Origin of the sequence: Shewanella litoralis (assembly GCF_009828585.1) — a bacterium.
GTDB lineage: Bacteria > Pseudomonadota > Gammaproteobacteria > Enterobacterales > Shewanellaceae > Shewanella > Shewanella litoralis.
Genome location: NZ_WSRZ01000013.1, coordinates 57,672 through 115,342 on the forward strand (window position 1 = coordinate 57,672; position 57,671 = coordinate 115,342).

Here is a 57,671-nt window from a genome sequence, read left to right on the forward strand (position 1 = left end):
TTTGCAGTATTGCTCAATTTGGGCTTACAGTTTTTTGTCCACACCCAGGCGATAAAATCTTTAGGTCCGTTAGAGTGGATTTTTAATACGCCATCTCATCACCGTGTTCACCATGGGCGCAACCCGCAATACATTGATAAAAACTACGCTGGTGTGTTGATCATTTGGGATAAAATGTTTGGCACCTTTGAGCCAGAAAATGAAACTGTGCGATATGGCATTACTAAACCCGTTAACAGTTTTAATCCGTTTGTGGTGACATTTAGCGAATGGCGCGACATGTGGCGTGATGTGACTAAGCCTCAATTATCGCTTAAACAACGAATGAAGATATTATTTTTACCGCCTAAAACACATCAATAATTTACCCACTTGGGTGTATAAAACTTTGCCGTGTATCCCTATTTTACTTTGCTCGCCTTAATTGAGTAAATCAGCGGAATAGGGTGATCATTGTGTATGAGTTGATACCCTTTTTTGTCGACAAATTCCAGGCCCTCTATGCAATCGTAGGGGCTAAAAGGATGCTCATTAACCGCTTCAATATGTAACCCTGCCGAAATGAGTGCGCTAATGACTTCACTTATCGGATGTGGCCATGTGACAACCGTTTCGATTTGGTCGTTATGATTTTCAGTGTAGGTTACTTCATCTTCGATATCCGGTTGTGACTGCGCAAAGTATCCATAACCTGACAGAACATCATTGAACGGATGAAATTCAACTAAATGAAACTCGCCGCCAGGAGTTAATGCGCCAGCAATGGTTTGTGCCCAACGGGTTAAGTCGGGTAACCAAGCAAGCACGCCATATGAGGTAAATACGATGTCATATTGCGTACTGTTGTTTTGACCAAATTGATAGATGTCATTGTTGATAAAGGTTGCTGGTAAGTGTAACTGAGCTGCCAGTTTTTTTGCCGTTGCAATTGACTCACTCGACAAGTCAACGCCAGTGACAGTTGCCCCCAGCCTTGCCCACGATAAGCTGTCTTGACCAAAGTGACATTGCAGGTGTAGCAGACTTTTGCCTCGTACATTACCCATTTGTTCAAGTTCAATGGGGTTTAATGATGACTTGCCATCGATAAATGCCTGTAAGTCGTAAAATGTTGATTTGAGATGAATTTGAGTACGCTGATCCCATGCGTGCTTATTGATGGTTAAGTAGTCCATTTTTGTGTGTTCTTATTCGCCTTATTCACAATAGCTAATCATATTACTGGTTTGCCTGTCAGTATGCTAATCGATGGATGGTATTTGTTTATATAAAAAAGGCTTGCTAACACCGGGTTAGTAAGCCTTTTACCGATCATGAAGATATTATGATTTGGGTTTAACGGGTTCTATTTTTCCACCTAACCATAACGATATTAACGCCAATGGTACTAGTGCCGCGCCTAAGATAAAGAAGGCTGTATAGTCGCCGCCTTGAGTCATCATAGGGACTAATTGAATGGTGATGATGACACTTAGTACTGCCGATGTGCCACTAATGCCGGCTAATGTCCCTACGGTTTTACCTGAGAAATAATCGCTCGGTAAGGTTTGCACATTACCAATCGCGGTTTGGAAACCAAATAAAATAACCGCAATTAATCCCATTGCCAACCATGGTGTGGCCGCTTGCGAGGTTAATAATAGTGCCGGAAGCATCACCACACAGCCTAGTACAATCGCGCTCCGACGAGCTTTATTTACGGTCCAGCCACGGTTTAATAAATGACCACTAAACCAACCGCCAAATAATGCGCCAATAGCTGCACCGACATAGGGTAGCCAGGCAAATGCACCAATTTCTTTAACATCAAAACCAAACTTTTCATTTAAATACAGTGGTAACCAGGCAACAAATAACCACCAAATAGGGTCGATAAAAAAACGTGCGGCAATAACGCCCCAGGTTTGACGATGACGTAATAACTGCCCTGTCGTTGGTACGTATTCTTTTGCCTGTTTCTCTTCACTTGAGCATTGCTGCCCAGTAAGAATGTATTGGCGTTCTGTTTCGGTTATCCATGGGTGAGCATCAGGCGCTGACTTGTAAATAATCATCCATGGGATGATCCAGATAAGCCCTAAAGAACCAATCACAATAAACGTCGCTTGCCAGCCTAAAAACGCATATAAGAAGGCAATGAGTGGCGGAGCAATAATAGAGCCTAAAGAGGCGCCTGAGTTAAAAATACCCTGAGCTAATGCGCGTTCTTTAATGGGAAACCATTCCGCATTGGCTTTAGTGGCACCGGGCCAGTTACCGGCTTCACCCAGACCTAAAATGGCCCTGAATATAGCAAATGACATGGCCGTGGCTGCAATAGCATGTAACGCGATCGATACCGACCACACTACAATCGACAGTAAAAAGCCTAAACGTGTGCCAATAGCATCAAAAATCTTACCAAACAAAGATTGGCCAATGGCGTAAGAGATCATAAACACTGTAATAATGTTGGCATAATCGCTTTTATCTAAACCCAGGTCTTCGGCAATGCCTGGCCACATAATGGCCAGCGCGGAGCGGTCGATATAGTTAATCACGGTGGCTAGGGCGACTAAACTCACCACTAGCCAACGTAAATGGTTTAATTTGAAGGGACTATTTTTCATGCTAAGTCCTCAACAAAGTCTTCACGTGGCGGGCTAAAGGTATCGATTAAAATGCCGCCGGTTGGGCACACAGCGCCGTGATCTACATGAGGCGGAACAAAAAAGCTGTCACCGGCGTGGAGTATTTGAATCACGCCGTCGACATTGACATGGAATTCGCCTTCCACTACATACGAGACTTGCGAATGACGGTGAGCATGTACATAGCCTTCAGCGCCTTTATCAAACCAAATTTTAACCGCCATCAGTTCATGGTTATATCCCAACATTTGACGCTTTAATCCGCCGCCAATGTCTTGAATTTCTGTTTTATCGCCAAAGCCAAAATGTTGATTCTGTTTCATAGTCGATGCTCCTAAATTTTTGTTATTGATTTACTCATTATTGATTTGCTAATTAAGTTCATTCATTTCGATTAATTGGGCTCGTCCTGTAAAAGGGTATTCCACACCGTTGATATTTATGACGCTGCGTGTATCTGAATTGATTGCGTGCTCGGTTTGATTAATGGCCAGTAAGTATTGCTGACCATCGGTAAAGCTAATGTGCACAGCTTCGAGCTCTGCTTGTTGATAATGACTGAGCTTAGCAACCTTGCTGGTGGCATCAAGGGTGTATTCTTTCGCTGGATTGTATTCACCGTGCGGCTCAATTACGCTGACATAGGTGTGATTAGTGGCGCTGACTCGGTGAATAAACGCCTGCTGTTGGCGTAAGTTCATGTTTGGGTCATTAGCCCCTAATTGAGTAAACAACATCTGTTGTTGAGTGGCATGATTGGAGTGAGTGTTGACTAACGTGCTGTAGCTGTAAAAACGGCCGTTGTCGTTTAGCCATGTCACTCTTGCAAGTGTATTGTCATTATTGTCTTGGGCTAAGTTAGCCTTTGCTAACAACCATAGGTGCTGATAGCCGTGTTTTGTGCCTAATGTTGACAGTTGTGTTAGTGATGCTTCACGGCTAAAGCTGGTGTCGATTAACTGTCCTTCATAGTGGACCGGTAGATCGTACTGATGAGGCTTGTTTGCAGTGACTTGCATGATATCGAAACCGAATGCGGCGTTACGCTTCTCAATGTTAATTAAGGCTTGAGTCCGCTTGAATTTGACGTCTTCATAGGCGCTGTCAATGGATGCCGAAGCAATTGTGAGCCCTTGCTGGGGATCAAAAAAATGTAACCTGGGATGAAACTTATTCGCGGTTTTGACTTTGCCGTTAAAGTGGCTTGTTTCATCTACCACCAGAGTGTTGTGTGCAACGGTTTGTTTAGCCCATGAATCATTTTCAGGTAAATATCCACCGCCAAATTTAGCCTCAATATTTAAAAAGCGTGCGGCGCCATAGTCTGAGATAATTTCATTGCCGGCATCATAAAATTGCCAGGTGAGCTTATCAAAATGGCCATGGCCTAAACCTTGCTCTGTTGCTTTAAATACCATGGCTTGATCGGTTGGGCTCCCCTGGCGCATAACCACTAGCGCACCTTTATCCCCTTGCTTACCGTCGCGATACAGTGCTGAGGTAAACGCAAAAGGTTGTTGGAGCCCTTTGTCTAATGCTTGCGCCACCTTGAGCCCATCACCGGTGAGTAAGATATTGTGTTGTTGTTTGGCGATATCTAGTAATTGAGGATCGCTGTTTATCCCATAAGCAATCGCGACACCATTCACTAATTCTATGGTATCGATAGCTTTGCTTTTTATGGCGTCGTTAAGTGGAAACAACAGTGTGTTGTAACTGAGTGCGACCGATGTATTAATGGCTTTGAGTAAAATGCCATCTCGGTACTGAAAAATCTTACGTTGCGGCTCATTTTGCTCAATGGCTTTGGCAAACGTCACAAAGGGCATTAAGGCATAACGTTGATAATAAGGGCCTTCGTTGTAATATCCGTCGGGCGAAAATAACTCATCGAGTTGACGCATAAAACCGCCTTTTTTCGATAGCGTTAAATCATACAAGGCTCGTTCAACCCATAATGGTTTGCCCAATACATAGCCGCTCATGCCCACAGCCGCAGTGGCCCATGTTCCATGATTGTGCACCTTGTTAAATGTGCGTGGTGATTGTTCAGACAAAAACAATACCGCAGGCGTAATAGCGCCTGTTTCAATTAGGTCACGTTCAGATGGTGTTAATGCGTCATAAATAAAATCATACGCTTGGACTGTGTGCATTAACCAAACGGCTTCGTTCAGCCCTTGCCAAAAGAGTTTGCCCTCGTTGCTGCTTTTACGTTTTGGGTGCAATGGCAGTCCTGGGTACAGCTTGGCATATTGCAACAACATGTTTTTTACATATGTCGCGTATTTTTTCTCACCGGTGAGTTGGTAAATGATGCCAGTGTCGTACATTTGCTGGTAATTACTTTTATGTTTTTCGTGGGTATATCCGCCGCCAGCATCAACAGGTACAGGGACCTCAATAGGTTGAGTGAGTCCTGCATCGACTTCAGTACGCTTGGCCTTAAATGCATTTTGAAACGCACCAGGCTGAGTAATCGCTTGCTGCATGGCGGCGACGTCTTGCTGATTAATTACAAGGTTTGGATGGTTAGCGGCCATTATGGGCTGCACAGCACTCAATGAAGTGAGCACCAACATTGTCAGGCTAGCCAGTATGAGGCGACTGCGCGTGCTCACATTCTGGATTAACGGATTTTTGCCATTGTTTTTCTGGGTGTGATTCATCGTGTTTGCACTTTGTTATTGTTGATATTGGCAGTGTGTTTGCCTTGAGTGACAAACTCCGTCACCTGTGGGGCTGGGGTATTAATGAGTTGATTATTGGCGATGGTGGTTTGTGGCTCTCCTACTGTGTGGAAAATGCTAATGGCGGCACTGTCGGTAAATGTGTTGTGTGCTATTTGGCTTACCTGTACACCATGCAGAGTTAATATTGACTCAGTTTGATTTTGCTGGCCTTTACCAACATGGGTAAATTGATTGTGGTTAACTAACACATGCGGGCCAAAGGTACTTTCATCGGTGCCACCGCGATAAACTGTGGCAACGTTGCCGACTATATCGTCAAATTGATTGTGAGTGATATCCAGGTATTCGGCGTTATAAATGCCGATGTCGTCAGTTTCTTTATTCAGGCGAAATACATCGCCGCTAATGTGACGAAACTGGCTGTTATTCACATTAATCGTATCGGCAAAAGCGCGGCTGCCGGAGTCGAAAAAGTGAAAAGTATTACTGCTATTGAGCTGCTCAACAATGCTATTGCTCATGTCAAAACGGTAGTTGGTCAACATGCCCCATTTAAGCGTTCTGATAACACTATTGCCTGGCGCATCTGGGCTTAGCTTACCGTTAATGACAAGCCCGTCGAGTTGTAAGTTACCGTTATTTTGAATTTCAAACAGACTTGGGCGTTCAAAACTCACAATGGCTTTATGCGTGTTTGCGGCTTTAAACGTTAAGGTTTTATTGATAGCGAGCAGGGTGTCGATGTTGTATTGGCCATCACTGAGTAATAATGTGTCACCCGATAACGCTGCGGCCACGGCATTGTCTAACTCTCCATCGGCATTGCTGACCTTAATAACCTTGCCAGATTGAAACTCAACAGTGGGTTCAGATTTAGGGTACCAGGTTGGCCCGGTTTGTTGTGTGGTTGTGGGGAGCAATGTGCTGTTAACACCATACTGTGCAAACTTGCTATCACTGGGATATAGCAACCCGTTTGCCGCACGAACCAAAGTAATATTGTGGGTGTTTACGCCCTTTTTTATGATTGGGTTTATGTCTTTGCTGGCAAAGTTAGTGATGTTGTCGCTAAAGCGCAAACCACTTATGTCGTCATACAAAGTAAAAGGCGAATGTGGGTTAATAAATAGGTTTTGAGTCAGCGTGCTGTCTTTGGGGGGGGCTGAACGTTCGCTGTCACTGCCTGCTGCCAACTCAATATGTTCAAGGTTAATAAAGCTGTTGTGATGAACATTGGCATTCACCACCTGGTGATAGCGATTAATTGGCGAATTTGGTACGCCATTCATAATGGTAAATCCGCTACCAAAGCGCGTGCCTGTGAGTCCTTCAAGATAGTTATTAGTGATGGTTTGATCGCGGTTAATAATGCGGATCCCACCAGTGTGTTCAACGCCATTACCTAAAAACACATTGCTGTCGATGATATTACCGTTACCGTGTCTTAGGGTTAATGTGCCCCGAGACTGGTAAAACAAATTGTTTTGTATGCGGTTTTTTCCTGACTTTACCGAAATGATTTCAACTTCACCGTCGCAGCGATCAAAATAGTTATTTTCGACCACAGTAAATGAGTTGGTTAATGAATGATGGCTAGTGCCAATTCTGATGGTTTCACCGCCATTAGAGCCCAAAATAGGTCGTGGGCCAAAATAGTTGTGATCGATTCGATGATGATTTTGTTGATTTTGCTCACCTTCAAGGCGCACAGCTAATGTTACCCCAGCATTACGTTTACCAACAAAATGACTATGATCGAGGCGATTGTGCTGGCCGTACATGCCAATCCAATTATCTGACATTTGTCGGTCTGGGTTGTTGTAATTATCGATAACGACTTCGGTGATCCGCGAATGATTGGCAAGCTCGGTATCGCTCTTCTTAAAAGCAATGACTTCATTGGTTGGAGTAAAGCCATCTTTAAATACCAGGCCCGAAACCTGCAGATATTCGCCAGCCAGTTGAAGGTTAGATTGGCCTGATAAAATAACGCTGCCTTTGGTTTGTGCGGTCAAGGTTACTGGTTTTTCAGCTGTCCCTTGAGCGGTAAATACGATTTCAAAGTCTTGCCAGGTACCGTTTTTTAAAATAATGCTATCGCCAGGTTGCAGCTGCTTTAATGCTTGCTGGTATTGCGTTTGAGATGCAACTAAATGCTCTTGGGCATAGACCTGAGTCGTTAGCGGAACGAGTATCGATAACATTAATAGTCGTTTAATTAACCCATACGAAAATGGTGTGTGGGAGTTGAATGGGTTCATGTTGTCTCTCTAGTCGAGCCTAATTAATGTGCTACCAAAGTTTCTAGGTAAATTGGTAGACCAGATATTCATCACGGTGAAGAAACACGTTTTTACACTTGAATGTCACAACTTCTCATTGTTGTCGCGTGTCAGTATCAAAGGATGTTAAGGAATGGTTTAAGGCTTAAAAAAGATGGAATGAGGCACACAACATGATTGCATCAGGCTATTTGTAATATTATTTATTATGTTAGATTTCACGTTAATCTCCCCAGATTTGTGCATTCGTTTTGTCAGCGTAATATGCCGCTATTAAGGCATATTGAGCATTACTATATTTCTGCATAGAAACTAACCAACAATTAATGTCTTGTCAACCAAATTGCTTTACCAATTTGGTTGTGTTTATTGCTAATTGTTATTACCAATGCTTTTAAAGGCCAGACAATGTGCTATTATTTTTATTCACTGAGTGGCAGGTCATGATATTTAGTTGTTTGCTGCCACGGTTTTAACCGATAATATGTCAGTATTAAACCACTAAATTGGTTTTACTTTTCGAAGGAAGGTATATGAAAAACCGTCGTTTATTTTGGCGAATAGTCGATACGATTGAAGCCGCCATCGCCTGTGGCGAATATCCGGTAGGCAGTCGTTTACCCCCAGAGCGAGAGCTTGCAGAGAAATTTGAAGTCAGCAGGCCGACCATTCGTGAAGCGATTATTGCGTTAGAAGTACGTGAAAAAGTGGAAGTGAAAACAGGCTCGGGTGTTTATGTTGTCAATAATCAAAAGCAAAGTGTTAGCGTAAGCAATGTTAATGCTTTTGAGTTGACTCAAGCCCGTGCACTTGTAGAAGGTGAAATCGCTGCACTAGCCGCTAAGACCATCACTGCAGAAGAGCTTGAAAAGCTGCATGGTACATTGGTTATGATGAAAGACATGCAAAATGTCGAAGAAGCAGATGAACTGTTCCATCAAATTATTGCTTACTCCACTCGTAATGGCGCGTTAATTAATCTATTTGAAAATATGTGGTCATTGCGCTCATCAAGCAACGAGATCATTGAAGACTATAATATTGTCTGTAGCACCGACAACAATAAAACATTGGCTGAGCATACGGCAATTTATGAAGCGTTATCTGCCCACGATGCGGCTGAAGCACGACTCGCAATGCATAAGCATTTTAATAGATTAATCAATGTTTTATTTGATAAGCTAGAGCAGCAAGCCTTAGAGGAAGTGCGCCGTAAAAATAGCGCTAATCGGGATTTATATTCAATTGAAAATTTAGTTAAAATGAAAGGCTAAATGTTTAAATAATCTGGGTTTAGGTTATCACTTATTGAACGCGCTAACATAACTGTTAGCGCGTTTTTTTATATTCCATTATCAAAAAAAAGACCCCAAAGATAACTAAGGGGCCGACGAGTGGTATGAGACAGAGGAGCTCTACCTTAAATAAGCGACATCCATGTCGAGTGTTGTCATATGTTGATGGGGTAAACCTAAACGTAAACCTGAATTTGGACCAATATCTACTGCAAAATGTAGTTTAAGCTAGGTTGGTAATGTGATTCTAGTCTTTGGCTATAACTGGTGTCAACCAATTTAATTTTTTTGGTAAGTCCAATTTTGTGTTTCGCGATTACCGTAGTGATAATCAAAAGGGGATAACATGGTAGATTATCCCTTTTGATGGTCGATCGTCCTACATCAAAGCGCTCATGCTTGGCCTTGGTTAACGGTGCGGATTATTTTTTAGCTTGTAAAATGACAAACTTGCCGTTGGAAGCAATTGTTGTGCAGTTATTAAAAATGCGTTTTATTTTAACGTGGTAGGCTAAGTGCCGATTGCCGACAACATGTAAAATACCGCCAGTCTTTAACCGTTTATATGCATCGACAAACATTTGCCATGCAATATGATCGGTAATCGCTTCACCTTGATGAAAAGGAGGGTTACACAGTACCAAATCTGGGCTGATGTCATCGGGTAAATTAGTTAGGCAATCATCCCAATAAAAATGTCCGTGTGGCGCGTTATCTGGCGATCCTAATTTATTGTGCTGCCAATTGTGCTTTGCCGATGCGATGGCCATATCAGAGTCGTCAACAAAGTGAATTTGCGCTTGTGGGTAACATTGTTTTGCATGAAGCCCCAAAATGCCATTACCACACCCTAAATCAACGACATGTGTAAAGTCTCCCTTAGGCATGTTATCGAGCATTATTCTCGCGCCAATATCTAATTTGTTTGCTGCAAACACATTTGCTAAGTTACTGATCGTCAGTCCTAACTCGTTCACCTTCCAATTAACTGGTGCTGCGATAGTACGGGCATTACCATCACTGATACAGCTAATCACTCGGGTGTTTTTCCAGGCTAAGCTGGCACTCGATGGGCCTAGATTTTTGTCAATAAGGCTGAGTAAGGCTGCATTTATCGACTTGGCTTTGGCTGAAATTAATACCGCTGTTCCCGCTGGTAAAATAGTTGATAGCCGGGCAAGTTGTTGGCCAAAATAATGGAGGTTTTTAGGTAGTTTCATTAATACCAATTGCGTATTGCACGGTATCGCCTCACGGCTATTAATGATTTGCAAAGACTCAGGCGTTAAATGATTGTGCTGTAAATTATACTGGCAACCGAGCAAACTGGTTTTTGCATCGGTTTCCAGCGTGATTGGCCACTGATTGTTAACGGTGGTTAACGCACAGGTTAATGCGCCAAAACTGTCATTCAGTATGGCTGTTGGCACTACAGGCTGCTGACTATCGATTAAGTGTTTAATCAAATGCTCATCTGCGGCGTCCCATGCTTGTAAGTTTGAGGCTTGTTGAGTGGGGTAACGATAGAGCTCAAGTTCAATGCCTGCGCAAGCAAATTGGGTGGTCATGGGTGTATTACCTAAATAAAAAATTGTGATGAATTGCCAAGGAGGCGTTTATTGCGATCAATGCGGCTCAATAAACACTTGGTCATTATCTCAGATATCGCCTAGTAGCGCGAGAAATTGCGATGTCGACAAAGATTGCTATTCGCTAAGCGGTTGAGTAAATTGTCATTATCATAAAGTATTTCAAGGGATAATGATGAAAGGTGCTGGTGGAACAAGCGGCGGTATAGGGCAATTTTTTATTGGCTTATCCATGATGTGTGGCGGTTTTTACATGTTACTCAATGCCATTAAAGTGACCAGTTCATTTGGCTTTGGTAGTCATTTGTATCAATTGGGTGGTTTTGGATTAACGAGTGGCATGGTCATGATCCCATTTATGTTTGGGGTCGGGTTAATGTTTTATAACGCTAAAAACCCTCTGGGTTGGCTGCTCACCTTTGGGTCGTTAGTTGCACTTATCTTTGGCGTGATAAGCGCGATTAACTTTCGGTTTTCGTACATGAGTGCATTCGATTTAATTGTCATTTTGGTGTTAAGCATTGGTGGCTTAGGGTTATTTTTACGTTCATTAAAAAATATTGAAGCGCGTTATCCTGACGCTTAACGATAATTGTGGTTAGCAACCGCTGGTTTCAACATTAATGATTGGCCGTGCAGTGGTAGATGTCGCTTGCCTGTAACGTAAATAACATTGTGCCACACCCGCATCTTCCGCGATAACTCCATGCCAATATATCCAAGCGCCGGTGTAAACACTAGCGCGTTTTTGCCAGTCATCTGCAGGGACATTCATTAATAGGTCTATCCCTGCTGCTGTGCCGTTGGGGTAACCATAAGCTAACACTACGTCTACACCATCAATGTTGAGCGTGGTTGATGCAAGCCTTTCAGCTCCCGCGATAGCGGCTTTAGAGTAGGTTAATGTGGCGGCAGATTGCATTGCTGTTTCCATTCCCACCATGGTTGAGACAATGGCTTCTTTACGTAAACTGATGAATTTACTGCTCGCAACGATGGCAAGTATTGCCAAAATGACAATCACAACAACGAGTTCGATTAAGGTGAACCCCTTAGGTTTGTTTAACATGTTTTGCATAGCCTATTTATTATTATTTGTTTTTTTGTACCTATGGATTTTGGTTTGCCTAGTTTATTGGGTGTATAAGGCATCTACAATCTCACATTTTGTTGTTACTATCATTTTATCTTAGTTTTATTTGCTGGTTAATACTGTGACGAACTCACCGACAACGCCATCTGATGTTACTGCTACTTCAGACTCGGGCTCAATTGTGACTACACCATACCGCGTTTTACCCTGGATTTTGCATTTTTTATCTTCTTATAAATTAAAGGTTGTGGCTGCCATCATCTTTTTATTTATTGGTTCGCTCGCGTGGTTATCACTTGGGCAGGGCGTAAAAATGATGGTTGATGAAGGGTTTATTGCCGACAATGCCGCCAGATTAAATGAGATCATGTTGATTATTGTTGGGATTACCGCAATTAGTGGTACGGCGGTTTTTTGTCGATTCTATTTAATGACATGGCTGGGCGAACGGGTTAGCGCAGATATCCGCTTGCAGGTATATCAGCATCTTTTGTCGTTATCGCCAGGCTTTTTTGCGACGCAACGAACGGGTGAGGTGATTTCTCGATTTACTGCTGACAGCACGCTAATCCAAAGTGTGGTGGGGTCGAGCTTATCAATGGCGTTGCGATCGGGTGTAACTGTATTAGGCGGTATTGTTATGATGGGCTTTACCAGTGTAAAGCTGACGTTGCTGGTGTTGTTAGCGGTACCTTTAGTGCTGGGACCTGTGAGTTATTTTGGCCGTAAAGTTAGAGTGTTGTCGCGTAAAAGCCAAGATCGTGTCGGTGATTTAGGCGCATATATTGATGAGACGTTGCATGAGATCCACACCGTTCAGGCCTACACCCATGAGACAAAAGATCGCCAGTTATTTACCGACCGCGTAGAAGCGGTAATGGATGTGGCAAAAGGGCGTATTAAGTATCGTGCTTTATTGATTTCGACTGTGATGTTTTTAAGTATTGGTGCCATTGCGTTTGTGACCTGGGTTGGCGCAAAAGACGTGATGAGCGGCAATATTACGGGGGGGGAGTTATCTGCATTTATGTTTTATGCCGTTATGGTGGCCGGCGCAGTGGCAACCATTAGCGAAGTATTTAGTGAAATTCAACGTGCATCTGGTGCGGCAGAACGCTTAATGGAACTGGTTTATACCCCCGTTGATATTCCGCAGCAAGCTGTACCCCATCAATTGAGTTTACCGGTAAAAGGGTTACTGCATTTCAATAATGTGGTGTTCGCATACCCCTCTGACAGTGGCCAAGATGTCATCCGACAATTGTCATTAACCATTGAGCCTGGAGAGCGTGTCGCGCTTGTTGGGCCCAGTGGTGCAGGTAAAAGTACCTTGTTTGAATTGATGATGCGATTTTATCAACCCAAAGTTGGGCAAATCTTATTAGATGATGTTGATATTGCAACCTTGTCTTTAACCGATTTACGTCAGCAGTATGCATTAGTCCCGCAAGAGTCGGTCATTTTTGCCATGAATGTGCTTGAAAACGTGCGTTACGGTCGTTTATCTGCAACTGATGATGAGGTCATTGAGGCATGTATTGCCGCTAAGGCGGACGAGTTTATTCGCGAATTTACTGATGGCTACGCAACGTATCTTGGTGAGCGCGGCGTGAGATTATCGGGTGGCCAAAAGCAACGAATTGCCATTGCTAGAGCCATTTTAGCCGACAGGCCCTTGCTGCTGCTAGATGAAGCGACCAGTGCCTTAGATGCGGTGAGTGAAGTTAAAGTGAAGCAAGCCCTAGATTCATTAATGGCAAAACGCACCACGGTGATTATTGCTCACCGATTAGCGACGGTGATTAATGTTGATCGGATTTTTGTGATGGATAAAGGTCAATTAGTGGCGAGCGGCACCCATAATGAATTGATGACTAGTAATGCGTTATATCGGGAATTTGCCAGTCTGCAATTGCTGATGGACAGCGAACCCGCTTAGTGAGTATGGTTTTTAATAAAAAAAGATGCCGAGGCATCTTTTTTATTGTGCGAACAATTAAAGATATTGTGAGCTTATTTGCGCAGTTCCCTGCGTAAAATTTTACCTACAGTACTTTTCGGTAATTGATCGGTAAACTCAATTATTCGCGGTACTTTGTACGCGGTTAATTGGCTGCGGCAATAGTCATCAATCTGTAGTTTAGTCGCTTCGATATCATCTGGTTGCTGCTTTAACACAATCACCGCTTTAACGGCTTCACCTGTTCGTTCATTTTCAACGCCGACCACGGCGCATTCAAGAACCAGCTCATTGGTTGATAAGACATCTTCAACTTCATTCGGATAAACGTTAAAACCAGACACAATAATCATGTCCTTTTTACGATCAACAATGGTGTGATAACCATCTTCGCTGGCAATACCAATATCACCGGTTTTAAAGAAACCATCTTGGGTCATGACTTTGGCGGTTTCTTCAGGCTTGTTCCAATAACCTTGCATCACTTGCGGTCCACGAACGGCTAACTCTCCAGCTTGCCCTGTCGCCACTTCATTGTCATCCATATCCAGCACTCTAACTTCGGTGCCTAACACTGGTTTTCCAATAGTGCCAAGGCGTTGATAGCCAGGTGAGTTCAAACTGACAACCGGTGATGTTTCCGACAGGCCATATCCTTCTGAAATCATGCAACCTGTGGTTTGTTGCCATAAATTTGCCGCGGCACTGGTTAATGCGGTTCCGCCTGAAATGGTGATGGTCATATTACTGAAATCTAAGGCTTTAAATTCTGGTTGGTGGCATAAACCCACAAACAAAGTATTTAAACCTGCAAACCCGGTAAAAGGATAGGTTTTCATTGTATTGATTAATCCGGCGATATCGCGTGGATTAGGGATCAACACCGAGCAACTACCCGATTCAAAATACAGGACTAAATTCACCATAAATGCATAGATATGGTAAATAGGTAAAGGAGCTACAAATACGTCATGCCCCGGATTCATAGTGCTTGCAATACGTGATTTTACTTGGCCTGAGTTAGCTAAAAGGTTGCCATGATTGAGCATGGCACCTTTTGATAAACCCGTTGTGCCGCCAGTGTATTGTAAGGCAATTAAATCATCATGGGTTGGCTTAACAGCCTGGTAAGGATGTTTTTCCCCCTCGGCTAACACATCTAAAAATGTCACTTTTGCAAACGGTGTGTCTGGCTGAGGTTGCAGCTGGATAAGATCCATTGCATGTGTCGAAATAACCAGTTCAACAGGGGTGTTATTGACGACATTGGTGAGTGTTGGCAGCAGGTCTGATAGTACGATTAAGGCTTTTGCGCCTGAGTCGTTAAATTGATGGGTCAATTCTCGTTCGGTGTACATAGGGTTAGTGTTAACTAACACCATACCTGCGCGAATTATGCCATAAGCTGCGATAACAAATTGAGTAATATTAGGCAGTTGAAGCGCTACTCTATCCCCAGGTTGTAAAGTAGTGCAATGTTGCAAGTAGGCTGCAAAATGACGTGAATCGCGTTCTATTTCGCTAAATGTGGTGTCTTTCCCCAAGCATGCGTAAGCGGTGTTTTGCGCATATTTTTGACACGACTTTTCGATCAGGTCGACGATAGAAGTATATTGATGTAAATCGAGTGTTGAATCAGCATCATAAGGCATGCATACCCCCAGTAAATTTTGAGTTGTTATTGTTTTTAAATCAAACGTCCGTTTAGATTGTTCCCCTAACCTACACGTGTCGCGATTAATTGGCAAAGTTTGAATTGGGATTGCCATTATTTATGCAATAGGCGATTCGCAGTGGATGAAAAATGGCATACGGCGTGTAAAATTTTCTATACGTAAATGTTTTTTGACGTTTTTTTATGCAAAATGAATATTATTGAGAAAAAATCATAATGTGATTTATATCACTTAAAATCATATGTTTAGTATTTTTATGGCTAATTTATGATTTAGATACCGCTTATTAATATCAGAAAGTGTTAGCAATTGTGTTTTGGTTGTTATAAAAATGTATCTGGAATAGGGAGTATTTCACATTTTAGACAAAACTGGTTTTAGGCATGAATCACCTATGACTTAGTTGAAACACAACAATAATAAGCAGTTGGGAAGATAATAATGATGCAATCAAAAAAAACTAAATTTGGTGTGAGCTCATTGAGTTTAGCCATTTCATTTGCACTTGCCGGAACAGTGATGAGCTCTCAAGCTTTTGCTGCTGACGAAGAAGCAGTGAAAGAAAACGTTGAAAAAATTGCTGTCGTGGGTTCTCGCGCAGCGCCTCGCTCAATTGGTGACTCGCCAGTTCCAGTTGATATTATTAGCAGTGATGATCTTAAGAAAAATGGTTCAACTGACATGATTGATATGTTGGTAACCTCTGTACCTTCATTTAACTCACGTGCACAACCAATTAGTGATGCAGCAACGCTTGTTCGTCCAGTTAACCTTCGTGGCCTGCCATCAGACAGCACACTTATTTTAGTTAATGGCAAACGTCGTCACCGTGCTTCAGTTATTGCATTCCAGGGTGGAGGCATTAACGATGGTGCTCAAGGCCCAGATATTTCAGTTATTCCAGGTGTTGCGCTAAAGCAAGTTGAAGTGCTGCGTGACGGTGCTGCTGCGCAGTATGGCTCGGATGCGATTGCCGGTGTAATGAACTTTGTTTTAAAAGATGCCTCTGAAGGCGGTTCTATTACTGTTAGCCAGGGCGAGTATTACGAAGGTGACGGCGCAGCAACAACCGTTGACGGTAACATCGGTTTACCGTTAACTGACGATGGCTTTGTTAACATCAGCGCACAATATAAAACTGCAGATGCCACTAGTCGAAGTGTGCAGCGTCCAGATGCTGCCGCGATTGCTGCTGGTGGCAATACGTCGATTCAAGATCCTGCGCAAACATGGGGTAACCCAGAAATTGAAGATGATTTTACCGTATTTGTAAACTCAGGCTTTGACATTAATGACAATACTCACTTGTATGCATTTGGTAACGTGTCATCACGTGAAGCAACAGGTGGTTTCTATTATCGTAACCCGCACAATCGCGGTAACGTTTATTCTGTAGACGGTGGTGAAACACTTTTGGTGGGTGCTGTTAATGGTGACCAGTCTACTTGTGGTGTCGTTCCTGCTAACGTTCCAAACGTGCTAAATACGCCTGAATACCTTGCTATGGTTGCCGATCCAAATTGTTTCTCTATGAACCAAATTCGTCCAGGCGGTTATACACCACAATTTACCGGTAAAATTGAAGATATGTCTTTCTTTACCGGTATTAAAGGCACATCTGGCGAATGGAATTATGATGTCAGTGCCGGTACTGGTAGCAATAAAGCTAGTTTTGGTTTAAAAAACTCACTTAACCCATCTATGGGTTTAGAGACACCAACTGACTTTGATACTGGCTCATACGAGCAAATTGAAACCACCTTTAACGCTGATATGAATCGTTTTGTGACCATTGGTGGTTTAGAAGATATTAGCTTTGCTACTGGTTTTGAATGGCGCGAAGAGTCATTTGAGATTGGTCAAGGTGAAGAGGCATCGTGGATTGCAGGCCCTTATGCAGACCAAGGCTTTAACATCGGTTCGCACGGTTTTAAAGGATTTGGACCAGAATCGGCAGGTAAGAACAAGCGTAACAACATCGGTGTGTATACCGACGTTGAAGCGTACCTAACAGATGACATCTTGCTTGGTGTTGCACTGCGTTATGAAAACTTCTCTACCTTTGGTGACACGTTAAACTATAAGTTAACTGCGCAGTATATCGCTACTGATGAACTGTCATTCCGTGCATCTCACAGTACCGGTTTCCGCGCACCAACGGTGGGTCAAGAAAACGTAGTAAACACACAGACATCAATTGTTAACGGTGATTTAATTCAGACCTTTATTGCGCCGCCAACGAACCCACTCGCCGCATTTTATGGTGGTGAAACGTTAAAGCCTGAAGAGTCTGTCAGTTATGCAGCTGGTTTTGTGTATGAATATGAAAATTTATTCTTAACCGTTGATTACTACAACATTGAAGTCACAGGCCGTATTGCACAATCGAGTCAAATTACGGTTGAAGCTAGTGATTATGATGCGTTAAGAGCGGCTGGCGTTGAGTTTCCTGAGTTAATTTCTGCGGTAACTTATTATACCAACGATTTTGATACTACTACTCAGGGTGTTGATATTGTAGGTTCTTACAGTATGGACATGTTCTCTGGTGACGCTAAGTTTAGCCTAGCGTATGGCTGGACAGACACTACCGTTGATAAGTTCGACGAAGCCACAACAGACCTAGGTAAAGTGCGTCGTTTAGAAGATGGTATTCCTGCACATCGTGCTACATTAACGTGGGGCCAGAGCTGGGATGATCTAAGTACGTCTGTTCGTGCGAACTACTTTGGTGAGTACTACGCGACACATGCTGATGATACGTCTGATTGGGGTTCTGAAACCGCTGATGCTGCTGTGACAATTGATGTTGAAGTGAGTTATGCGGTTATGGATAACCTGACTGTTTCAGTCGGCGCTAACAACATATTCGACCAGGAAGCGCAAAAGCTTAAAGATGGTACGTTAGGTGAGTTAGGTGCAGTGTACTACGAAAGTGGTCCATTTGATTACAACGGTGGCTACTACTACGGCCGTGTAAACTATCGCTTCTAAGCGCTAATAGAACATACTAATAACACTCACAATCGTGAACGTTATGAATAAAAAAGACTGCTTCGGCAGTCTTTTTTTTGTTGAGTGAGCGCTTAATGCACGACTAAAGACAAGGCTTTAGCTATATCGTCGATAATGAGTACTTTAGGTAACTCAATACCGTCAGGGTAGGCGGCACCATACACTTTATTAAAGGGCGTACCCGCAACGCCTTGTTGCCCCATGTACTGCTCAATTACAGCATCAGCTTCAGTCCAGTTACCTTGCATAAGCACTATGTGTGGTTGGTTTAATTGATTAACCACTTGTTCACGATGCAGAACATTTGCCTTGTTTGTTTGGCAGGGGACGCACCAATCAGCAGTAATGTCGACAAACACAATATTACCTTGAGACACGTATTGTGCAATTTTATCTGGTTCTAGTGGTTGCCAACGTAAAGTGTGATGAGCGAAGTAATTTTCACCTTTATTCACAAATGCAATGACTCCAGCAAAACATAATCCCATGAATACCAGCATAATAATCACCAGCACAGGGATTGCCTTACCGTTTATTTTGGCCCAAATAAGCCCAACAACGGCAGTAAAAATCACTGCCAGTAATATCATCATTAAAATTGTCATAGCGCCTGTTATTGGTTTATGAAAGTGCAAAGTGAGGTAACATTAGCAGCGCACACTTAACTGGTGGTTAAAATAGTGAATAGAAAATAGAGGTGTTATGTCGTTTAGTGCTTGGTTAGGATTATTGGCAATTTGTTGTTTGGGGGCGATGTCGCCAGGCCCGAGTTTAGCCATGGTGGTTCGGCACACATTAAGTGGTGGGCGTTTACATGGAGTAGTTTGCGCATGGGCTCATTCGATTGGAATTGGTATTTATGCGTTAGTGACGTTATTGGGATTAGCTGTAGTGCTTAAGGCTTCGCCAATGATTTTTAACGCGATAGCCATAATCGGGGCACTTTATTTAGCCTGGATAGGCATACAATCATTGCAATCAAAGGGCGGTATGCAGCAAAAATTAGCGGCTGGGGAACCAAGTAGCTTGTGGGAGGCTGCACGTGATGGTCTAGCCATTTCATTATTCAACCCTAAGATTTTATTGTTCTTTTTAGCACTGTTTAGTCAGTTTGTTCTTGCGGCTCAGACACCCGTTGGTCAAGGCTTGATTGTGTTGACCCCGCTAATCATTGATGGGCTGTGGTATACCATTATCGCTTTTGTATTATCGCATTCTGCCGTATTACCCAAGTTGCGTGAAAAGTCGCAATTGATTGATAGGCTATCTGGTTTGGTATTAATTTTACTGGCAGTTAGAGTGATTTACTCACTTGTTTAACAGATTAAGCCACCGAGTATGATGGCTTAATCATATTAACGTTTAATCGGCTTTAAAGATCTCGACTGCATCATCAACTGGTGGCTGTGCAGGAATGGGCGGATTAGCAATATGGTCGTCTAGGTTCTCGTTTAACATAGCTTTGAATTCATTTGAGAACCACTCTAAAGCATTGTCTTTTTCTGCGGCTAAATCGGTTGATTTAATGGCTGCTTCGAAAGCGTTAAAGCGTGCAGAAGCAAATCTCATTGCGGTGCCAACTTTGCCAATATCATTTTCTTGTTGGCTTAATTGATTGGCTAGTGCGATAAATTGATCGGCAATTTGGTACATGGTGAGTTCAGTTTTTTGTTCAGACATCAGATCCACTTTGTCGGTGAGTTAGTTTCAATCGAGTGTAACGATTTCTATGTAAAATATCAGGTAAAAAATTGTCTATTGCGATCTTTATCTACGATTTTATTGATTGTTAATCAGCAGTCGTGTTTGGCTGATAACGTTTTTCAGTGCAACCGTGATCCATGATAATGATTGACTGTTAAGTGTTGGCTCGTGATCAGTGATTTGTCATGCAATCATATTTTTAGGTACGTTTTTTGATAAGAGGAAACATCATGGTAGCCAGCTGGCAAGCATTTTTAGCGCAGCAATCGTCTCAATTATATTATCAGCAACTGCAACAATTTATTGCTAAGCAGCGATCTCAGGGCAAAGTGATATACCCGCCAGACGACGAAGTGTTTACTGCCTTTGATTTAACGCCCCTAAATCAGGTTAGGGTAGTGGTACTAGGGCAAGATCCTTATCATGGCCCTAATCAGGCGCATGGGCTGTCATTTTCAGTTAAAAAGGGGGTTAAGCCGCCGCCTTCGCTAGCTAATATGTACAAGGAGTTAAGTAATGATATAGAGGGGTTTAACATTCCTTTACATGGCGAGTTGACTGCGTGGGCTAAACAGGGGGTTTTACTGTTAAATACCGTACTCACTGTTGAGCAAGCTGCCGCTCACTCGCATGCAAAGTCTGGGTGGGAAATATTTACCGATAATGTCTTAATCGAGCTGAACCAACAGAATGCTCCGATAATATTTGTTTTTTGGGGAAACCATGCCATTAAGAAAGGCCGTTTGATTACAGCATCACAACATAAGGTGTTAACCGGCCCACACCCATCCCCCTTGTCTGCTTATCGCGGATTTTTTGGTTGTCAGCACTTTTCAACGGTCAACAAAATGTTAGTCGCGCAGGGGGAAAACCCTATCGATTGGCAAGTGTAACGACTGACCTTCAGGGCGCATTTAATCGTTGTTAAATGCGCCATTGTGGCTAACTGCAGCTATTAAAAAGTCAGAGCAATAATCGATGTTAATTGCTGCGGTTAACAGAGAGATGAGCCAACGATATTAATGCTTGCTTGTAGTCACTTTCAGGGAAAACAGTTAAAGCATCAATGGCTTTTTGAGCTTCAACTTGAGCTTTTTCTTGGGTATACAGTAACGCACCAGACTCATGCAATGCGGTTAAGATCTCATCAATGGCTTTAGTACCATCGCTTTGCTCAATGGCTTCACGAATGAGCTTTTTAGCGGCATCTGAACCATTTTCCATGGCATAGATTAATGGCAAGGTTGGCTTGCCTTCTGCTAGGTCGTCACCAATGTTTTTACCTAATTCATCAGCATTGGCCGTGTAATCAAGAAGATCATCAGTTAGCTGGAATGCCGTGCCTAAAAATTTACCATAATCACCTAGGGCTTGTTCTTGCTCTGGGCTGACATTGGCTAAAACACCGGCTAATTGAGTAGCGGCTTCAAATAACTTAGCGGTTTTGCAGTAAATTACCCGCATGTAGTTTTCTTCGCTGGTATTTGGGTCGTTACAGTTCATTAACTGTAGCACTTCGCCCTCAGCAAGCACGTTGGTGGTATGCGCTAACACTTTTAGCACTTTCATGCTGTCTAGCTCTGTCATCATTTGAAACGAGCGGGTATAAAGAAAGTCGCCTACCAGTACGCTGGCACTATTGCCAAACAATGCATTTGCTGTTTCCCGACCACGACGCAGTGTTGACTCATCAACTACGTCGTCGTGCAATAAAGATGCTGTGTGAATAAACTCGATAATGGCCGCAAGCTTAAGGTGGTGCTCCCCTTTATAGTCAACCGTTTTAGCTGCTAATACTGATAATAACGGACGCAAACGCTTACCACCGCCATTGATAATGTAAAAACCTAGTTGGTTAATTAAGGCTACATCAGACTCAAGTTGTTTATATATCAGCTGATTGACTGCTTGCATATCAGTGTCAGCCAGTTGACGAATGGCGTTTAAATCCATAATAGTCTCTGGTTGTTGGGCGACAGGGTTAGCACCCTTTAATTTAGTCATATCGAATTTGAGCGCATATCTTACAGGATATCAACGCTGTTTTTCAAAGTAAGTATCGTATCAAACGTGTATTACATCATGCTGTTGTTGTGTAATGTAACTTTTTTACTCCCCATTTAGTTCAAAAGACAGCTTTTAATGATGTGATGTCTATGAGAAATGGTTAAAATGAAGTTATTCACGATTGGGAATATGTTAGCTAATTTTTATCCCTCGCACATTAGCTATTGATGAATAGTGTGCGGTTATGTGCTCTTTTTAATTTGAATGCAAATTAGGGCTTGCCTGATGCTAATTCTTCGCGTAGAATCCGCGCCCATTGTCATTAAAAGTTTTTTAGCACCTAGTCTCGTCAATTATATGAGTTAGCGTGTTAGTCATTTGGAGTAAAATAGCTATGTACGCTGTTTTTCAAAGTGGCGGAAAGCAACACCGTGTTGCTGAAGGTCATACAGTTCGTTTAGAAAAATTAGAAGTTGCTACTGGTGAAACCGTAGAATTCGATCAAGTTTTATTGATTGCTGACGGTGAAACAGTACATGTTGGTGCTCCTTTAGTTGCTGGCGGTAAAGTCGTAGCTGAAGTAGTTGGCCACGGTCGCGGCGAAAAGGTAACTATCGTTAAGTTCCGTCGTCGTAAGCATCACGACAAGAAGATGGGCCACCGTCAGTGGTTCACTGAAGTTAAAATCACTGCGATTAGCGCATAATTTAGGAGTCTAACTCATGGCACATAAAAAAGCTGGCGGTTCTACTCGTAACGGCCGCGATTCAGAAAGTAAACGTCTTGGTGTTAAGCGCTTTGGCGGTGAATCAGTTCTAGCTGGTAACATTATCGTTCGTCAACGTGGTACTAAATTCCACGCTGGTATTAATGTAGGTGTTGGTCGTGACCACACACTATTCGCATTAACAGACGGTAAAGTAAAGTTTGAAGTTAAAGGTCCTAATAACCGTAAGTTTATTAGCATCGAAGCTTAATTCTTTACTAAGCTAGATCTCGAAAGCCCTGCCTATGGTGGGGCTTTTGTGTTTTTTACATTATTAAACTTTGATTGAATAGTTTAATGATTTTGTTTATATGCAGTAGGCGATATCGTGATGAATGCTATCTTCAGCGCTTTCCTGCAAATCCCAGTGATTTGGGGTTATAATTACAGATTAAGTGGCGTCAGGAGTCAGTATGAAGTTTGTTGATGAAGCGAATATTCGCGTAGAAGCAGGTGACGGCGGAAGCGGTTGCGTAAGTTTTAGACGCGAAAAGTATGTTCCAGATGGTGGTCCAGATGGCGGTGACGGTGGTGATGGCGGTAGTGTATTTCTACAAGCTAACGAAAACTTGAACACGCTAATCGATTACCGTTTTACTCGTTTCCATATGGCAGAGCGAGGATCAAATGGTCGTGGTCGTGATTGTACTGGTCATGGCGGCACAGATTTGATTCTTCAGGTACCTGTAGGTACTCGTGCTATCGATCAAGAAACCGAAGAATCATTGGGTGATTTAACTACGCATGGACAAAAACTACTTGTTGCTAAAGGTGGTTTCCACGGTTTAGGTAATACCCGTTTTAAAAGCAGTACTAATCGTGCCCCACGTCAAAAGACATTAGGTACGCCTGGTGAAGTTCGCTCACTTAAACTGGAATTATTACTACTTGCTGATGTGGGTTTGCTAGGTATGCCAAATGCCGGTAAGTCTACTTTTATCCGTGCCGTTTCTCGTGCGACACCTAAAGTTGCCGATTACCCCTTTACCACGTTAGTTCCAAATTTGGGTGTTGTGAATCCACGTCCTGGTCAAAGCTTCGTGATTGCGGATATTCCCGGCTTGATTGAAGGTGCTGCAGAAGGTGCTGGTTTAGGTATTCGTTTTTTAAAGCATCTTGAACGTTGTCGTATGCTGTTACACATCATCGATATACAACCGATTGATGGCTCAGATCCTGTTCATTCTGCTCGTGCAATCGTAGGTGAATTGGAAAAGTACTCTCCAAAACTTGCGGCTAAGCCTCGTTGGTTAGTGTTCAACAAAACTGACTTGTTACTTGATGAAGAGTTACAAGAAAAAATTGATGCGATTGTCAAAGAGCTAGATTGGCAAGGCGATGTGTATACTATGTCTGCTTATAACCGCACCGGTACTGAAGAGTTAAGCATCAAGATGCTTGATTACATTAAAAGTATTCCAGTGGTTAAAGAAGAGATTGTTGCTGACGCGGATGTTGAGTTTAAATGGGATAACTATCATCAAGGCGCTGACGATTCCGTCAATGAAGACTATGATGATGACTTTGATGATGATTTCGATGACGATGACGATGATTATGATGTCGAAGTTATTTACCAACGTTAATTAGCTCATTTGAGGATATCGTGTACGCAGATAGCCAAAATGATATAACTCGACTTGTAGTGCGCTGCGCGCAATTACTGTTGGCCTATGGTGCTGAATCTGATCTTGTTGAAGAGATCAGTCAGCGCCTTGGTAAAGCACTTGGGCTTGCCAGTATAGAGTTGTCTATTTCTTCTAATGCGTTAGTGCTCACAAGCCTTGTGCATGGACGCTGTATTACAACAACTCGACGTATTCGTGCTCACGGCATTAATATGATGGTTATTTGCGAACTTCAACGCATATGCATCTTAGCCGAAAAAGGTATTTATGGAGCAAACGAAGTAAGACGTCGTTTAGCCCATATAAAACCTAAAACCTACCCCGCAATTGCTGTTGTTCCTATGATAGGCCTGTCTTGTGCGAGCTTTTGTCACCTTTTTGATGGTGACATGATCGCGAGCATAATCACCTTTTTTGCTTCTTCTATCGGCATGATGGTGCGTTTGTTTTTTGCCTCTAGACACTTCAATCTTTTAGTTAATTTTTCAATTACCGCCTTTGTGATTACTGCCATTGCCCAAATTGGATATGTTTGGCCGATTACCACAACTCCCCAAGCGACGATGGCTGCCAGTGTGCTGATGTTAGTGCCCGGCTTCCCATTGATAAATGCGATTTCGGATATGGTTAAGGGCCACATGAATGTGGGTATTTCTCGTTGGGGGCATGCAACCTTGCTTACTCTCGCGTCGGTCATCGGTATTACGATTGCGATGCAGATGGGCGGAATATTTTAATGCTGTCCTTATTTAGTATCTTGCTACATGACGCCTTTTTCTCAGCCATACCAGCAGTGGGTTTTGCGATGGTATTTAACGTCCCTAAGCGATATTTGGTGTATTGTGCTATTGCAGGGGCGATAGGTCATAGCTTTAGAACCTTATTATTGCAGTTCTCTATGCCAATTGAATGGGCAACATTTGTTGCTGCAGCGCTTGTTGGCGTCATCACCATACAGTTTGCTAAACGCCATTTAGCGCCACCCTTGATGTACGCTGTTGCGGCGATTATTCCTATGGTACCAGGAACCTATGCTTTTAATACGGTAATCGCGTTGATTCAATTAACCGCGCAAAGCCAGGTGAGCCCAGAGTTAACGGCCCAAGTCATCCTAAATGGTTTAAAAACCGTCTTTATCCTTGGTGCATTAGCCGTTGGATTAGCGTTACCCAGTTTATTGTATTATCGCACTCGTCCCATTATTTAATTTATAAACAGATCCTAATCATACTAAATCAAGCATTGAAATCGAGCCTTAAATTTAAGTGTAGAGTTGATGTCTGAATTTCAGCTAAGTACTATTCATCATCGTGGTTTTTCAGCTAAGCTTCTGGCTAAATAAGTCTAAGCCATTATAGAAAAGGATTACTTTACAATGCGTATCGCAATGATTGCCGCTATGGCCAATAACAGAGTCATTGGTAAAGACAACAAAATGCCTTGGCATTTACCTGAAGATTTACGCCATTTTAAAGCAATGACATTATCAAAACCCGTGATTATGGGCCGTAAAACCTATGAGTCTATTGGGCGGCCGTTGCCTGGTCGTCATAATATTGTGATCAGTCGTAATAGTCAGCTTGTTATTGACGGTGTCACGTGCGTACTGAACTTTGAACAAGCCCTTATTGCGGCTGGTGAATGTGAAGAGGTGGTCGTGATTGGGGGCGGTCAACTTTACGAACAATTACTGGCTCAAGCTGACGTATTATATTTGACTATGATTGATTTAGATGTCGAAGGCGACACGCACTTTCCTCATTGGGATGATGGTTCGTGGCAGATTCAAAACTCAGAAACTGCAACAAACGACAAAGGATTGCAATATAGCTTTAACACATTCGTAAAAAAGTGTTAAATTAATCACGTTTATACCCTGAAATTAATATGCGTCAGCGAGCTTCACTGCCCACTGTATGTATAGCGATATAACTATAAAGATAAAGGAGTGTCAGATGCGTCTATTGCCTGTGGCTATTGCAGCCCTGATTGCAGCATCTTCTGTGTCAGCCCCTGCTGTTGCCAATACAGAACAATTAGTAGCAAACATTTGTGATTATGTTAAATCAGACGACAAAAATCGTTTACGTAAAAAGATGAAAGAAAGTCGCGTCAAATTGCGTAACGTTTATTCCAGCATTTCTTGTGATGGCAGCAGTTTATTGCGTACTGCCTACAGTTCAAATGCGAATGATGTCGGTGAGTTTATCGCAAAACGTATGCCATCGTCTGACCTAGCAGCCCCTGAAGCTGATGGTAAAACCATCTTAGATTGGGCGTCGGCTAATGGCCATGACGGCGGCCCTATCACTGCAGCGATTAAAGATCGTGTAGGTGGTGGTGCCGGTGATGAAGACTAAATAACCTCAACTCGGGATAATAAACGCCTTTCAAACAGTCCTTTGCCCCGCTAACTGCGTTGAATCGACTTACAATAGCTAGCTATTGACGCGTCAATTCGCCTTGTTAGCAGAACAAATGACAAGCTTGAAAGTGAGACGGGTTAACATGTTGATGTTAAATAGCATAAGTTCATCCCTTATACCGAGTTCAGGTTAAATATGTAACGTAATACGTTTTAATAAAAAATACCGATAAGAAATTATCGGTATTTTTTTATGTTTTTGTAGGCAAAAACGAAAATTAGGCATAAAAAAGGCCCCTGAGGGCCTTCTATCCATATGTGACAATATATGCCTAGCCGTTATACTTTAAACTCTCTTACAGAGGCTTGTAACTCTTCTGCAAGCATTGCCACTTGATGACTTGATTGTGCTGTTTGATCTGCACCTGTGGCCGTTTCTTCAGATATAGATGCAATGTGCTCTAGTTTTTCAGAAACCTGCTGGCTAACAATATTTTGCTCTTGTGCAGCATGGGCAATATGGTTACCCGAATCATAAGCTCTGTGAACCGACTTACTGATGGTTTCAAGGGCAATATTAGCTTGTTCATTTTTCTCTACACAGCTATTAGCTTGTGTGCGTCCAAGCTCCATAACCGCAACCGCTTCTTGAGTGCCAACTTGAAGAACTTCAATCATCTGCTGAATTTCACTGGTAGAGTGTTGGGTGCGAGACGCAAGATTACGAACCTCGTCGGCAACCACAGCAAAACCACGGCCTTGTTCGCCTGCTCGCGCGGCTTCAATAGCCGCGTTTAAAGCCAATAGATTGGTTTGATCTGCAATGCCTCTGATCACATCCAAAATTGAGCCAATTGAAGCGCTGTCTGAGTGGACTTTATTAATCACAATACCTGCTTTAGCCACTTCATCTGCCAATGCGAGGATGGTGTTTTTGCTTTCTTCTGCAAGTGACCGCATGTGCTGAGCTTCTTGATCGGCTTGCTTGATTTCGTTTAATGCTTGATCGGCACTCATTGAAACCTGTTGTGCACTTGAGCTTAATTCTGTTGTTGCGGTAGCAACCTGATCAACCTGACTTTTTTGCTCTTGAATACCAATTGTGGTTTGCGAGGTAATGGCAGAGGTTTCTTCTGCCGCCGCCGCAAGCTGATTAGCGCGGTCAACAATACCTACAATTAAGCTTCGCAAACTGTCCACTAAGCGGTTACAGTTTTTAGCCAGTTCGGCAAACTCATCATGTCCTGAATCATCTAACTTGTGGGTGAGGTCACCAGACGCTAACACGTTTAATGCCTGGTTCACTTTCTCTAAGGACTTGGTCAAAGGAGTAATAACGGCAATGCTCACCACAATGGCAACGACTATCGCAAACAACACCACGCCTAGGGTTTTATAAAATGCAGAATCAATGATGCTAAGTGCTTCATTGCTGATATCTCCAGCAAAAGTGTCAATTGATTTAGCTAATACTGTCATTTTTGCATTAACATCTTTTGCTGCAGTTTGCGTATCGTTTAATTGCTTTGTTGCAGCAAATTCATGATTGAGCTGTTGTTGCTTTAGTACAATTATTGAGTCATTACCGTTAAGCAATGTAAAGACTTTTGCGCTTTCGGCAGACAAGTCTTCTAAAATTGAGCTGCTGATAACGCCAGCACCCTGGCGGTTAATGTAGTCGATTTTGGTTGTTGCTTCGCTGACCATATAATCAAGTTCTTTAATGATAAGGTCATACTTACTTTGTTCGGTTGCAGCAACTAAGTCGTAAATAGTCGTAATAATATTAATTAATGTGCCATCAACTAAACTGGCTGATGCGGCCAGACTGCGCTCAGTTTCATCTTCACTTGTTTCTAAGTCAATCACGTCGAGTAGAATAGACGATGAGTCATCAGCGGCATTTTCTAAGTTGCTGCGCATTTTTAAGAGTTGTTCCTGTAAGCTAAGTGCGCTTTCTCTTTCATTTAGCATGGTGTTTGCGCTTGCTTCATACACGTTATAGCTTTTTGTTAACCCGTCTAACGGAGAGGCTAGTTGAGCCTGTTGACTGACTAAACTGCCTAAACGAGTCAAATCGCTTTTAAAACGATTGTCGAGTTCGCTCAGTTTGTTCTCGATAGCCGGAATTTTAGATGAGTGAGTACTGTAATATGCAAGTACGGCTTCGATCTGTTGCGTGCTGAGGTTTTCACTTAAAATACTGGTCGCTTCTAACGCCGGTAAGCTGACAGTTTTAAGGATGGTTGTGCCGTCCTTGATACTGTTGTTACTGAGTAGAGTTACAATCCCGAGGACCACAAGTAACAGTGTTACAACGGTAAAACCGCCAATAACCCTGGTCGCTACATTAATTTTCATACAATACTCCGACTATTATTATTTGATCCTGGTTTTAATATTAAGTGATATTGATATTGAGTCGATTAACAAATAGGTGTTTCTCAGGCAAATTTCATTAATTCTCATATTTCTATCAGTCACTTTTTTGTGCAGCATCCTGTAAGGGAATTTATTGACTTTTACCAATGGTATTGACATACACCAATGATATTGATTAACGCTTCACTTTTATTTATAGGGTAGTTTGAGCTTTTGCAACAGGCCCTAGATAATCAATACGATTGTATTGGCTATCGGCAAATTGCTACTTTAGTTTAACGTTAAATTAACCTTTTTTGGGTAATTTTTTCATTCTTTTCAAGATGCCAGAGTGTAAGGTGTTCTCCCCAGCAACAGCCTGTGTCTAATGCCATAAAATGTGGATCAGAAGTGTGACCCATTAATGCCGCCCAATGGCCAAACACAATTGTATTTTGTGGAGCACAGCGCGATGGAAATTCAAACCATGGCGAAAGTTCAGATGACGTTTGCTGTTGTGGTGGTGTTTTACATTTAAAATCAAGGCGACCATCGGAGTGCAAAAAACGCATTCTGGTTAAGGCATTGATGCAATAGCGTAATCGATTTATACCTTGTAGCTCACTTGACCATTGTTCAGCATCTTCTGTATACATCTGTGCAATGAGCGCCGTTAAATAATCATCTCTTTGCAGGGCAACACTGACCAGTTTTGCTTCTTGTTGCAAAGTGGCAATATCCCATTGTGGTGGAACGCCAGCATGCGTCATGATGATATTGTGTTCGGACAATGTGCGAACTAAGGGTTGTTGTCTAATCCAATCCGTTAGTTGGTTGATATCGGGTGCGTTAAGTAATTCGTTAAGATGATCTTGCGGGTGAGGGCGTTTTAATTTGCCATGAAGTGCCAGTAAATGCAGGTCATGGTTGCCGAGCACCACTTTTGCTGAGTTTTGCAGTGACTTAAAAAATCTTAATGTTGCTAATGATTCGGTTCCTCGAGCGACCAAGTCACCGACCGCCCACAATTCATCTTTAGATGGGTTAAAGTCTACTTTTTGTAACAGTAAGGTTAGCTCTGCAAAGCAACCCTGGATGTCACCAACAAAATAGTGTGCCATGATTTACTGCAAAATGCCTGGAACGGCTAATCTAAACGCAGGAATAGGTGCTAAAAAACGTTTACCTTGAGCATCTTCCATCCCATAAAACCCATGCATAAAGCCAACAGGCGTTTCCATGACTGTGCCACTCGAATATTGATACGCGGTATTGGGTGAAATCGTTGGGGTCTCACCGACAACGCCAGGGCCTTTGACTTCACTTTCTTTGCCGTTTGCATCGGTAATAATCCAATGACGGTCTTTAAGAGTGACATTGCTATCACCTAAGTTGATGATGGTAATGGTATAACTAAAAAGGTATTTGTTGTCTGCAACATCTGATTGTTGTTCTAGATATTGGGTGTCGACTTTTATTTTTATCGGCGATTCGACTTGGCTCATTCTACATCCTGTCTTAAAACAAAAGGGCATGCTCGTATTGGCATGCCCTTATTATTACTTTTTGTTGTCACACAGTAAATTCGCCATCGCGACATACTGCGGAACACTGATTTGTTCAGGCCGCATACTGGAGTCGATATTTAATGAGGCAAAATCATCATCGGACAACAAGGCTTTTAGGTTATTTCGCAATGTTTTACGGCGCATACTAAAGGCTGTAGAACACAAATGACGTAACACACTCACATCTTTACATGGCCAAGGTTTGACTTCATATGGCAATAAACGCACTACTGCAGAGTCAACTTTTGGGGCTGGGGTAAAGCAGTGTGGCGGTACTTCAAGAACAGGTACAACCTGACAAAAGTATTGCGCCATAACAGTCAACCGGCCATAGGCTTTAGTGCCAGGGCTTGCAGATAAACGTAACACCACTTCTTTTTGCAGCATGAAGTGCATTGTTTCAATTTGCTCTGCAAACTCAAACAAGTGGAACATCAATGGCGTTGAAATGTTATAAGGCAAATTACCAAATACTTTCATCTTTTTGCCAGGCTGTTGTAATTTCGAAAAATCAAACTGCAGCGCATCACCCTGATGAATGGTTAATTTGTCTTTGAGAATGGGGTGCTGTTGTAAACGTTCTACTAAGTCACGGTCTAACTCAACAACGGTTAGGTTATCGATGGTGTCAGCAACTGGTTCGGTTAATGCACCAAGACCTGGACCAATTTCAATCATGACATGATCATTATCAGGTGCGATAGCACCAACAATGCTGCTAATCACCCCTTGATCGGTAAGAAAGTTTTGTCCAAAACGTTTTCTGGCCGTGTGGCCTAAATGTACTTTATTGCTCATTAAAATGGGTTACTTACTTTTTGAGGCCAATTCGATGGCTTTGTTTAATGCACAGGTAAAACTGCCGCTATCCGCTTTGCCGGTACCAGCAAGTTCTAATGCAGTACCGTGATCGACTGATGTGCGGATATAAGGTAAACCTAGGGTGATATTGACCGACTTGCCAAATCCTAACGATTTAAGCACAGGTAATCCTTGGTCATGATACATGGCGAGTACCACGTCAGCTTGTTCAAGATACTTTGGCTGGAATAGAGTATCTGCTGGCAACGGGCCAACAATATCCATACCTTGCGCACGTAACTCGTTCAGCGCGGGGATCATGGTATCAATTTCTTCACGGCCTAAATGGCCATCTTCTCCAGCATGCGGGTTTAAACCACATACATAAATTTTGGGGGAACCTAAACCAAATTTACTTACCAGTTCACGGTGCAAAATGCTAATGATGTGGTGCAATCTGTCACGTGTGATGGCTTTTGCGACATACGCTAATGGAATGTGAGTCGTCATTAAGGCAACTTGTAACCCCGGAGTGGCTAACATCATAACCACATCAGCACAGTTGGCTTGCAAGGCAAAAAACTCGGTATGGCCACTAAAGGGAATACCAGCTTGGTTGATAATGCCTTTATGCACGGGACCCGTAACGACAGCATCAAACTCATTAGACATGTTTTTTTCGCCAGCGTAACGCAATGTATCAACAACATAAGCACTGTTGGCTTCGTTTAATACTCCACACTCAGCGGGCTCTGCTAATGCAAAGGGTACTATGGTTAAGGTGCCTGCCGCTTGAGGTATTGGCGCTTGTGACGGTTGATAAGGTTTGAGTTGCAAAGGAAGTCCAAGTAATTTGGCTCTGCTCATCAATAAATCTGGATCGGCACAAACAACTAACTCAGCAGGCCAAGCCTGCTGAGCGAGTTTGATGACTAAGTCGGGACCAATACTTGCTGGTTCTCCGGGAGTAATCGCAATACGTTTAGTCATTGATCTTGCTTAACCTCGTTTTGTTTCAGGCTCAATAATTTCAATATAAGCTTCAGAGCGCATTTCATCTAACCAGTTTTGTAATTCTTCGTTAAATTTACGACGGAAGATTAACTGGTGTGCACGGTTGCTGTTAAATTGGTCGGTTGCATCAGTTGTGCGACGAGATTCAAGTTGCACAATATGCCAGCCGTGTGTGGTACGGAATGGCTCACTGATTTGGCCTTCTTCTAAGCTGGCTAGTGTTTGAGAGAATTCAGGTACGTACATCCCAGGATCTGCCCAACCCAATTCGCCACCTTTTGCCCCTGAACCAGGATCTTCAGAATACTGTTTAGCTAACTTTGCAAAATCAGCATCACCACTACGGATTTGGGCTAAAAAGTTATCTAGCATCGCTTTAGCACGTTCTTCCGATAAGATCGGTGATGGCTTTAAAAGAATATGGCGAGATTTAACTTCAGATACTTCTTGAGTTTGCAGTCCACGAGTGTCAATCACTTTAATAATGTGAAAACCAGAACCTGATTTTATTGGGCCAATAATATCGCCTTTTTTAGCGCTATTAACCACTTCAGCAAACAAAGTCGGCATCTCATTGATGTTCATGAAATCCCAAATACCGCCTTCAAGGGCTTTAGGGCCAGAAGATGATGCAATAGCTGTACTACGGAAATCATCACCTTCTTTTAAACGTCTAAGGACAATTTCAGCACGGCGACTTGAGCTTTCTAGTTGCTCACTGCTTGGATTACTTGGCACTTCAATTAAGATGTGACCGATTTGGAATTCAACATCTTTTAAGCCTTGCTCTTCGATGAGTTTGACTAAGCCACTGATTTCTTGTGGTGATACTTGAATACGACGTTGCACCTGAATACGTTGAATTTCACCTAAGGTGATTTCTTGACGCAACTGTTCACGGTATTGGCTAAAGCTGGTGCCTTCGCTTTCAATGGATTGCTGCATTTGCGCCACAGACATTTTTTGTTCTTTGGCGATATTTTCGATGGTTTGGTCTAATTGGAGATCGCCAATTTGTAAACCAATACGCTCTGCCATTTGCATTTGCAAATGAGTTAAAATAAGACGTTCGATAACCTGAGTGCGCAATGCCTCATCTGAAGGCAGGGTTTGATTCGCAGCTTTTGCGTTAGCTCGAACAGTGGTAATCATATTCTTGATTTCACTTTCAAGCACAATGCCATCATTAATTTGTACTGATACGCGGTCTAATGCTACTGGTGCTGCAACACTGGTTTGGCTCATTGCCAGTGCGAGTAATGCAAAAATCATTTTTTTACTGTGTTTCATCCACAAAATCCTTGGCACATTCGATTCAATAAAACTGGCAATACATCGCCAAAATAAGGTTACTACGTCATACTCAACAGCATGTTTGTTGTTATTGGACTATGAGTTTATCGCTAGGTTCAGCAATCTATCACAAAAGATCACTAATTCCTCAAGTAAAGTGGCTTGCGGTAGTTAAATAAGCCTTCATTTAGCATGTCTGCGACGCCTAACGGACCTGACCCTCCTAAGCCTTTAATCACAAAGTTTAGGTATACGCCACTTTCAAACTCTTCACGCCCGTCAATAGTTTCTGATAAATCATCATCGTAATTGGTGTTGATACGATAATGGTAACTTAAGCGGACTGCCCAGCAACATGATTCGTATTGTACACCAGTGTAGGTTTCAATATTACGAGATTCGTTGAGGTCGTAATAGTAGTTACCCACAAAATATAAACTGTCTGTTAATGGCCAGGAAGTACGAACACCCGCCTGTGAAATATCCACTTGGTCATTGGTGTTGGTATTTAATAAGTCCGGCACAAAACGGTAGCTTAACTGCAATAGTTTATCTTCACTTGGTCGATAATCTAAGGTGACTTCATTCTTTTTGTTGTCACCTGTTTCAGTGTCATGTTGCACCGAACCACTGATAAACCAATCGTTATAAAGCTGGGCATCTAGTTCTGCTGCCAGCACTGATGTTGACTGGGTTGCTTCCTCGTAGGTGTCGTCAATGCTGACTTTAGAGTTTTCTAAATACATGATTTGACCCACACTGAACTTCATTTTTTCACGGTTACTATGATCAAATAAGCGAGTGGTAAAACCGAGTGTAAATTGATTGGCGTCGGCAACACGGTCTAGGCCAGAGTATTGACGGTCGCGGAACAGCCCATAGTAATCTTCTTGCAATTGTGCCGTGTCGTAAATACCGATATTTGATTGGTCTTCATAACCCACATATAGATATTGGATTTGTGGCTCAAGTGTTTGGCGGTATTGCTCATCGAACCATTGCGTAGCACGTTCAAAATTAACCTGGCCGTGCATGCGTGCCTGTGGAATGGTGCGGCTTACGCTGTCGTCTAAGGTAGAATCCTGGTCGAGGTTTTGCTGCCAATATTGAGTTTGCAGCAGCTTAACTTCGCTGGTAAACGAACCTGCAGGCCCTTGAATAGGCCAAAGTAAACTCGGCACTAGGTGTAAACGCGTGGCGGTATTATATTCGCTTTGTTGATGACTAAAGTTAGTCAGCTCTGAATTGAATTTAAAATCAATAGCATCAAAAATGTCGGCTGTACGGTAGTTAAAATTGAGCTGTGGCATGACCTGGTAAGGTTTTTCATCTTCACCAAGCACTTTAATGTCTTGTACGCGCATGTTGAAGTCCCAGTTACGTTCGAAATAACTGGCCTCACCAATGCGTGACAATTGGTTGTCGGTTGACTGATTAACATCTGAGTTCAAATCGTTAAAGTAGTTGTTATCCGACACATCTGTGTAGTCAGATCTCACTCGCCAATTTTTGTTGATCGCGCCTTGATGACTCCAGTGATACAAATAACGATCTTCATTTGAGGTTAATTTGTCGTCGCTATCTAGGTATTCAACGTTGAACTGACCGTTTTGTTGCTCACCAGCAAGGTATCGAAATTCAGTTTTAGTGAATAAGCCACGTGATGACATAAAGTCAGGGGTAAAGGTTAAGTCGTATTCTGGGGCAATGTTCCAGTAATAAGGTGTGCTAATTTCGACGCCGTTAGTGGTACTGGTACTAAAGCTTGGAAATAAAAAGCCGGTTTTACGTTTGTCAGATACGGGTACGGTCATATAAGGAATATACAGCACGGGTACATCGGCAATTCTTAACTTGGCATTCCAAATCTCGCCCCATTCTTCTTTACTGTCAATTTTAATCAGGTCTGCTTCAAGTAGCCACGATTCATCGCCAGGAGGGCAAGTGGTAAAGTTAGTTTTAGTCAGTAATAAATTGTTATCTGAAGTAATTTGCAACTTGCTAGCATCGCCATGCACTTGCTGACCATGAAGCCAGTATTGTGCTTTTTGCAGCGTTGCGCTGTTCGTGCTCATTTGGGCTTCTAGCGAATCAGCGGTAACGGTAAATAATTCATCTTTAAAGATTAAGTTACCGTTGGCGTTTAAGCGTTGATTTTTTTGATCCAAAATGGCGTTGTCAGCGGCAATATGACGTTGGCCCTGGCTGAAACTAACATCGCCAGTAAATTGCGCTTGGTTATTAAATGCTGCAGTAGAATAGTCGCTAATAATAACGATTTGATCGTCATCAATACCGGTTAACGCCGCTCTGTCTTCAAATGAACGAGAAACCGGAGGCGCAACAAAGCATTGCGTTATCGGCTCTTCAGTCGTTTCAACTTCTTCAGCTAAAACAATATTGGGGAGTAGGCATAGTGCCAGAAAGTAACGGATCTGCATTGTTGTCAATAATTTATGAATTCTTATGCCGGAAAAGTTTTGGAGAGAAAAAGATACTCAGCTAAGTAAAACATTCCATTCTTTAGCTGTTTCCAAATGTTATGCTGGCTATAATAAAGCAATTTTTCATGAAGAGCCATTGAGATGAGTTTATCTGACCCAAGATTTGTCGCCTTAAGCCACTGGTTAAACCAATATTTTGCAGCTGAGGTGACCCCCTCATTAATTTGTGGTGATGCCAGTTTTCGTCGTTATTTTCGTATTCAGCATCTTGGCAAACATTATATCGTGTCAGACTCACCGATAAACCTGGTGCCCATAGCCCCCTTTGTTGCCATAGCAAAAGCCTATCAAGCGGCTGGTTTACTGGTGCCGCAAGTGCTGGCAACCTGCAATGAGCAAGGTTTTGTGTTACAAACCGACGTGGGTGAGCAGCAACTGTTATCTGTGCTTACTCAGCACAATGTGGCTGACTATTATCAGCAAGCGCTTAATTTGTTACCGACCATTGCCAGTGTGACTCACACAGAGCTTGGCCCCTTAACGGATTATAATGCAGAGTTTGTTCAACGCGAGTTGATGATATTTGTTGATTGGTTAGTGAATACGCACATAGATTACACATTAACAGACAATGAACAGCAAATGATTGCCACTACCTTTGAGGCGTTGACACAAAGTGCGATGTCGCAACCTAAGGTGGGCATGCATCGCGACTATCACAGCCGTAATTTATTGCTTAATGAAGATGCACTTGCGGTGATTGATTTTCAAGATGCGGTACTTGGACCTATTACTTACGATGCCGTGTCATTATTGCGTGATTGCTATGTACGTTGGCCTGATGAGCTGGTGCAACAATTGATGCAATATCATTATCAATTAATCAAGCAGCACAAGTTACTCAGCCAAGAGGTTGATTTTGCCACGTACCAGCAATGGTTTGACTTAATGGGGCTACAACGCCATATCAAAGCGGCCGGCATTTTTGCGCGCTTATATCATCGCGATAGTAAGCGCGGTTACTTGGCTGATATTCCGTTAACCTTGCAATATATTGTCGATATTGGCTCACAATACCCGCAAATGGCAGAATTTAGTGCCTGGGTGAGTCACGTCATTGCACCAAGAGTGGCACAGTTGGCAAAGGTTAATATTGCCAATCAAGTAGAGAATAACGCATGAAAGCGATGATTTTGGCAGCCGGACGAGGCGAGCGATTACGCCCATTAACAGATACATTGCCCAAACCCTTAGTGAGTGTGGCGGGCAAGCCTTTAATTGAGTATCACCTTGAAAAGCTTGCTCGAACAGGCGTTAAACAGGTGGTGATAAACCATGCATGGTTAGGCCATAAGTTGCCAGAAATACTTGGTGATGGCCAGCGCTGGGGGTTAGAAATTAGCTATAGTGCTGAATCCGAAGCATTAGAAACAGCAGGCGGGATTAAACAGGCGCTTACCTTGCTCGGAAATGATCCATTTTTAGTGATTAATGGTGATGTGTTTATTGATCGCTTACCGGATTTTAGTGCGGCATATGAGCAAGTTTCGCAAGGACATGTGGCAGCATTTTTGTGGTTAGTTGATAACCCGGAGCATCATCCACAAGGCGACTTTGCTATTGAAGCGAATGCTAAGCTCAGCTTAACTGAAACAGATAAACTGACTTTTTCAGGATTAGGCATTTATCATCCGCAGTTTTTTGAGTCAGTGCCCGCGGGTAAACAGGCATTAGGCCCACTGCTTAAACAGGCTATTGCTCAGCAAACGATTGCAGGCGAATATTTTGATAGCTATTGGTGTGATGTTGGCACGTTAGCCAGGCTTGAGCAGTTGCAAAACAGATTACAGACTCAATAGATGAGTGACTGATAACGTCAACACACATGACGTGTCGATTTAACCATTAAATACAGCGGAAGGTAAAATGCGCATTTGGGGTAAAGTTTTCGGGTTTATTATCGGCTTTATGTTCGGCCGTTTTTTTGGTGCATTTTTAGGATTGTGGCTTGGGCATGCATACGATAAACGCCAAGGTTTGTCGTCATTAATGCGCAAAGGCAGCGAGCGTCAGGCGATGTTTTTTAATGCGACGTTTGCGGTAATGGGGCATGTGGCCAAAGCATCTGGTCGTGTGACCGAAAATGATATTCGTATTGCGACCATGCTTATGGACCAGCTGAAATTATCTGGTCAATCACGTATTGATGCCCAAGAAGCGTTTAGGCAAGGGCGACAAGCGGACTTTGATTTACCTAAGCAGTTAGAACAATTTCGTCATGTGATTCAGGGACGCGCCGAATTAGCGCAAATGTTTTTGGAGATCCAAATCCAAACGGCATTGTCTGACGGCGAATTGCACGCAAACGAGAAACAAATTTTATCGGTTATCGCCAATAAGTTGGGGATGGCATCGCAACTAGATGCGATGCTGGCACGTTGGCAAGCTGAGTTTAGCCATCATCAATCGCCACAGGGCAATAAAATGCCACTGACCGACGCTTATGTCATGTTAGGTGTCTCTGAATCTGCCAGCGACCAAGAGGTTAAGCGCTCTTATCGTAAATTAATGAACGAACATCATCCAGATAAGCTGGTGGCCAAAGGCTTGCCAGAAGAAATGATGGCCCTGGCTAAAACCAAAGCGCAAGATATTCAAGCCGCTTATGAGCGCATTAAAACATCGCGTTCAATGCGTTAATATTTAACCTAAAGGATTGAGGTTGTTCATGAAAATAGTGGTATTAGACGGTTATACGCTTAACCCAGGCGATCTCGACTGGCAGGCATTACAATCTTTAGGTGAGTGTCACATTTACGATCATACCTTAGCTGATGAGATTGTTAATCGCTGCCAGGGTGCACAGATTGTATTAACCAACAAAACCGTACTTAATGCGCAAACCCTCAGTCAATTAGGGCAACTGCGTTATATTGGTGTATTGGCAACCGGCACGAATGTTGTCGATATTCACAGTGCGAGTCAGCTGCAAATTACCGTAACCAATATTCCCGCCTACGGCCCAGATGCCGTCGCGCAAATGGTGTTTGCCCATATTCTACATCATCACCAACAAGTGGCATTGCATGACCAGGCAGTAAAAGCAGGGCAGTGGAGTGCCAGTCGAGATTTTTGTTTTACCTTAAGTCCATTAACCTCATTGAAAGGGTTAACGTTAGGCGTGATCGGTTATGGCGACATTGGCCAACAAGTGGCTAACTTAGGCGCCGCATTTGGCATGAAAGTGTTGGTGACCAGTGCTAAGCCTAAAACTGGCCTGCCTGACAAGATTCAGTGGTGTGAGCGCGACAACTTACTTAAACACGCTGACATTATTTCGCTTCATTGCCCGCTAAGTGCTGCCACCCAATACATGATAAACAGAGATAGTTTAGGGCTACTTAAGCCGGGGTGCTTATTAGTCAATACCGCCCGTGGCGATTTAATTAATGAAACCGATTTAGCGCAGTGGCTTAATCAAAATAACGGCTTTGCCGCGGTTGATGTGTTATCCACTGAGCCACCAAGCCCAGAGAATCCGTTGTTAAGTGCTGCCAATATCACCATTACGCCGCACATCGCCTGGGCAACCTTGCAAGCAAGGCAAAACCTGCTCAATATTGCGGTTAATAATGTGAAGCAGTTTCAGCAAGGAAATGTGGTTAATTGCGTAAACGGTTAAAAGAAGTTTGCTCAATATAAGAAAGCCGCAATGATTTACGGCTTTCTTTTGAGTTTAGCTCAAGGCTCTCTCTCCGCTAAAGGCTATTTCCACTGCTAAAAGCTTTCAACCTAGCTAAAGGCTGTGCAAATTAAAATAATACCTTGATGTGGCTGGCGACCGTTTTGGCTTTTTCAATGGCGCTTTCTACCGTGGTGTCACGCGCTAATGCAACGCCTAAGCGGCGACGGCCATCGATATCCGGTTTACCAAATAAACGTAATTGAGTATCGGCAGGCGCTAACGCTTGTGCCATGCCTTGATAGCGAATATTGGTCGAGGTTCCTTCAGCTAAAATCACCGCCGAGGCGCTTGGGCCATGCTGAGCGATATTGCTGATAGGCAAACCTAAGATGGCGCGAACGTGCAAAGCAAATTCGGATAAGTCCTGGCTAATGAGTGTCACTAAACCGGTATCATGAGGTCTTGGCGACACTTCAGAGAAAAACACCTCATCACCTTTTACAAACAACTCAACGCCAAATAAACCATAGCCACCTAATGCTTCAACCACTTTTTTACTGACGGCTTGAGCTTTTTGCAAAACAACATCCGCCATCACCTGCGGCTGCCATGATTCACGGTAGTCACCATCTTCTTGTCTGTGACCTATCGGGTCGCAAAAATGAATGCCATTGACCGCGCTAATAGTGAGTAAGGTGATTTCATAATCAAAGGGAATAAAGGCTTCTACAATCACTCGTCCTTTACCTGCCCGACCGCCTTCTTGTGCATAAGCCCAGGCTTTGGCGATAGTCTCGCTCGACTTAATTACGCTTTGGCCTTTGCCCGATGAGCTCATGACCGGCTTTACAACACAGGGAATACCTATTTGAGCTACCGCATGTTCAAACTCAGCCTGGGTATCGCAAAAGAAGTATTGTGATGTAGGCAGGGCCAAGGTTTCAGCGGCTAAGCGGCGAATACCTTCACGGTCCATGGTTAATTTGGCAGCATTTGCTGTTGGCACTACATGTAAGCCTTGTTGTTCTAGCTCAACCAGTGTTTGGGTCGCGATAGCTTCAATCTCAGGAATAACCAAATCTGGCTTTTCTAATTCGATAATGGCTTTGAGTGCCTGAGCATCAAGCATATTAATGACATGAAAACGATGGGCAATTTGCATCGCTGGGGCATTTGGATAGCGATCAACACCAATCACTTCAATTCCGAAACGTTGCAGTTCAATCGCGACTTCTTTGCCAAGCTCACCGCAACCTAACAGCATGGCTTTAATGGTTCCTGAGGTATTTGCTGTACCGAATGTAGTAGGAATGGACATGATGATTTACAGCCTTTGTAGAGTGATATTTTTATATGGCGAACAGTGTAGCGAGATGCGTGATTAAAAATCCAATACAAAAATCAATAAATCGCTATTTTATTGCTATTTTGGTCATATTTTGTGATGGACGATTGTGTTTTATAGGGATAAGTGGCTTGAAAAAACTCGGTACGAGTGAGTTAGAAAGGGGAGATAATAATAAGCCAGCAATGCTAATGCTGGCTTATTATTGAGACTAAATTATTGCGTGCAGCTTATTTAGCCAAAAGACCCGCAGCGGCCAAAATAAGCTCAGGAGCTGGGCGCACTTTGTAGTTTGGGTTGACATATTGAAAATGAATTAAGCCATTTTTATCTGCCAGATAAACAGCAGGAACAGGAAGTACCAGGCGTTTTTCACCCTCAGGAGTGGTGAATAATTCATTGGTCACCACACTGGCGGTGTATTTTTTGGTGATATCAGCACTGGTATAATAAGCTAAACCAAAGGCTTGTGATGCGGTCAATGAGCTGTCTGATAACAATAAATAATCGAGTTTTTGTTCGGTCAATGATGCGCGCATTTTTTCAGGGGTGTCGGGTGAAATCCCCACTAACTGAAATCCCATCTCAATCAGTTTCGGTTCAATGGCTTTTAATTGGCCCATTTGTGAATTACAAAATGGACACCAACCGCCACGATAAAAGAAGAATATAGTCGGTTTTTGTGCCACCAGCTTATCGAGTTCAACCGCTTTACCATCAACATCTTGTAGCGTTATGGCGGGTATCTGGTGGCCATTGAGAAGTGGCATCACATTGTTTTCGTCACTGGCAATCGGTTTCGCAATACTGACAAAACTGGTTAGTGCTAACGTTGAGGCAATGAGCAGGTTTTTTAACATGATAAGTCCTTGTGTAGTGTTGTCCTGAAGTACTCGATGTCATATGAGTACGTATAAGTTACAAAAGCAGACCTGCAAATAACAGTAATAATTTCATTCAAAAGCAAAAAAGACGCCGAAGCGTCTTTTTGTTTGCCGACCGCTTAACAGCGGGTAGGTAAAATATATTGAGTCGAGGTTACTTAATCTTTTTGTACTTTACCGTGCTGCTGGTTTTACCGACTTTAACACGACGACCGTCCATGTTTTTCTCGGCAATCATCTGTGCGCCAACGTTGTCGCTACGTTGTTGCTTTTTAGCAAAGCTACGACGCTTTTCAATTTGCTTAAGCAACATTTCACGACTGCCTACTTCATATCCTGGCACGGTTACGCGGCGAATAGGTTGACCGATTAATTTTTCAATGTCAGCTAACGTGCGCTCTTCTTCACGGCTCACAAAAGAGATGGCTACACCGGTTTTACCTGCACGGCCAGTACGGCCAATACGGTGAACATAATCTTCGGCCAAGAAAGGCAAATCATAGTTAACCACGTATTCAAGGTTTTGAATATCAAGACCACGAGCAGCAACTTCAGTGGCAACTAAGACACGAATTTTACCTTCAACAAACTCACGTAATGCACGGCGACGGCTACCCTGGGCTTTTTCGCCGTGCACCACACCAGACGGAATACCGTCTAGGTTTAATTCTTTTACTAATTTGTCTGCGGCGTCACGCGTGGCAGTAAAGACTAGCACCTGGCGCCAGTTTTTAGTGCCAATCAGCTCAGACAATAATTCACGCTTACGACGTTGCTCAACCGGATAAATTACCTGGCTAACCGTTGCTGCGGTGGTGTTTTGCTTATCAACTGTAATCACTTTAGGCTTATCGAGCATGTCGTTCGCAAGTTTTTTCACTTCAGTTGAGAAGGTGGCCGAGAACAACATGTTTTGGCGTTTTTTGTTTACCGCTTGCAGAATTTTTTTAATATCGGCACTAAAGCCCATATCTAACATACGGTCTGCTTCATCAAGCACTAAAAAGTCAACATTCGACAGACTCAAGTTACAGGCTGTGATGTGTTCAAGTAATCGGCCTGGTGTCGCCACAATCACGTCAGCGCCACGTTTAAGCTTTTGCGCTTGCGTGTCGACTTTTACGCCACCATAAATGGTCAATACGGTTAAATTTAGGTGTTTACTGTAGGCGCTAATATTGTCAGCTACCTGAGCGGCAAGCTCACGAGTCGGCGTCAGAATTAACGTGCGCGTATTCGACGGCATGGTCTCTCTTGGGTTTTCGCACATTCTTTGCAATATAGGCAAGGCAAATGCTGCGGTTTTACCGGTACCTGTTTGCGCGCTGGCTAATACATCTTCACCGCGACGAATCGCCGGGATTGCTTGTTGTTGAACTGGCGTCATAGATTGATAACCGCACTCAGCGATCGCGCGTAATATTTCTGGGGCGAAGCTAAAAGATTCGAATTTCATGGTGCGGTTCCTGTATGTACATCAAAACAAAGCGATTTAGTTGTATTAAGCATGTCCGCTACACAAGTTCAATCTAGATAATTTGGGCCGTTAGCCTTATGAAATGGCTAAATTCATGCTTAACAGTGTTGTTAACTTCTTAGGATAGTTGAAAAACGTTAAGCTTGAGTGGGATACCCAATTTGGGCGCCATCGATAAGCGGCCGCGGAGTATAACAAACTTTTGTTTAAATCCTGAACTTTATCTGCGTTTAAGCTTAAGATTTTTTGTTTATTATCCTATTAAACAAACGGCTCAAGTATTTGGCTGGATTCCTATTACGCAGCACGCATTTACTCTTACCTCCTGCCATTTCTGCGTGGTATCACGTGCTGATGACATCGCTTTTACAAGCCAACTGCGTTTGTTAGCCCCATCTCGTCTTAACGATATCCATAAAAACTTATCGGATTCACTTTTTGTTATTTTTTACCTGAAAAACTGATACTCGGTATCAAGTTTACTTTTTGGCGTGCAGCCTGAGTTTCTAAGGTGCTTTGATATCAAACATGCGCAGTTTATGGGATTAACATTGGCCGATTTTGCTCAATATGGCTCAGTTTATGTTGGCGGCTTGAGCATGAACAACATCCTCTTAACCCTTGCCATATCGCGTGTAAATATCCTTTTTCTAATATTTATGAGTATCAATATTATTGATGGCTCACCTAAAAAAGACTCAATATTATTTTAAATTCCTTGGGGTATTCTGAATGCGTACTTAAAAACAAATTCAAGGAGTTACCCATGTATATCGCCTATGTCTATTCATCTATCAATGGGATCCGTACTAACTTGCGGAAGACATTATGAGAGGGCTTCATTCCCAGGAGGCGGCTCACCAGCAACGTCTTAGCCGGCAGGTAAATCATCTTGCTGTGGTTGAAAAGCCTGCACTAATGAGCCCTTTTGAAAAAGCGGCAGATTACGGACACGCTAAAGTCACTAAACATGTTGCACAGTCATTTGGTTTGTCGGTATTTGCAGGGGCATTTATCGCACTCGCATTTGTGTTTTATCTCACTGTTACGACTGGTTCTGCTCAAAGTTCGTGGGGCTTAGTTCGGTTCAGTGGCGGAGTCGCGTTTAGTTTAGGGTTAATTCTTGTGGTAGTGCTTGGCGGCGAGCTCTTTACCAGTACGGTATTAAGCGCCATCGCCTGGGCACAAAAGCGAGTGACCACTAGGCAGTTACTCTATTGTTGGATGCGGGTATATCTCGGCAATTTATGTGGCGCCATGTTGATACTGCTACTGGTGATGATGTCGAAAATGCACGGCTTAGATGGTAATGAGTGGGGCCTAAATGCCCTGCATGTTGCCCAACATAAAATTCATCATGATTGGAGCCAGGCTTTTGCCTTAGGCACCTTGTGTAACTTACTTGTTTGCTTAGGGGTTTGGATGACCTTTAGCTGCAAAGATGCGCTGGCTAAATCGTTATTGCTGATATTGCCGGTGGCGATGTTTGTCTCTAGTGGCTTTGAACACAGTATTGCCAACTTGTTTATGGTGCCACTGGGTATTGCCATTCAACACTTTGCTGGCAATGAATATTTCATCGCTTTAGGCGTTGCCCCACAACTGTTTGCAGACTTAACCATCAGTAACTTTGTGCTTCATAACTTAATCCCTGTGACATTAGGCAACATTTTGGGTGGCGCGGTATTTGTCGGTCTGGGGTATTACTGGATAGATAACAAAGGCGTTAAAGCCCTTAACAATGCGCCATCGTTACACATTAGTCCTTTTAATGACACTTATGTTGGTACTCATCAACATATTCACACACCCGAACTCCAGCAAAATTTGTCGGTGTCAGAATCGCTTCAACAAAACGACGTTTCTGCACACATTCAACATCAACCCAGTAAAGAGTATTTAGCCATGAAAAATAAAATCCAAAAACTTATCGTGAGTGAATTAATGGACAGCAAACCCACTATGCTTTCAATCGATATGACACTTTATCAGGCGCTTATATTACTCGCGAATGATAATGTGCGTAGCGCTCCAGTTGTAGACAGTAAGCAGCAACTATTAGGCTTTGTGTCTGAGCAAGATCTTATGCGCTCACTGTGGTCTGAAGAGTTTTCTGCCACATTACCCCTTTCAGTTAAAGACATAATGCAAACTAAGATGCTGACGGTTTCACCCACTGAAAATGTCGCGCAGTTATTAGAGTTTATGGTGGTAGACAAGAAAAAATTATTCCCAGTAACTGATTCTGGTATGTACATCAGTGGTGGATATCAGAGTTATGAAGAGCGTTTACGTGATGCTTCAGCGGCAGTGCCGAGTGTGTATCCCGTGGTTGAAAATGGCCGGTTATGTGGCGTCATTCGTCGTGAAGCGCTGTTAACCATGTTTGCTAAATATTATTGTCCAAAGCATGACGGTAAAAGTCATCCTGTGGAGCAACAATCTGTCGCGTAATGTTGTATTAAACATAAGTTAAGCTTAATAAACCTCAACTCGGATTTTTCTGAGTTGAGGTTTATTGTTATCGCACGACAAATATTCGTTAACTATGATCTGTTACTGGCCATTGCGTTGCATTATATAGGTGCTCTATAAGATTAAGAGTGCATTGTCTGTGGACTCCTTCACAGCTTCCATTATCATTGGTTGATATTTATACAGTGCCAGCCTATGCTTACAAATATAAGCTCAAGGTGTCTGATTTTTATTAATTTATTTTGACTCTTTCTGCTTCAATGAATTGCCATCCTTTCGATTTTTCACCTTCCACGAGTAAATCTATGAATTCTCCTTTGCGATTTTACATAGTATTAAGCTTGCTAATATTAGCGGGCATCGTGGCGAGTCCAACCTGCCAATCTAATGACCAATTTATGATTAATCGTTCTGAATCAGAATTGGATAGTCGATATCAATACACTTATGAATTGTTAGCCCTGGTAATACAAGCCACTACAGCCGATTTTGGAGAGGGCAGTTTGCTAGTGACCGATATGCACATGAGTCGAAATCGTATTTTTAGGTCATTAAAAGAAGGTGACGGTATTAATGTGATTGCCGAAGCATCCAAAGAGAACTGGAATGAAGAGCTTATTCCGATAAGAATCCCTATTCGGAAAGGGATCCAGGGTTTTCGATTATTTATTATTAAAAAAGACAATGTGAGTATGCTTGCTAATATCACAACTCTAGATCAGCTCATTTCTCTTAAAACCGGTTCGGGCAGTCAATGGTCGACTAAAGTGGCTATGCAACAAGCAGGCTTTGAAGTAGTAGAAAGTACGCTTTACGAAAATTTGTTTAACATGCTATCTAAAGGACGTTTTGTCACATTTGGACGTGGAGTTAATGAGGTTTTTCAGGAAGTTTCACTGTTTAGTCTGCAGTACCCCGAATTAATGGTTGATGAACACCTTATGCTGCATATCCCATTGGTGACTTACTATTACGTTTCGCCTAATCAACCACGACTCGCGAAACGAATTGAAGTTGGTTTACAACGAATCATCGAAAATGGTCAATTTGATCAATTCTTTTATCAACATCATTGTGAGTATTTACTTAAGGCCAAATTGAATAACAGGGTGATTTTTAAAATCAATAATCCCTATATTGCAGAAACTGAAGTCATCTCTTTAGTGGGTAAACAATTTTTACTTAACCCCAAAGATGATTTTGATACCTTGTGCCAACAATATCGTTAAATTAGCTCACTGAATTTGGCTTTACATTCGAGTAAGCGGTAAAGCCAATGACCATTTCAAGGCCGTGGATAATAATCTTTATAACTTCTGTTGCAGGAAAGAGCCTGCTGTAAATCATTTCCAATGGCAGCAGTGACAAGCGTTGCGATATTTTTCGTACTATTTCAATGCTAGAATCGAAACCAGTATTTACGCCGCTAGATGGTTAACCTCCATGAATATAAATCAACTCGATCTCAATTTACTGATTATCTTAAAGCAATTGCTTGAAGAAAAGCATGTCAGTAATACGGCATTAACATTGGGGATCAGTCAGCCATCCATTAGTCGTTCTTTAAATAAGTTACGCCAACTTTTCGATGACCCGTTATTAATCCGTATGTCGGGTGGCTACCAATTAACGCCCAAAGCGCAATCCATTCAGCAAGACTTAAACTCGATACTTAACAAAGTAGAAGCGTTAGTTAATAAACAAGGTTTTGACCCTCTTACCAGTGAGGCGACTATAAAGCTGTTTGGTTTACCGCCACAAATGAGTGTGCTTATTCGGGCGTTAATTCAAGATTTTAGATTAAAAGCGCCCAACATAACCCTTGAAATAGACACCAGCCCTAAACCACAATTTGCCGATTTATTAAAAGGTGATGTGCATTTTGTGGTAACAGGGCACCAACCATCGGTTGCAGAAGATAAACTGTATCGTATCCCTTTATTTGAAAGGGAGTTTGTTTTATTGATGGCGAAAAACCATCAACTGGCTAATACGCCATTAACTATAGCACGGTTAAGTCAGTGTCATTTTGGGCAAATTTCGGTTCAGGGTGAAAAATTGTTATCGATTGCTCATTGTTTTGAAGCCCTTGGGTTTGACAATATCTCCACGCCAATACGCCTAAAAAACTTTGATAATATCGGTACTATTACCGAAAACAGTGATGTGATTTTCTATGTGCCGAACCATTTTGCTGATGAACTATGCCAGCATTACTCACTCATATCACGTCCTGCACCCAATGAGCTTAACATCGATCAATCACAGGTTTGTTTATATTGGCATCAACGCTATCACAACGACCCTGTATGCAAATGGTTCAGGAGTTTAATAAATGAGCAGTTATTCAATAATTAAATAGTTATTATGCAGCCAGAGTATTCGTTCTTGGTTGCATAACATCTCAATGATAAGTCTAATGGTAACCATTCTCATTTAGATTGGTGTTGTTAAACTAATGATCACGACTTATTCTTCTCCTTTGGCACGAACTCATTTAGTCATTGTCATCAGTACCTTGTTAACCGGTTTTTCTTTTAATGCTATTGCTGCAGATACCACAGACAAAATAGAAAAAATTGAAGTGTGGGGCACCACCATTACCAATGGTTCTTTATTACAAGATGATATTGAAAAAAGACAAGCAGACCATTTAAGTGACTTATTACGCGACCAGGCAGGTATTGATGTCGGCGGCTCACATTCAATGGTGCAAGGCATCAATATTCGTGGCGTCGATGAATTAGATTTAAACATCACCGTTGATGGCGTTACCCAAAACAACAACATGTTTCACCATTCAGGAAACTTGTTAATCAATGCTGATATTTTAAAAGCGGTTGATATCAACGTTGGTACCAATTCTGTACTCACTGGTGGTCTCTCTGGTGGTGTGGCGTTTGAAACCAAAGATGCAGCCGATTTACTTGACCCACAACAAGACTTTGGTGCCCGCTTACACGCTGATTATTCAAGCAACGATTCTGCAGGCGGTTCTGCGACGGTTTACGCTCAGCTTACCGACAGTATCGACGCCTTAGGTTATCTTACTTATACCGATCGCCATAACTTTGATGATGGTGATGGAAACGAAGTTCAAGGAAACGAAGGGGAAATCACTAACGGCATAATGAAGTTAGGCTGGGATGTCGATGATCATAGTCGCTTTGAGTTGTCTTACGACAAGTATACCGATGAAGGTGATTACTACATCAAAACTAACTTTGGTAGTAACTATAACGAAAGTAATGAACTCGAAACCCAAGAGATTGAATATACCCGTACCACAGTATCATTAGCCTATGAGCTTGACCACGGTGACATGCTAAATTTACGCACCAGCATATATCAAAATGAACTTAGCTACATGCCAACAGATACTGAAGGTCAGTCTAAGCATACAGGTTATACCGTGCTGGCTGAATCGGTTGTGCAGGGCGATTTAGTTCACACACTGCGTTATGGCGCGGAAGGATACGAGCAAACATCAAAGCTTATTGAACAAGGTATTACCAGCAACGAAGAAACCGCAGACTCTCATGCGATTTACCTTGAAGATGAAATTGCATTAACCAACAAGTTGTCGGTCACTCCAGGCATTAGATATAACCACTACAAAGTCGATATGTTCTCGCCGGGCACGGGTGATTCTCTTGATAAAACATGGACCGACTTCACTTTTGGCTTGGCTACAAAATACTTAGTTAACGATCAATGGACCGTGACAGCCGCTGCCACTGAGTTATTTCAAGGCCCAGGCCTACGTGAAACATACACGGATTACGACACCACTTTTGATCAAAATCTTAAAGCCGAAACGGGTGTCAACTATACGGTTGGCGCAGCGTATCAACAATACAATGTGTTCGGGCTAGACCGTATAGGTTTTTCTGTTGATGTGTTTAGAACTGAAATCAACGATTACATAGATAATTGGTCTGTGGGCAAAGGCAATCCTGTAGGTGAATATGTCAACTCAGGTGACTATGTCATTAAGGGTGTCGAATCAACGCTAACCATGCGCAAAGATGATTTTAATGCGCGTTTAACTTACTCAAGTTCAAACTCTGAAAGCCAAGAAACCGGTGAAGTATTACGCTACGAGGTAGGTGATAGCTTATCACTCGGCCTAGGTTATGAGTTTACCGAATACGACGTAAATGTTAATTGGACAACCCTCGTGACATTAAGTGATGACGTGGTGTATGGAGGTGCTGACATTAATAAAAAAGGTTACGACGTTCACAACATCAGTGCCCAGTGGCTTCCTGCTAGCGCGCCAAATTTAACTTTGACCTTTGGTATCGAAAACTTGTTGGATGAGCAGTATTACTCACATGCTTCATACACCAGTGATACGGTTCAAGACTATGAGTCGGGTCGTAATTTTAAAATTAGTGCCTCTTATATTTTCTAGCCAAAACCGTGCTAATGGCAGCAAATTTACAACCGACTCTAGGTTAGTTTATTTGCTGTCTAGTGTGCCCAATATCAATAAATATAAGTGATTTAAAGGTTATAAAAATCATGTCCGATTGGAAACAAAACTTGCAGAAAACCCGCTATGTAATGGATGCCCTGTTACTGGTGAGTTTTATGATTGTGTCAGCCCCTCAGGCTACCGGCGTGCCACTGCATGAATGGTTAAGCTTATTGTTTATTGTGCCATTTGCAATCCATTTATTGTTGCATTGGGACTGGATAACCCACAGCTTTAAGCGATTGTTTTCAAAAATTTCCGCGAAAGAACGCTTTAATACCGTGTGGAATTACCTGCTTTACTTAATGATGTTGCTAGCAACTGTCAGTGGTTTTCTTGTGTCGGTAGCGCTGTTACCCACACTGCAAATTGACATTAATATTCAAGACTTTTGGTCTAAAGTGCACCATGACTCCGCGACGCTAATTATGCCAATGATTGGTATTCACTTAGCGTTACACTGGAACTGGATAGTGCAACTGACTAAACGCATGGTAAGCAAAAAGGCATAACGATGAAATACCTACAATATCAATGGAAGTCACGTTTATTTTATGTGTTAGCCATATCCATTTTAGTGAGCGTGATGCTGGTATCACTTGAGTGGACCAGTTGGGCAGAGCAGATAAACTCGCAGGGTTATACACATGGCGAGGGCGAAGGTAAAATGCCCTCTATACTGATGTACATATTGCCCTTTGTGAAAGAGCTGATTTTGATTGGTGTGCCTATGTTAATCACGGTAGCGCTAGCAAAATTAATCGGACGCTTTAAAAAACGTAAATAAGCGGATTGGGATTACTTATTAAAAAGGCTTAGTGTGATCATCTCACCTAAGCCTTTTATGCCTTTATTGAATGCTAGCGCTTAAATAGCCACTGTGACTTTATTTAACCAGGCTAGCTCGTCGCCTTGCATTAATGGCGCAAGGGTTTGACGTACTTTTTGCTGGTATTGATTAAACCAATTCACTTCAAAATCAGTTAATAATGACTTGTCGATTAAGCGGGCATCCATTGGGATGTGAGTTAATGCATCAAACTCATACATTTCACGTTCAGCACCTTGTAATGCGAGGCAAGGTTGTACCGCCACTAGGTTTTCAATACGAATACCAAAACCGTCGGCGCGGTAATAACCTGGCTCGTTTGACAACACCATGCCAGGTAACAGCGCAACACCGTTAACGTTTTTACCAATGCGCTGCGGGCCTTCATGCACACTTAAAAAATGGCCCACGCCATGGCCTGTGCCGTGGTCATAGTCAAAACCATGTTGCCATAAGTATTGGCGTGCAAAAGCATCGAGTTGCTGACCAGATGTGCCCTTAGGAAAGCGTGCAGTATCTAATGCAATATGGCCTTTTAATACTAAGGTCACCATTTTTTTCTGCTCGTCAGTCACATTGCCAATGGCGATAGTGCGGGTCACATCGGTAGTGCCATCGATATACTGTGCGCCAGAGTCAACCAAATAAATACTGTCCATGGTCATGGTGCTTGGGGTGCCATTATTGTGATTGTAATGACACATGGCAGCGTTGGCTCCTGTGGCTGAGATAGTGTCAAAACTTGGCTCGCGATACAGTGGGTCTTGCAATCTAAAACTCTCTAATTTGTCTGCCAGTTGCGCTTCATCGTGCATGATTTTCTGCTCAACCTGACTGTCTAACCAGGCTAAAAAGCGGCTAACGGCAACACCATCACGGATATGACAGGCGCGCATAGCCGCGAGTTCTGCGCTATTTTTTTGCGCCTTAGGTAAGGCAACTGGGTCGGTACCAACAATCAGCTTAGCACCACTTTTTTGTGCCAGTAATTGTGAGAATGCATTGGCTGAATGCGGGTCGGCTAATAACTTAACGCCTTCCATTTGGGTTAACACAGTGGCTAATTCAGCTTCATCTTTAAAGCTCACCCCAGCGCCTACATGCTCGGCAATATTTTGCGGTACTTTAGCTAAATCGGTAAAAAAGGTCATGTCGCCATTGGCCGATAATAGGCCGCAGCCCAGTATGACGGGGAAGCGTGGCACATCGTTTCCGCGGATGTTCAATAACCAGCAACACGAATCTAATGCGGCGATAAGCGCCACGTGAGCGCCTTGTTTTTTTACTAAGGCCCCAATTTGTTGGCGTTTCTCTACGCTATTACGCCCAGCACCCTCATGGCTAAATAAGGTCATGGTCGTTGCAGATGCTGCTGGGCGATCTAACCAACTCACATCAATGGGGTTGTCATTCACTTCAACCAGGTTGATTTGGGCTTTATCAAACTGTGCTTTGGTTTGTTGGTACCATGCAAGGGTGTGCAAACGGCTGTCGATACCCACACTGGCGCCAGCGGGTAAGGTGTCAATGAGCCAGTCTATTTGTGGGTCGTCATACAGGCTTAAATATTCAAATAAACTGCCATCGACTTGCTGGCGAACCTGCACAGTGTAACGCCCGTCGGTAAAAATAGCGGCGCGGTCCTTTAATACAATCGCCATACCAGCAGAACCGGTAAAACCAGTAGCCCAATGTAAACGCTCATTGCGGGCAGGCACGTATTCACCTAAGTATTCATCGGCGCGGGGAATGATAAAGGCATCGATGTGGTTCACTTCAAGTTGTTGGCGAATGGCATTGAGGCGCGTAGCAATAATATTGGACATGGTTTCTCCGTGGGAGGCGACTGATGGACTCAGCTCTGTAAATGAAGTGCAATTATCGCAAGGGCAGTACAAGCCTTGCAAGCGAAGTAGCTAAGAATAGGCAAGCTAAAATTGTAAACTTATATTGTAAACAGATATTGTATGCATGGTAACAATGACAAACAGACGGTATCCTAGCCCGGAGTGAATGCTTTATTTAAACGTAATAATAACAATAATAAAGGAAACGTTATGACAATCGGTGTTGGTGGTGTAAGCCCACAGCAAGCGTTAGCTAAATTAACCCACATGGCTGAGGGCGTGGCAGCAATAAGTGATGATGAATTTACGCTGCGTATTTCGCGCGCGCAGCAATTAATGGCGCAACATGGTTTAGATGCCATTTATGTTAATGCAGGCACAAACTTGTACTATTTTAGTGGCACGCGTTGGTTTTCAAGTGAGCGTATGGTGGGCGCGATTATTCCTGCCGTGGGTCATATTGAATATATTGCCCCTGCATTTGAACTCGATACCTTGCAAGGGTATATGGCCATTAAAGGCCAAGTAAACACCTGGCACGAAGACCAAAGCCCTTATCAGTTATTTGCCGATGTGCTCAACAATATGGGGTTAACCCAAGCCAAAATCGGCATTGATGAATCGACGCCCTTCTTTATTAGCGACGGCATCGCTCAAGCGGCATCTCAGCATCGCTTTACCAGTGCAACAACCGTAACAGCGGGTTGTCGTATGATTAAATCCACTGCCGAAATCGCTTTAATGCAACGCGCTAAAGACATGACGCTTGAAGTGCATAAAGCCGCTGCGAGTATATTACGTGAAGGCATTACTACTGCAGAGGTCGAAAGCTTTATCGATCAGGCACACTATGCTGTAGGCGCGGCACAAGGTTCATATTTTTGCATTGTGTTATTTGGCGAAGACACCGCCTATCCACATGGGGTTAAGTCGCCAAAATCATTAACACTTAACGACACTGTGTTGATTGATACCGGCTGTCAGTTGCACGGCTATAACTCAGACATTACCCGTACGTATGTATTTGGTGAGCCCAATGAGCGTCAGCGCCAGTTATGGCAGTTAGAGCAAGATGCACAAATTGCCGCTTTTAATGCCGCGCAAATTGGCACGCCATGCTGTGATGTTGATGTCGCGGCGCGCAAAGTATTACAAGATGCAGGCTTTGGCCCAGGTTACCAGGTACCAGGCTTACCGCATCGCACTGGTCATGGTATAGGGTTAGATATTCATGAATGGCCGTATTTAGTTGGTAATGACTCAACGTTACTGGCCAGTGGCATGTGTTTTAGTAACGAGCCCATGTTATGCGTGCCGGGTGAGTTTGGTATTCGCCATGAAGATCATTTTTACATGACCAGTGAAGGGCCGAAGTGGTTTACCCAACCAGCCAAATCGATTGATGATCCGTTTTACTTAGGTTAAAGCTGATTACTTAAACGCACATGCGTTAAAAAACAAAGCCTCCATCTCGGAGGCTTTGTTATGTTGATAACTGTTTATCTGTGCTGAGGTTAGTTAATCGCAAACAACTCAACATCAAATATCAGTACTGAACCACCCACGATTTTACCGGTTGAGCGGTTACCGTAGGCAAGCTGGCTTGGGACATAAAAACGGAACTTATCGCCAACACTCATTAATTGCACACCCTCAGTCCAGCCTTTAATCACCTGGTTTAAGCCAAAGCTAATGGTTTCGCCACGTTCAACTGAGCTGTCAAATACAGTGCCGTCGATTAAGGTGCCATGGTAATGCACTGTCACTTTGCTGTTGGCTTTTGGGTGTTCAGTATTGTCGCCTTTGGTGAGGATTTCATACTGCAGGCCTGACAAGGTTTGTATTACACCTTCGCGTTTAACGTTCTCGGCTAAAAACAGTTTGCCTTTTTCGATGTTTTCTTTTGCTGCCTTGGAGTTATTCATCTGGCTGAAAAAATAAAATATTACTCCAGCAATGACCACAACGGCCAAAATCATACGCATAATTTTTCTCAATAAAATAGGTTTAGTGGCATGAGTTTACCGCAAAATGATAAACGCTATCAAACAACGCCAAATCTATTTTGCAAGCGGGTTATTGTTTCGCGGTAGATGCTGTTAATGCTTTATGACATTTGCACTGTGGTCCAATCAAAATAGACATAACCCGCAGCGCTTATCACGGCAATATTAACCACAATGCAGCACCACAGTAGCCGAATAAAAGGTATCTTTTGGGTTTTATGGCGAAAATGATGTTGGCCCAGCAAGGCTGCGGGCCAACCGCCCAATAATGCACAAAGGTGAAGTGTTTTTTCACTGATACGGCGCGAGCTCTTAATTGCCGCGTGTTTATCGAGGTAATACAAGGTCACGGTTAACACATTAAGCGATAAAAAAACTGCGGTTAGCCAGGGTTGAATCAATGCGCTCACCATGGAGAGCACGGTTAACATTAGCCAGGCAAATTTGTTCATATGGGCGTTTTTCACTTTCAGATGATGTAATTACAGGTAACGAGGTGTTGTTTCTCTCAATGCCTACCGCGATTAGCCACGTCTTAGCACTAAATAGCGCCACAGCTTTTCCAATGGGCCTTGTTTGAAATAACGTAAATACCAATGCGCAAGCAATAGTTGCACCATGGTGTAAATGACTGCGATAGACATATAGCCCGTTCTATCTAACTGTTGCTGCCATTCAGGGGCAAGGTAGCGCAGCAGTATAATCCCAACAATGGATTGGAGAATATATAAACTGAATGCCAGTTTACCGACGTTTTGCAGCGCGGTTAAACGCTGTGAGCTGTTTTTACACAACAAGCAAATGATATGGATATACACCAAAGCACAGGCGATGGCGCTTAACAGTAAAATCACGTCAGAGAGCGCCACTAATAGTGTATTACCGCTAAAGCTCAATACTGAATCGACTAATGATAACGTCACAGCCCAAAAGAGACTTTGTTTGAGTGTCTTGGCGTCTAATCCCTTGCTAAATACTTCGCGTTTATACAGTGCCATGCCGATTAACATCAGCCCAGCAATAAACCACATCAGTGTCAGTGGGATGACCATCACCATGTAACCAAACATCATTAGGTGCAGCACTAATTGCTCTGAATAGCTGCCCGTCCAGGTTGATAATTGCTCCATAAATAACGTTGAGTCACGCAAGTATACCTGGTCGTCTGGCGATAGCGATATCAAGGTGATTGGAATAAGCGACATAAAAATAAACCATTTTGCCTGCCTAATTAACGCATCAGCATCGAGGTAGCGATACTTAAAAGCCAGTAATCCACTGACGCCATACGACAGTAAAATATCACCCGGGAAGATAAAAATTCCATGAATAATCCCAAATAAAATCAGCCAATATAAACGCCACTTTTGTTGTTTGAGAAAGGTTTGTGATGAACCAAGAGTTAACTCAGATTGGTATTTTTGAAATTGAATTAACATACCCGCACCAAACAACATTGCGAATAAGCTAAAGAAACGGCCTTCCAGGAAAAAGTTACTCAACAGCTCAATGGTAATGTCGCTAATCGGCTGTACAGCATGCGGCGAATAGCCAAAAAAGCTATTGCCCATAAAGTAGATGTTTAAAAAGAAAATACCCAATACACCGACACCACGAATGGCGTCAAGATTGGCTAAGCGTTGTGGTTGAGTCGAAGCTAATTGCTCGTCCATGTGAGTTGCACTGTTAATCGCAGAAGTCCTTTTGGATGATTAAAGCTTTAGCTAATTTACGCGTGAGGCAATAAAAAACCAAGCATTGTGCTTGGTTTTTTAAGATGTTAATCGTTATTGAGGATTAAACGCATCCACAACGCTGACTTAAGGTTATGGATTACTTTTTCTGTACTTCTAAAAACGGGATCGTGCCAGTCGGTAACATGGTGGTAGGCAGCTTACCGTCCCAGCGCTCAGCTTTGGTTAATTCAACCAGGTTTTGGTTTTGCGCTAATGCTTCGGCACGGATTTTAATTGCCGAGGCTTCAGCATTACCTTTAATCCGAATACTCTCGGCTTCTGCAATAGCACGCGCTAACTGAGAGTCAGCTTCTGCTTGTGCTTGAGTAACGGCAATTTGCGCGCTAACACGTTCTTTTTCAAGATTTTGCAATTGGGTTTGTACTTCGACTTCGGCGCGCATTCTGTCTTCTACCGATTTTTCATAAGCATTAGAAAAATCGATGTTTTCTATCTGTACCGAGGTAATCGTTACTGGGCCTTTAATTGACTTGGTAATGGCATCTGTCACGTCAATACCAAACTTAATACGCTCTTGTACCGCAGAGATAGCAGTGTATTTACCAAAAATGTTCTCAACTTGAGTCGGCACCTGGCGATCAAGCAAGCGCGAAACCATTGAGTCGATGCCTTTAAACTTGGCATAAACTTCTTCAACGCGATCGGGCGGTACGCTAAAGGTAACTGATGCGCGCAAGGTTGCTGGTTGTTGATCGCGGCTAT

General features: G+C 42.8%; 51 protein-coding genes (2 of these 51 cut by a window edge). 25 read left to right on the forward strand and 26 right to left on the reverse strand.

Features of this window, described 5'->3' with window-relative positions; all coding sequences use genetic code 11:
* Positions 1–363: the final stretch of a sterol desaturase family protein gene (locus tag GQA99_RS11795; protein ID WP_160054079.1), read on the forward strand. 492 nt of this gene lie to the left of the window's left edge; only the last 363 of its 855 coding nucleotides appear in the window; its start codon lies off the left edge, out of view; the stop codon is at positions 361–363.
* Between the two features lie 38 nt (positions 364–401).
* Here GQA99_RS11795 and GQA99_RS11800 read toward each other — a convergent pair whose 3' ends face one another.
* From GQA99_RS11800 to GQA99_RS11820, 5 genes are all read right to left on the reverse strand, one after another.
* Positions 402–1,175 (reverse strand): class I SAM-dependent methyltransferase, encoded by a 774-nt coding sequence (locus tag GQA99_RS11800; RefSeq protein ID WP_160054080.1) that lies wholly within the window; start codon positions 1,173–1,175, stop codon positions 402–404.
* Positions 1,176–1,322: 147 nt separating this feature from the next.
* Positions 1,323–2,609, reverse strand: coding sequence for an MFS transporter (locus tag GQA99_RS11805; protein WP_160054081.1), 1,287 nt, complete (start codon positions 2,607–2,609; stop codon positions 1,323–1,325).
* On the reverse strand, positions 2,606–2,953 hold the full coding sequence (locus GQA99_RS11810) for a cupin domain-containing protein (RefSeq protein WP_160054082.1): 348 nt from the start codon (positions 2,951–2,953) through the stop codon (positions 2,606–2,608). Before GQA99_RS11810 ends, GQA99_RS11805 begins: the two co-directional genes overlap by 4 nt.
* Before the next feature lie 48 nt (positions 2,954–3,001).
* Positions 3,002–5,212, reverse strand: a complete 2,211-nt coding sequence (locus GQA99_RS11815) for a heparinase II/III domain-containing protein (protein ID WP_229785876.1) — start codon at positions 5,210–5,212, stop codon at positions 3,002–3,004.
* Between the two features lie 83 nt (positions 5,213–5,295).
* On the reverse strand, positions 5,296–7,584 hold the full coding sequence (locus GQA99_RS11820; protein ID WP_160054084.1) for a polysaccharide lyase 6 family protein: 2,289 nt from the start codon (positions 7,582–7,584) through the stop codon (positions 5,296–5,298).
* A gap of 554 nt (positions 7,585–8,138) precedes the next feature.
* On the opposite strand from GQA99_RS11820, the gene GQA99_RS11825 reads away from it, so the two are divergent.
* The gene (locus tag GQA99_RS11825; protein WP_160054085.1) at positions 8,139–8,879 is read left to right on the forward strand and encodes a FadR/GntR family transcriptional regulator; all 741 of its coding nucleotides are present in this window, start codon (positions 8,139–8,141) and stop codon (positions 8,877–8,879) included.
* A 443-nt stretch (positions 8,880–9,322) separates the two neighbouring features.
* On the opposite strand, the gene GQA99_RS11830 is transcribed toward GQA99_RS11825, so the two are convergent.
* Positions 9,323–10,468 (reverse strand): methyltransferase, encoded by a 1,146-nt coding sequence (locus GQA99_RS11830; protein ID WP_160054086.1) that lies wholly within the window; start codon positions 10,466–10,468, stop codon positions 9,323–9,325.
* A 196-nt stretch (positions 10,469–10,664) separates the two neighbouring features.
* On the opposite strand from GQA99_RS11830, the gene GQA99_RS11835 reads away from it, so the two are divergent.
* Positions 10,665–11,075, forward strand: coding sequence for a hypothetical protein (locus GQA99_RS11835; protein WP_160054150.1), 411 nt, complete (start codon positions 10,665–10,667; stop codon positions 11,073–11,075).
* A 12-nt stretch (positions 11,076–11,087) separates the two neighbouring features.
* Here GQA99_RS11835 and GQA99_RS11840 read toward each other — a convergent pair whose 3' ends face one another.
* Positions 11,088–11,558, reverse strand: coding sequence for a type II secretion system protein (locus GQA99_RS11840; protein ID WP_160054087.1), 471 nt, complete (start codon positions 11,556–11,558; stop codon positions 11,088–11,090).
* A gap of 205 nt (positions 11,559–11,763) precedes the next feature.
* Between GQA99_RS11840 and GQA99_RS11845 the strand changes: the two genes are divergently transcribed.
* Positions 11,764–13,521, forward strand: a complete 1,758-nt coding sequence (locus tag GQA99_RS11845; protein ID WP_229785877.1) for an ABC transporter transmembrane domain-containing protein — start codon at positions 11,764–11,766, stop codon at positions 13,519–13,521.
* A gap of 74 nt (positions 13,522–13,595) precedes the next feature.
* Here the strand turns inward: GQA99_RS11845 and GQA99_RS11850 are convergent, their stop codons facing one another.
* Positions 13,596–15,194, reverse strand: coding sequence for an AMP-binding protein (locus GQA99_RS11850; protein ID WP_160054088.1), 1,599 nt, complete (start codon positions 15,192–15,194; stop codon positions 13,596–13,598).
* Positions 15,195–15,659: 465 nt separating this feature from the next.
* On the opposite strand from GQA99_RS11850, the gene GQA99_RS11855 reads away from it, so the two are divergent.
* Complete coding sequence (locus GQA99_RS11855; RefSeq protein ID WP_160054089.1) at positions 15,660–18,212, forward strand: TonB-dependent receptor plug domain-containing protein; 2,553 nt, start codon at positions 15,660–15,662, stop codon at positions 18,210–18,212.
* 92 nt (positions 18,213–18,304) lie between these two features.
* On the opposite strand, the gene GQA99_RS11860 is transcribed toward GQA99_RS11855, so the two are convergent.
* Entirely contained in the window at positions 18,305–18,826 is a 522-nt protein-coding gene (locus GQA99_RS11860) for a thioredoxin family protein (RefSeq protein ID WP_229785873.1), read from the reverse strand.
* A 109-nt stretch (positions 18,827–18,935) separates the two neighbouring features.
* Between GQA99_RS11860 and GQA99_RS11865 the strand changes: the two genes are divergently transcribed.
* On the forward strand, positions 18,936–19,553 hold the full coding sequence (locus tag GQA99_RS11865; RefSeq protein WP_160054091.1) for a LysE family translocator: 618 nt from the start codon (positions 18,936–18,938) through the stop codon (positions 19,551–19,553).
* A gap of 42 nt (positions 19,554–19,595) precedes the next feature.
* Here the strand turns inward: GQA99_RS11865 and GQA99_RS11870 are convergent, their stop codons facing one another.
* Positions 19,596–19,913 carry a DUF3144 domain-containing protein gene (locus GQA99_RS11870; protein ID WP_160054092.1) on the reverse strand — a complete coding sequence of 106 codons (318 nt, stop codon included), beginning with the start codon at positions 19,911–19,913 and terminating at the stop codon, positions 19,596–19,598.
* 254 nt (positions 19,914–20,167) lie between these two features.
* Here GQA99_RS11870 and ung point away from each other — a divergent pair, with 254 nt between their 5' ends.
* Positions 20,168–20,830, forward strand: a complete 663-nt coding sequence (gene ung, locus GQA99_RS11875; protein WP_160054093.1) for a uracil-DNA glycosylase — start codon at positions 20,168–20,170, stop codon at positions 20,828–20,830.
* An 88-nt stretch (positions 20,831–20,918) separates the two neighbouring features.
* Here the strand turns inward: ung and ispB are convergent, their stop codons facing one another.
* Positions 20,919–21,890: an octaprenyl diphosphate synthase gene (gene ispB, locus GQA99_RS11880; protein ID WP_160054152.1), complete on the reverse strand. Its 972-nt coding sequence runs from the start codon at positions 21,888–21,890 to the stop codon at positions 20,919–20,921.
* Between the two features lie 448 nt (positions 21,891–22,338).
* On the opposite strand from ispB, the gene rplU reads away from it, so the two are divergent.
* From rplU to GQA99_RS11915, 7 genes are all read left to right on the forward strand, one after another.
* Positions 22,339–22,650 carry a 50S ribosomal protein L21 gene (rplU, locus tag GQA99_RS11885; protein ID WP_137222599.1) on the forward strand — a complete coding sequence of 104 codons (312 nt, stop codon included), beginning with the start codon at positions 22,339–22,341 and terminating at the stop codon, positions 22,648–22,650.
* 16 nt (positions 22,651–22,666) lie between these two features.
* On the forward strand, positions 22,667–22,921 hold the full coding sequence (gene rpmA / locus GQA99_RS11890; protein ID WP_160054094.1) for a 50S ribosomal protein L27: 255 nt from the start codon (positions 22,667–22,669) through the stop codon (positions 22,919–22,921).
* Between the two features lie 202 nt (positions 22,922–23,123).
* Entirely contained in the window at positions 23,124–24,296 is a 1,173-nt protein-coding gene (cgtA, locus tag GQA99_RS11895; protein ID WP_160054095.1) for an Obg family GTPase CgtA, read from the forward strand.
* 20 nt (positions 24,297–24,316) lie between these two features.
* Positions 24,317–25,075: a threonine/serine exporter family protein gene (locus tag GQA99_RS11900; RefSeq protein WP_160054096.1), complete on the forward strand. Its 759-nt coding sequence runs from the start codon at positions 24,317–24,319 to the stop codon at positions 25,073–25,075.
* Positions 25,075–25,545, forward strand: coding sequence for a threonine/serine exporter family protein (locus GQA99_RS11905; protein ID WP_160054097.1), 471 nt, complete (start codon positions 25,075–25,077; stop codon positions 25,543–25,545). The genes GQA99_RS11900 and GQA99_RS11905 overlap by 1 nt, the downstream gene beginning before the upstream one ends.
* Before the next feature lie 168 nt (positions 25,546–25,713).
* Positions 25,714–26,196 (forward strand): type 3 dihydrofolate reductase, encoded by a 483-nt coding sequence (gene folA / locus GQA99_RS11910; protein ID WP_160054098.1) that lies wholly within the window; start codon positions 25,714–25,716, stop codon positions 26,194–26,196.
* Positions 26,197–26,293: 97 nt separating this feature from the next.
* Entirely contained in the window at positions 26,294–26,698 is a 405-nt protein-coding gene (locus GQA99_RS11915; protein WP_160054099.1) for a DUF3718 domain-containing protein, read from the forward strand.
* A gap of 344 nt (positions 26,699–27,042) precedes the next feature.
* Here the strand turns inward: GQA99_RS11915 and GQA99_RS11920 are convergent, their stop codons facing one another.
* From GQA99_RS11920 to lptD, 7 genes are all read right to left on the reverse strand, one after another.
* Positions 27,043–29,064: a methyl-accepting chemotaxis protein gene (locus GQA99_RS11920; RefSeq protein ID WP_160054100.1), complete on the reverse strand. Its 2,022-nt coding sequence runs from the start codon at positions 29,062–29,064 to the stop codon at positions 27,043–27,045.
* A 302-nt stretch (positions 29,065–29,366) separates the two neighbouring features.
* A complete protein-coding gene (locus GQA99_RS11925; protein ID WP_160054101.1) occupies positions 29,367–30,185 on the reverse strand; it encodes a symmetrical bis(5'-nucleosyl)-tetraphosphatase in 819 nt (272 codons plus the stop codon).
* A 3-nt stretch (positions 30,186–30,188) separates the two neighbouring features.
* Complete coding sequence (apaG, locus tag GQA99_RS11930; protein WP_229785874.1) at positions 30,189–30,569, reverse strand: Co2+/Mg2+ efflux facilitator ApaG/CorD; 381 nt, start codon at positions 30,567–30,569, stop codon at positions 30,189–30,191.
* Positions 30,570–30,623: 54 nt separating this feature from the next.
* Positions 30,624–31,430 (reverse strand): 16S rRNA (adenine(1518)-N(6)/adenine(1519)-N(6))-dimethyltransferase RsmA, encoded by an 807-nt coding sequence (rsmA, locus tag GQA99_RS11935; protein WP_160054103.1) that lies wholly within the window; start codon positions 31,428–31,430, stop codon positions 30,624–30,626.
* Positions 31,431–31,439: 9 nt separating this feature from the next.
* Positions 31,440–32,423 (reverse strand): 4-hydroxythreonine-4-phosphate dehydrogenase PdxA, encoded by a 984-nt coding sequence (gene pdxA / locus GQA99_RS11940; protein WP_160054104.1) that lies wholly within the window; start codon positions 32,421–32,423, stop codon positions 31,440–31,442.
* A gap of 9 nt (positions 32,424–32,432) precedes the next feature.
* Positions 32,433–33,737 (reverse strand): peptidylprolyl isomerase SurA, encoded by a 1,305-nt coding sequence (gene surA / locus GQA99_RS11945; RefSeq protein WP_160054105.1) that lies wholly within the window; start codon positions 33,735–33,737, stop codon positions 32,433–32,435.
* Positions 33,738–33,880: 143 nt separating this feature from the next.
* Positions 33,881–36,181 (reverse strand): LPS assembly protein LptD, encoded by a 2,301-nt coding sequence (lptD, locus tag GQA99_RS11950; RefSeq protein ID WP_160054106.1) that lies wholly within the window; start codon positions 36,179–36,181, stop codon positions 33,881–33,883.
* A gap of 144 nt (positions 36,182–36,325) precedes the next feature.
* Between lptD and GQA99_RS11955 the strand changes: the two genes are divergently transcribed.
* The 4 genes from GQA99_RS11955 (at position 36,326) to GQA99_RS11970 (ending at position 39,866) form a co-directional block, all read left to right on the forward strand.
* The gene (locus GQA99_RS11955) at positions 36,326–37,366 is read left to right on the forward strand and encodes an aminoglycoside phosphotransferase family protein (RefSeq protein ID WP_160054107.1); all 1,041 of its coding nucleotides are present in this window, start codon (positions 36,326–36,328) and stop codon (positions 37,364–37,366) included.
* A complete protein-coding gene (gene murU / locus GQA99_RS11960; RefSeq protein WP_160054108.1) occupies positions 37,363–38,043 on the forward strand; it encodes an N-acetylmuramate alpha-1-phosphate uridylyltransferase MurU in 681 nt (226 codons plus the stop codon). Before GQA99_RS11955 ends, murU begins: the two co-directional genes overlap by 4 nt.
* Before the next feature lie 67 nt (positions 38,044–38,110).
* Positions 38,111–38,884, forward strand: coding sequence for a co-chaperone DjlA (gene djlA, locus GQA99_RS11965; protein ID WP_160054109.1), 774 nt, complete (start codon positions 38,111–38,113; stop codon positions 38,882–38,884).
* 28 nt (positions 38,885–38,912) lie between these two features.
* Positions 38,913–39,866, forward strand: coding sequence for a D-2-hydroxyacid dehydrogenase (locus GQA99_RS11970; RefSeq protein ID WP_160054110.1), 954 nt, complete (start codon positions 38,913–38,915; stop codon positions 39,864–39,866).
* Between the two features lie 130 nt (positions 39,867–39,996).
* Here the strand turns inward: GQA99_RS11970 and purT are convergent, their stop codons facing one another.
* From purT to GQA99_RS11985, 3 genes are all read right to left on the reverse strand, one after another.
* Positions 39,997–41,187, reverse strand: coding sequence for a formate-dependent phosphoribosylglycinamide formyltransferase (gene purT, locus GQA99_RS11975; protein WP_160054111.1), 1,191 nt, complete (start codon positions 41,185–41,187; stop codon positions 39,997–39,999).
* A 257-nt stretch (positions 41,188–41,444) separates the two neighbouring features.
* Positions 41,445–42,074: a peroxiredoxin-like family protein gene (locus GQA99_RS11980; protein WP_160054112.1), complete on the reverse strand. Its 630-nt coding sequence runs from the start codon at positions 42,072–42,074 to the stop codon at positions 41,445–41,447.
* A 178-nt stretch (positions 42,075–42,252) separates the two neighbouring features.
* A complete protein-coding gene (locus GQA99_RS11985) occupies positions 42,253–43,554 on the reverse strand; it encodes a DEAD/DEAH box helicase (protein WP_160054113.1) in 1,302 nt (433 codons plus the stop codon).
* An 849-nt stretch (positions 43,555–44,403) separates the two neighbouring features.
* On the opposite strand from GQA99_RS11985, the gene focA reads away from it, so the two are divergent.
* The 6 genes from focA to GQA99_RS12015 all read left to right on the forward strand — a co-directional run bounded on the left by focA (position 44,404) and on the right by GQA99_RS12015 (position 51,317).
* On the forward strand, positions 44,404–46,029 hold the full coding sequence (gene focA, locus GQA99_RS11990) for a formate transporter FocA (protein ID WP_189386220.1): 1,626 nt from the start codon (positions 44,404–44,406) through the stop codon (positions 46,027–46,029).
* Positions 46,030–46,448: 419 nt separating this feature from the next.
* Positions 46,449–47,279 carry a hypothetical protein gene (locus GQA99_RS11995; RefSeq protein WP_229785875.1) on the forward strand — a complete coding sequence of 277 codons (831 nt, stop codon included), beginning with the start codon at positions 46,449–46,451 and terminating at the stop codon, positions 47,277–47,279.
* A 214-nt stretch (positions 47,280–47,493) separates the two neighbouring features.
* Positions 47,494–48,408, forward strand: a complete 915-nt coding sequence (locus GQA99_RS12000) for a LysR family transcriptional regulator (protein ID WP_160054115.1) — start codon at positions 47,494–47,496, stop codon at positions 48,406–48,408.
* Positions 48,409–48,508: 100 nt separating this feature from the next.
* On the forward strand, positions 48,509–50,467 hold the full coding sequence (locus tag GQA99_RS12005; RefSeq protein ID WP_160054116.1) for a TonB-dependent receptor domain-containing protein: 1,959 nt from the start codon (positions 48,509–48,511) through the stop codon (positions 50,465–50,467).
* Between the two features lie 110 nt (positions 50,468–50,577).
* Positions 50,578–51,042 carry a DUF4405 domain-containing protein gene (locus GQA99_RS12010; RefSeq protein WP_160054117.1) on the forward strand — a complete coding sequence of 155 codons (465 nt, stop codon included), beginning with the start codon at positions 50,578–50,580 and terminating at the stop codon, positions 51,040–51,042.
* A gap of 2 nt (positions 51,043–51,044) precedes the next feature.
* Positions 51,045–51,317: a hypothetical protein gene (locus tag GQA99_RS12015; protein WP_160054118.1), complete on the forward strand. Its 273-nt coding sequence runs from the start codon at positions 51,045–51,047 to the stop codon at positions 51,315–51,317.
* An 80-nt stretch (positions 51,318–51,397) separates the two neighbouring features.
* Here GQA99_RS12015 and GQA99_RS12020 read toward each other — a convergent pair whose 3' ends face one another.
* A complete protein-coding gene (locus GQA99_RS12020; protein ID WP_160054119.1) occupies positions 51,398–53,185 on the reverse strand; it encodes an aminopeptidase P family protein in 1,788 nt (595 codons plus the stop codon).
* A 231-nt stretch (positions 53,186–53,416) separates the two neighbouring features.
* Between GQA99_RS12020 and GQA99_RS12025 the strand changes: the two genes are divergently transcribed.
* Positions 53,417–54,631, forward strand: a complete 1,215-nt coding sequence (locus GQA99_RS12025) for a M24 family metallopeptidase (RefSeq protein ID WP_160054120.1) — start codon at positions 53,417–53,419, stop codon at positions 54,629–54,631.
* A gap of 89 nt (positions 54,632–54,720) precedes the next feature.
* Here the strand turns inward: GQA99_RS12025 and bamJ are convergent, their stop codons facing one another.
* The 4 genes from bamJ to GQA99_RS12045 all read right to left on the reverse strand — a co-directional run.
* Entirely contained in the window at positions 54,721–55,191 is a 471-nt protein-coding gene (gene bamJ / locus GQA99_RS12030; RefSeq protein ID WP_160054121.1) for a BamJ family beta-barrel-assembly machinery protein, read from the reverse strand.
* Between the two features lie 122 nt (positions 55,192–55,313).
* The gene (locus GQA99_RS12035) at positions 55,314–55,664 is read right to left on the reverse strand and encodes a DUF1294 domain-containing protein (protein WP_160054122.1); all 351 of its coding nucleotides are present in this window, start codon (positions 55,662–55,664) and stop codon (positions 55,314–55,316) included.
* A gap of 72 nt (positions 55,665–55,736) precedes the next feature.
* Positions 55,737–56,885 carry a DUF418 domain-containing protein gene (locus tag GQA99_RS12040; RefSeq protein WP_160054123.1) on the reverse strand — a complete coding sequence of 383 codons (1,149 nt, stop codon included), beginning with the start codon at positions 56,883–56,885 and terminating at the stop codon, positions 55,737–55,739.
* A gap of 160 nt (positions 56,886–57,045) precedes the next feature.
* Positions 57,046–57,671, reverse strand: partial view of a prohibitin family protein gene (locus tag GQA99_RS12045; protein ID WP_160054124.1) — the 3' portion only. It continues 259 nt past the right edge of the window; only the last 626 of its 885 coding nucleotides appear in the window; the start codon falls outside the window, past its right edge; it ends in the stop codon at positions 57,046–57,048.

Coding starts and splice junctions, on each gene's coding strand:
- djlA (WP_160054109.1), top strand. CDS start 38,111: ATGCGCATTTGGGGTAAAGTTTTCGGGTTTATTATCGGCTTTATGTTC.
- folA (WP_160054098.1), top strand. CDS start 25,714: ATGCGTATCGCAATGATTGCCGCTATGGCCAATAACAGAGTCATTGGT.
- purT (WP_160054111.1), bottom strand. CDS start 41,187: ATGTCCATTCCTACTACATTCGGTACAGCAAATACCTCAGGAACCATT.
- surA (WP_160054105.1), bottom strand. CDS start 33,737: ATGAAACACAGTAAAAAAATGATTTTTGCATTACTCGCACTGGCAATG.
- GQA99_RS11905 (WP_160054097.1), top strand. CDS start 25,075: ATGCTGTCCTTATTTAGTATCTTGCTACATGACGCCTTTTTCTCAGCC.
- GQA99_RS11985 (WP_160054113.1), bottom strand. CDS start 43,554: ATGAAATTCGAATCTTTTAGCTTCGCCCCAGAAATATTACGCGCGATC.
- GQA99_RS11915 (WP_160054099.1), top strand. CDS start 26,294: ATGCGTCTATTGCCTGTGGCTATTGCAGCCCTGATTGCAGCATCTTCT.
- GQA99_RS12005 (WP_160054116.1), top strand. CDS start 48,509: ATGATCACGACTTATTCTTCTCCTTTGGCACGAACTCATTTAGTCATT.
- rsmA (WP_160054103.1), bottom strand. CDS start 31,430: ATGAGCAATAAAGTACATTTAGGCCACACGGCCAGAAAACGTTTTGGA.
- bamJ (WP_160054121.1), bottom strand. CDS start 55,191: ATGCGTATGATTTTGGCCGTTGTGGTCATTGCTGGAGTAATATTTTAT.
- GQA99_RS11955 (WP_160054107.1), top strand. CDS start 36,326: ATGAGTTTATCTGACCCAAGATTTGTCGCCTTAAGCCACTGGTTAAAC.
- ung (WP_160054093.1), top strand. CDS start 20,168: ATGGTAGCCAGCTGGCAAGCATTTTTAGCGCAGCAATCGTCTCAATTA.
- rplU (WP_137222599.1), top strand. CDS start 22,339: ATGTACGCTGTTTTTCAAAGTGGCGGAAAGCAACACCGTGTTGCTGAA.
- GQA99_RS12025 (WP_160054120.1), top strand. CDS start 53,417: ATGACAATCGGTGTTGGTGGTGTAAGCCCACAGCAAGCGTTAGCTAAA.
- GQA99_RS11970 (WP_160054110.1), top strand. CDS start 38,913: ATGAAAATAGTGGTATTAGACGGTTATACGCTTAACCCAGGCGATCTC.
- GQA99_RS12035 (WP_160054122.1), bottom strand. CDS start 55,664: ATGAACAAATTTGCCTGGCTAATGTTAACCGTGCTCTCCATGGTGAGC.
- GQA99_RS11870 (WP_160054092.1), bottom strand. CDS start 19,913: ATGTCTGAACAAAAAACTGAACTCACCATGTACCAAATTGCCGATCAA.
- pdxA (WP_160054104.1), bottom strand. CDS start 32,423: ATGACTAAACGTATTGCGATTACTCCCGGAGAACCAGCAAGTATTGGT.
- GQA99_RS11995 (WP_229785875.1), top strand. CDS start 46,449: ATGATTAATCGTTCTGAATCAGAATTGGATAGTCGATATCAATACACT.
- rpmA (WP_160054094.1), top strand. CDS start 22,667: ATGGCACATAAAAAAGCTGGCGGTTCTACTCGTAACGGCCGCGATTCA.
- lptD (WP_160054106.1), bottom strand. CDS start 36,181: ATGCAGATCCGTTACTTTCTGGCACTATGCCTACTCCCCAATATTGTT.
- GQA99_RS11835 (WP_160054150.1), top strand. CDS start 10,665: ATGAAAGGTGCTGGTGGAACAAGCGGCGGTATAGGGCAATTTTTTATT.
- GQA99_RS11980 (WP_160054112.1), bottom strand. CDS start 42,074: ATGTTAAAAAACCTGCTCATTGCCTCAACGTTAGCACTAACCAGTTTT.
- GQA99_RS11925 (WP_160054101.1), bottom strand. CDS start 30,185: ATGGCACACTATTTTGTTGGTGACATCCAGGGTTGCTTTGCAGAGCTA.
- GQA99_RS12020 (WP_160054119.1), bottom strand. CDS start 53,185: ATGTCCAATATTATTGCTACGCGCCTCAATGCCATTCGCCAACAACTT.
- GQA99_RS11840 (WP_160054087.1), bottom strand. CDS start 11,558: ATGTTAAACAAACCTAAGGGGTTCACCTTAATCGAACTCGTTGTTGTG.
- GQA99_RS11855 (WP_160054089.1), top strand. CDS start 15,660: ATGATGCAATCAAAAAAAACTAAATTTGGTGTGAGCTCATTGAGTTTA.
- GQA99_RS11850 (WP_160054088.1), bottom strand. CDS start 15,194: ATGCCTTATGATGCTGATTCAACACTCGATTTACATCAATATACTTCT.
- GQA99_RS11825 (WP_160054085.1), top strand. CDS start 8,139: ATGAAAAACCGTCGTTTATTTTGGCGAATAGTCGATACGATTGAAGCC.
- GQA99_RS11860 (WP_229785873.1), bottom strand. CDS start 18,826: ATGATGATATTACTGGCAGTGATTTTTACTGCCGTTGTTGGGCTTATT.
- GQA99_RS11820 (WP_160054084.1), bottom strand. CDS start 7,584: ATGAACCCATTCAACTCCCACACACCATTTTCGTATGGGTTAATTAAA.
- GQA99_RS12015 (WP_160054118.1), top strand. CDS start 51,045: ATGAAATACCTACAATATCAATGGAAGTCACGTTTATTTTATGTGTTA.
- GQA99_RS11920 (WP_160054100.1), bottom strand. CDS start 29,064: ATGAAAATTAATGTAGCGACCAGGGTTATTGGCGGTTTTACCGTTGTA.
- GQA99_RS11810 (WP_160054082.1), bottom strand. CDS start 2,953: ATGAAACAGAATCAACATTTTGGCTTTGGCGATAAAACAGAAATTCAA.
- GQA99_RS12000 (WP_160054115.1), top strand. CDS start 47,494: ATGAATATAAATCAACTCGATCTCAATTTACTGATTATCTTAAAGCAA.
- GQA99_RS12010 (WP_160054117.1), top strand. CDS start 50,578: ATGTCCGATTGGAAACAAAACTTGCAGAAAACCCGCTATGTAATGGAT.
- GQA99_RS11805 (WP_160054081.1), bottom strand. CDS start 2,609: ATGAAAAATAGTCCCTTCAAATTAAACCATTTACGTTGGCTAGTGGTG.
- GQA99_RS11800 (WP_160054080.1), bottom strand. CDS start 1,175: ATGGACTACTTAACCATCAATAAGCACGCATGGGATCAGCGTACTCAA.
- GQA99_RS12040 (WP_160054123.1), bottom strand. CDS start 56,885: ATGGACGAGCAATTAGCTTCGACTCAACCACAACGCTTAGCCAATCTT.
- GQA99_RS11830 (WP_160054086.1), bottom strand. CDS start 10,468: ATGACCACCCAATTTGCTTGCGCAGGCATTGAACTTGAGCTCTATCGT.
- GQA99_RS11815 (WP_229785876.1), bottom strand. CDS start 5,212: ATGTTGGTGCTCACTTCATTGAGTGCTGTGCAGCCCATAATGGCCGCT.
- focA (WP_189386220.1), top strand. CDS start 44,404: ATGAGAGGGCTTCATTCCCAGGAGGCGGCTCACCAGCAACGTCTTAGC.
- cgtA (WP_160054095.1), top strand. CDS start 23,124: ATGAAGTTTGTTGATGAAGCGAATATTCGCGTAGAAGCAGGTGACGGC.
- GQA99_RS11865 (WP_160054091.1), top strand. CDS start 18,936: ATGTCGTTTAGTGCTTGGTTAGGATTATTGGCAATTTGTTGTTTGGGG.
- apaG (WP_229785874.1), bottom strand. CDS start 30,569: ATGAGCCAAGTCGAATCGCCGATAAAAATAAAAGTCGACACCCAATAT.
- ispB (WP_160054152.1), bottom strand. CDS start 21,890: ATGGATTTAAACGCCATTCGTCAACTGGCTGACACTGATATGCAAGCA.
- murU (WP_160054108.1), top strand. CDS start 37,363: ATGAAAGCGATGATTTTGGCAGCCGGACGAGGCGAGCGATTACGCCCA.